The sequence below is a fragment of the Bradyrhizobium sp. CCBAU 11430 genome (assembly GCF_028128855.1).
In the GTDB taxonomy this organism is placed as follows: domain Bacteria; phylum Pseudomonadota; class Alphaproteobacteria; order Rhizobiales; family Xanthobacteraceae; genus Bradyrhizobium; species Bradyrhizobium ottawaense.
Genome location: NZ_LBJV01000062.1, coordinates 1 through 55492, shown reverse-complemented (window position 1 = coordinate 55492; position 55492 = coordinate 1). Strand labels below are relative to the sequence as shown.

Annotated in this window: 58 protein-coding genes and 1 tRNA gene; 20 read left to right on the top strand and 39 right to left on the bottom strand. The window is 65.0% G+C overall.

Annotation, left to right across the window (positions count from 1 at the left end; translation table 11 throughout):
• Positions 1-331: 331 nt before the first annotated feature.
• Both XI04_RS21750 and XI04_RS21745 read right to left on the bottom strand, forming a co-directional pair.
• Positions 332-1105: a gamma-glutamyl-gamma-aminobutyrate hydrolase family protein gene (locus XI04_RS21750; RefSeq protein ID WP_028141424.1), complete on the bottom strand. Its 774-nt coding sequence runs from the start codon at positions 1103-1105 to the stop codon at positions 332-334.
• Between the two features lie 91 nt (positions 1106-1196).
• On the bottom strand, positions 1197-1895 hold the full coding sequence (locus XI04_RS21745) for a hypothetical protein (protein ID WP_038948763.1): 699 nt from the start codon (positions 1893-1895) through the stop codon (positions 1197-1199).
• Between the two features lie 141 nt (positions 1896-2036).
• Between XI04_RS21745 and XI04_RS21740 the strand changes: the two genes are divergently transcribed.
• On the top strand, positions 2037-3173 hold the full coding sequence (locus tag XI04_RS21740; RefSeq protein WP_085968110.1) for an AI-2E family transporter: 1137 nt from the start codon (positions 2037-2039) through the stop codon (positions 3171-3173).
• Positions 3174-3255: 82 nt separating this feature from the next.
• Here the strand turns inward: XI04_RS21740 and XI04_RS21735 are convergent, their stop codons facing one another.
• From XI04_RS21735 to XI04_RS21710, 6 genes are all read right to left on the bottom strand, one after another.
• Positions 3256-3552, bottom strand: coding sequence for an antibiotic biosynthesis monooxygenase family protein (locus XI04_RS21735; protein ID WP_028141421.1), 297 nt, complete (start codon positions 3550-3552; stop codon positions 3256-3258).
• 101 nt (positions 3553-3653) lie between these two features.
• Positions 3654-3893 carry a hypothetical protein gene (locus XI04_RS21730; RefSeq protein ID WP_028141420.1) on the bottom strand — a complete coding sequence of 80 codons (240 nt, stop codon included), beginning with the start codon at positions 3891-3893 and terminating at the stop codon, positions 3654-3656.
• Positions 3894-3953: 60 nt separating this feature from the next.
• Positions 3954-5174 carry a GGDEF domain-containing protein gene (locus XI04_RS21725; protein WP_028141419.1) on the bottom strand — a complete coding sequence of 407 codons (1221 nt, stop codon included), beginning with the start codon at positions 5172-5174 and terminating at the stop codon, positions 3954-3956.
• A gap of 229 nt (positions 5175-5403) precedes the next feature.
• Positions 5404-5883: a 30S ribosomal protein S9 gene (rpsI, locus tag XI04_RS21720; RefSeq protein WP_008547917.1), complete on the bottom strand. Its 480-nt coding sequence runs from the start codon at positions 5881-5883 to the stop codon at positions 5404-5406.
• Between the two features lies 1 nt (position 5884).
• The gene (rplM, locus tag XI04_RS21715) at positions 5885-6349 is read right to left on the bottom strand and encodes a 50S ribosomal protein L13 (protein WP_008137961.1); all 465 of its coding nucleotides are present in this window, start codon (positions 6347-6349) and stop codon (positions 5885-5887) included.
• Positions 6350-6507: 158 nt separating this feature from the next.
• On the bottom strand, positions 6508-6936 hold the full coding sequence (locus XI04_RS21710; RefSeq protein WP_038973475.1) for a PaaI family thioesterase: 429 nt from the start codon (positions 6934-6936) through the stop codon (positions 6508-6510).
• A gap of 85 nt (positions 6937-7021) precedes the next feature.
• On the opposite strand from XI04_RS21710, the gene XI04_RS21705 reads away from it, so the two are divergent.
• The 4 genes from XI04_RS21705 (at position 7022) to XI04_RS21690 (ending at position 10430) form a co-directional block, all read left to right on the top strand.
• A complete protein-coding gene (locus XI04_RS21705) occupies positions 7022-7846 on the top strand; it encodes an enoyl-CoA hydratase (RefSeq protein ID WP_038973476.1) in 825 nt (274 codons plus the stop codon).
• Between the two features lie 105 nt (positions 7847-7951).
• Positions 7952-8536: a CoA-binding protein gene (locus tag XI04_RS21700; protein ID WP_271609000.1), complete on the top strand. Its 585-nt coding sequence runs from the start codon at positions 7952-7954 to the stop codon at positions 8534-8536.
• Positions 8537-8685: 149 nt separating this feature from the next.
• Positions 8686-9966: an O-acetylhomoserine aminocarboxypropyltransferase gene (locus tag XI04_RS21695; RefSeq protein WP_271609001.1), complete on the top strand. Its 1281-nt coding sequence runs from the start codon at positions 8686-8688 to the stop codon at positions 9964-9966.
• 119 nt (positions 9967-10085) lie between these two features.
• Positions 10086-10430 (top strand): hypothetical protein, encoded by a 345-nt coding sequence (locus XI04_RS21690; protein ID WP_028141414.1) that lies wholly within the window; start codon positions 10086-10088, stop codon positions 10428-10430.
• On the opposite strand, the gene XI04_RS21685 is transcribed toward XI04_RS21690, so the two are convergent.
• A complete protein-coding gene (locus XI04_RS21685; RefSeq protein ID WP_271609002.1) occupies positions 10431-11513 on the bottom strand; it encodes a COX15/CtaA family protein in 1083 nt (360 codons plus the stop codon).
• Positions 11514-11608: 95 nt separating this feature from the next.
• On the opposite strand from XI04_RS21685, the gene XI04_RS21680 reads away from it, so the two are divergent.
• Positions 11609-11830: a DUF2842 domain-containing protein gene (locus XI04_RS21680; RefSeq protein WP_018320088.1), complete on the top strand. Its 222-nt coding sequence runs from the start codon at positions 11609-11611 to the stop codon at positions 11828-11830.
• On the opposite strand, the gene XI04_RS21675 is transcribed toward XI04_RS21680, so the two are convergent.
• Complete coding sequence (locus XI04_RS21675) at positions 11814-12857, bottom strand: polysaccharide deacetylase family protein (RefSeq protein WP_152102866.1); 1044 nt, start codon at positions 12855-12857, stop codon at positions 11814-11816. The two genes, XI04_RS21680 and XI04_RS21675, sit on opposite strands and share 17 nt — an antisense overlap.
• 130 nt (positions 12858-12987) lie before the next feature.
• Here XI04_RS21675 and XI04_RS21670 point away from each other — a divergent pair, with 130 nt between their 5' ends.
• Positions 12988-14169 (top strand): GNAT family N-acetyltransferase, encoded by a 1182-nt coding sequence (locus XI04_RS21670; RefSeq protein ID WP_271592555.1) that lies wholly within the window; start codon positions 12988-12990, stop codon positions 14167-14169.
• A 180-nt stretch (positions 14170-14349) separates the two neighbouring features.
• Here XI04_RS21670 and XI04_RS21665 read toward each other — a convergent pair whose 3' ends face one another.
• A complete protein-coding gene (locus XI04_RS21665) occupies positions 14350-16683 on the bottom strand; it encodes a GumC family protein (RefSeq protein ID WP_271609003.1) in 2334 nt (777 codons plus the stop codon).
• 204 nt (positions 16684-16887) lie between these two features.
• Between XI04_RS21665 and XI04_RS21660 the strand changes: the two genes are divergently transcribed.
• The 3 genes from XI04_RS21660 (at position 16888) to XI04_RS21650 (ending at position 21017) form a co-directional block, all read left to right on the top strand.
• Entirely contained in the window at positions 16888-18021 is a 1134-nt protein-coding gene (locus tag XI04_RS21660; protein WP_028141409.1) for a glycosyltransferase family 4 protein, read from the top strand.
• A gap of 120 nt (positions 18022-18141) precedes the next feature.
• The gene (locus tag XI04_RS21655; protein ID WP_028141408.1) at positions 18142-19689 is read left to right on the top strand and encodes an undecaprenyl-phosphate glucose phosphotransferase; all 1548 of its coding nucleotides are present in this window, start codon (positions 18142-18144) and stop codon (positions 19687-19689) included.
• A gap of 71 nt (positions 19690-19760) precedes the next feature.
• Positions 19761-21017 (top strand): O-antigen ligase family protein, encoded by a 1257-nt coding sequence (locus XI04_RS21650; RefSeq protein WP_271609004.1) that lies wholly within the window; start codon positions 19761-19763, stop codon positions 21015-21017.
• Here the strand turns inward: XI04_RS21650 and XI04_RS21645 are convergent.
• Complete coding sequence (locus XI04_RS21645; protein ID WP_271609015.1) at positions 20986-21462, bottom strand: MarR family transcriptional regulator; 477 nt, start codon at positions 21460-21462, stop codon at positions 20986-20988. The two genes, XI04_RS21650 and XI04_RS21645, sit on opposite strands and share 32 nt — an antisense overlap.
• Before the next feature lie 147 nt (positions 21463-21609).
• Between XI04_RS21645 and XI04_RS21640 the strand changes: the two genes are divergently transcribed.
• Positions 21610-22806 (top strand): FAD-dependent monooxygenase, encoded by a 1197-nt coding sequence (locus XI04_RS21640; RefSeq protein WP_271623763.1) that lies wholly within the window; start codon positions 21610-21612, stop codon positions 22804-22806.
• A 110-nt stretch (positions 22807-22916) separates the two neighbouring features.
• Here XI04_RS21640 and XI04_RS21635 read toward each other — a convergent pair whose 3' ends face one another.
• From XI04_RS21635 to XI04_RS21625, 3 genes are read right to left on the bottom strand one after another with little or no spacing between them, the layout of a single operon-like run.
• Complete coding sequence (locus XI04_RS21635) at positions 22917-24095, bottom strand: saccharopine dehydrogenase family protein (protein ID WP_028141404.1); 1179 nt, start codon at positions 24093-24095, stop codon at positions 22917-22919.
• Positions 24096-24104: 9 nt separating this feature from the next.
• Positions 24105-24887: a DUF169 domain-containing protein gene (locus tag XI04_RS21630; protein ID WP_271609007.1), complete on the bottom strand. Its 783-nt coding sequence runs from the start codon at positions 24885-24887 to the stop codon at positions 24105-24107.
• Between the two features lie 54 nt (positions 24888-24941).
• The gene (locus tag XI04_RS21625; RefSeq protein WP_271609008.1) at positions 24942-25709 is read right to left on the bottom strand and encodes a YdcF family protein; all 768 of its coding nucleotides are present in this window, start codon (positions 25707-25709) and stop codon (positions 24942-24944) included.
• A gap of 167 nt (positions 25710-25876) precedes the next feature.
• On the opposite strand from XI04_RS21625, the gene XI04_RS21620 reads away from it, so the two are divergent.
• The 3 genes from XI04_RS21620 to XI04_RS21610 all read left to right on the top strand — a co-directional run bounded on the left by XI04_RS21620 (position 25877) and on the right by XI04_RS21610 (position 27832).
• Positions 25877-26818 (top strand): acetamidase/formamidase family protein, encoded by a 942-nt coding sequence (locus XI04_RS21620; RefSeq protein WP_271609009.1) that lies wholly within the window; start codon positions 25877-25879, stop codon positions 26816-26818.
• 200 nt (positions 26819-27018) lie between these two features.
• Entirely contained in the window at positions 27019-27216 is a 198-nt protein-coding gene (locus XI04_RS21615; RefSeq protein ID WP_007603456.1) for a hypothetical protein, read from the top strand.
• A gap of 73 nt (positions 27217-27289) precedes the next feature.
• A complete protein-coding gene (locus tag XI04_RS21610; protein ID WP_212429546.1) occupies positions 27290-27832 on the top strand; it encodes a GcrA family cell cycle regulator in 543 nt (180 codons plus the stop codon).
• A gap of 321 nt (positions 27833-28153) precedes the next feature.
• On the opposite strand, the gene XI04_RS21605 is transcribed toward XI04_RS21610, so the two are convergent.
• Positions 28154-29710, bottom strand: a complete 1557-nt coding sequence (locus XI04_RS21605) for a porin (protein ID WP_038948780.1) — start codon at positions 29708-29710, stop codon at positions 28154-28156.
• A 402-nt stretch (positions 29711-30112) separates the two neighbouring features.
• Here XI04_RS21605 and XI04_RS21600 point away from each other — a divergent pair, with 402 nt between their 5' ends.
• A complete protein-coding gene (locus tag XI04_RS21600; RefSeq protein ID WP_026202299.1) occupies positions 30113-30619 on the top strand; it encodes a MarR family winged helix-turn-helix transcriptional regulator in 507 nt (168 codons plus the stop codon).
• A gap of 110 nt (positions 30620-30729) precedes the next feature.
• Here XI04_RS21600 and XI04_RS21595 read toward each other — a convergent pair whose 3' ends face one another.
• On the bottom strand, positions 30730-31845 hold the full coding sequence (locus XI04_RS21595; RefSeq protein WP_212477221.1) for an alpha/beta hydrolase family protein: 1116 nt from the start codon (positions 31843-31845) through the stop codon (positions 30730-30732).
• Between the two features lie 251 nt (positions 31846-32096).
• Positions 32097-33068, bottom strand: coding sequence for an SDR family NAD(P)-dependent oxidoreductase (locus XI04_RS21590; protein ID WP_038973484.1), 972 nt, complete (start codon positions 33066-33068; stop codon positions 32097-32099).
• 716 nt (positions 33069-33784) lie between these two features.
• On the opposite strand from XI04_RS21590, the gene XI04_RS21585 reads away from it, so the two are divergent.
• Entirely contained in the window at positions 33785-33919 is a 135-nt protein-coding gene (locus XI04_RS21585; protein WP_271623762.1) for a hypothetical protein, read from the top strand.
• A gap of 120 nt (positions 33920-34039) precedes the next feature.
• Here the strand turns inward: XI04_RS21585 and XI04_RS21580 are convergent, their stop codons facing one another.
• Complete coding sequence (locus XI04_RS21580) at positions 34040-35014, bottom strand: alpha/beta fold hydrolase (RefSeq protein WP_050995749.1); 975 nt, start codon at positions 35012-35014, stop codon at positions 34040-34042.
• 120 nt (positions 35015-35134) lie between these two features.
• Here XI04_RS21580 and XI04_RS21575 point away from each other — a divergent pair, with 120 nt between their 5' ends.
• Positions 35135-35758 carry a TetR/AcrR family transcriptional regulator gene (locus XI04_RS21575; RefSeq protein ID WP_271591077.1) on the top strand — a complete coding sequence of 208 codons (624 nt, stop codon included), beginning with the start codon at positions 35135-35137 and terminating at the stop codon, positions 35756-35758.
• A 29-nt stretch (positions 35759-35787) separates the two neighbouring features.
• Here XI04_RS21575 and XI04_RS21570 read toward each other — a convergent pair whose 3' ends face one another.
• The 8 genes from XI04_RS21570 to XI04_RS21535 form a co-directional block, all read right to left on the bottom strand.
• Positions 35788-36654, bottom strand: a complete 867-nt coding sequence (locus XI04_RS21570; RefSeq protein WP_271609016.1) for an outer membrane protein — start codon at positions 36652-36654, stop codon at positions 35788-35790.
• A gap of 157 nt (positions 36655-36811) precedes the next feature.
• A tRNA-Pro gene (locus tag XI04_RS21565) sits at positions 36812-36889 on the bottom strand.
• Between the two features lie 128 nt (positions 36890-37017).
• Positions 37018-37602, bottom strand: a complete 585-nt coding sequence (locus tag XI04_RS21560; protein ID WP_212477175.1) for a MerR family transcriptional regulator — start codon at positions 37600-37602, stop codon at positions 37018-37020.
• Between the two features lie 24 nt (positions 37603-37626).
• Positions 37627-37968: an integration host factor subunit alpha gene (locus tag XI04_RS21555; protein ID WP_028141392.1), complete on the bottom strand. Its 342-nt coding sequence runs from the start codon at positions 37966-37968 to the stop codon at positions 37627-37629.
• 134 nt (positions 37969-38102) lie between these two features.
• Positions 38103-39083 (bottom strand): beta-ketoacyl-ACP synthase III, encoded by a 981-nt coding sequence (locus XI04_RS21550; protein WP_028141391.1) that lies wholly within the window; start codon positions 39081-39083, stop codon positions 38103-38105.
• Complete coding sequence (gene plsX, locus XI04_RS21545; RefSeq protein WP_028141390.1) at positions 39080-40141, bottom strand: phosphate acyltransferase PlsX; 1062 nt, start codon at positions 40139-40141, stop codon at positions 39080-39082. Before plsX ends, XI04_RS21550 begins: the two co-directional genes overlap by 4 nt.
• A 299-nt stretch (positions 40142-40440) precedes the next feature.
• Positions 40441-41004, bottom strand: a complete 564-nt coding sequence (locus XI04_RS21540; protein ID WP_271609011.1) for a YceD family protein — start codon at positions 41002-41004, stop codon at positions 40441-40443.
• A complete protein-coding gene (locus XI04_RS21535; RefSeq protein WP_095425323.1) occupies positions 41001-41564 on the bottom strand; it encodes a ubiquinol-cytochrome C chaperone family protein in 564 nt (187 codons plus the stop codon). The genes XI04_RS21540 and XI04_RS21535 overlap by 4 nt, the downstream gene beginning before the upstream one ends.
• Before the next feature lie 98 nt (positions 41565-41662).
• Between XI04_RS21535 and XI04_RS21530 the strand changes: the two genes are divergently transcribed.
• Both XI04_RS21530 and XI04_RS21525 read left to right on the top strand, forming a co-directional pair.
• Positions 41663-42148, top strand: a complete 486-nt coding sequence (locus XI04_RS21530; protein ID WP_018320052.1) for an outer membrane protein assembly factor BamE — start codon at positions 41663-41665, stop codon at positions 42146-42148.
• 219 nt (positions 42149-42367) lie between these two features.
• Positions 42368-43366, top strand: coding sequence for a Bug family tripartite tricarboxylate transporter substrate binding protein (locus tag XI04_RS21525; RefSeq protein ID WP_028141387.1), 999 nt, complete (start codon positions 42368-42370; stop codon positions 43364-43366).
• Between the two features lie 165 nt (positions 43367-43531).
• Here the strand turns inward: XI04_RS21525 and XI04_RS21520 are convergent, their stop codons facing one another.
• The 12 genes from XI04_RS21520 to XI04_RS21465 form a co-directional block, all read right to left on the bottom strand.
• Positions 43532-45652: a sodium-translocating pyrophosphatase gene (locus XI04_RS21520; RefSeq protein WP_028144407.1), complete on the bottom strand. Its 2121-nt coding sequence runs from the start codon at positions 45650-45652 to the stop codon at positions 43532-43534.
• A 234-nt stretch (positions 45653-45886) separates the two neighbouring features.
• Positions 45887-46885, bottom strand: a complete 999-nt coding sequence (gene thiL, locus XI04_RS21515; protein ID WP_271609012.1) for a thiamine-phosphate kinase — start codon at positions 46883-46885, stop codon at positions 45887-45889.
• 157 nt (positions 46886-47042) lie between these two features.
• On the bottom strand, positions 47043-47540 hold the full coding sequence (nusB, locus tag XI04_RS21510) for a transcription antitermination factor NusB (protein WP_028144409.1): 498 nt from the start codon (positions 47538-47540) through the stop codon (positions 47043-47045).
• A gap of 4 nt (positions 47541-47544) precedes the next feature.
• Positions 47545-48036: a 6,7-dimethyl-8-ribityllumazine synthase gene (ribH, locus tag XI04_RS21505; RefSeq protein ID WP_028144410.1), complete on the bottom strand. Its 492-nt coding sequence runs from the start codon at positions 48034-48036 to the stop codon at positions 47545-47547.
• 107 nt (positions 48037-48143) lie between these two features.
• A complete protein-coding gene (locus tag XI04_RS21500; protein WP_028144411.1) occupies positions 48144-48755 on the bottom strand; it encodes a riboflavin synthase in 612 nt (203 codons plus the stop codon).
• Positions 48755-49903, bottom strand: a complete 1149-nt coding sequence (ribD, locus tag XI04_RS21495; RefSeq protein WP_038950914.1) for a bifunctional diaminohydroxyphosphoribosylaminopyrimidine deaminase/5-amino-6-(5-phosphoribosylamino)uracil reductase RibD — start codon at positions 49901-49903, stop codon at positions 48755-48757. Before ribD ends, XI04_RS21500 begins: the two co-directional genes overlap by 1 nt.
• Positions 49900-50382 carry a transcriptional regulator NrdR gene (nrdR, locus tag XI04_RS21490; RefSeq protein WP_011087793.1) on the bottom strand — a complete coding sequence of 161 codons (483 nt, stop codon included), beginning with the start codon at positions 50380-50382 and terminating at the stop codon, positions 49900-49902. Before nrdR ends, ribD begins: the two co-directional genes overlap by 4 nt.
• A gap of 15 nt (positions 50383-50397) precedes the next feature.
• Positions 50398-51696 (bottom strand): serine hydroxymethyltransferase, encoded by a 1299-nt coding sequence (gene glyA, locus XI04_RS21485; RefSeq protein ID WP_095426330.1) that lies wholly within the window; start codon positions 51694-51696, stop codon positions 50398-50400.
• Between the two features lie 259 nt (positions 51697-51955).
• Complete coding sequence (locus tag XI04_RS21480) at positions 51956-52177, bottom strand: hypothetical protein (RefSeq protein WP_028144414.1); 222 nt, start codon at positions 52175-52177, stop codon at positions 51956-51958.
• A 55-nt stretch (positions 52178-52232) separates the two neighbouring features.
• On the bottom strand, positions 52233-52469 hold the full coding sequence (locus XI04_RS21475) for a hypothetical protein (RefSeq protein WP_028144415.1): 237 nt from the start codon (positions 52467-52469) through the stop codon (positions 52233-52235).
• 200 nt (positions 52470-52669) lie between these two features.
• Positions 52670-53188 carry a transcriptional regulator LdtR gene (gene ldtR / locus XI04_RS21470; RefSeq protein ID WP_018320040.1) on the bottom strand — a complete coding sequence of 173 codons (519 nt, stop codon included), beginning with the start codon at positions 53186-53188 and terminating at the stop codon, positions 52670-52672.
• Positions 53189-53711: 523 nt separating this feature from the next.
• Positions 53712-54212 carry a DUF6163 family protein gene (locus tag XI04_RS21465; RefSeq protein ID WP_018320039.1) on the bottom strand — a complete coding sequence of 167 codons (501 nt, stop codon included), beginning with the start codon at positions 54210-54212 and terminating at the stop codon, positions 53712-53714.
• 124 nt (positions 54213-54336) lie between these two features.
• On the opposite strand from XI04_RS21465, the gene hemB reads away from it, so the two are divergent.
• The gene (gene hemB / locus XI04_RS21460; RefSeq protein WP_152102858.1) at positions 54337-55398 is read left to right on the top strand and encodes a porphobilinogen synthase; all 1062 of its coding nucleotides are present in this window, start codon (positions 54337-54339) and stop codon (positions 55396-55398) included.
• Positions 55399-55492 lie beyond the last annotated feature (94 nt).

The following is a 55492-nucleotide window of genomic DNA, read 5'->3' as shown; positions in this document are numbered from 1 at the left end:
GAGTTGCGCTGAGAGCGTGGAGATGCCGACGATGCACCTTGCTCCGTTATTGCGAGGAGCTCTTGCGACGAAGCAATCCAGAATCCCACCGCGGAAAGATTCTGGATTGCTTCCGCCTTCGCCAAGGCTTCGGCGGACAAGTCGCTACGCTTGCAATGACGGTGGGAGAAAGCGCCTCAGCCGCCTCTCGTGCCCCGGACGCAGCGCAGCGCCCCTTAGCGGTGCGCTGCAGAGCCGGGGCCCATGTCGCAGCGGCGCGCGGGCAGCGCTGGGTCCCGGCTCTGCGCAGCAGCGTAAGGACGCTGCAGCGAGTCCGGGACACGAGAGGACCCTACGCCGCCGCGCGTTGCCGCGCGACCAGGGCCTCGCCAAAGGCTTCGAACAGCTTGCGGTTGACCGGATTGCGCTGGGGATCGTATTCGGCGTGCCATTGCACGCCGAGCGCGAAGGTCGGGGCTTCCGCGATCCGGATCGCCTCGATGGTGCCGTCCTCGGCGACGCCCTCGACGAGCACGCGCTTGCCGGGATCGAGGATGCCCTGGCCATGCAGCGAATTGACCCTGATCTTCTCGCAGCCGAGCAGTTTTGCGAACGCCCCGCCCGGCGTCAGTTCGACGTCGTGACGGTCGGCGAACACCACGGTCGGATCGGGGTGGATCTCGCCGTTCTCGAGCCTGGGCATGCGATGGTTCATGCGGCCGGGAATCTCGCGGATCTCGGGATGCAGCGAGCCGCCGAAGGCGACGTTCATCTCCTGGAGGCCGCGGCAGATGCCGAACAGCGGCACACCGCGGGCGACGCAGGCGACCGAAAGGGCCAGCGCCACCTCGTCGCGATGGATATCGTACGGCTCGTGGCGCTCGCAGGGATCGACATTGAAGCGCGTCGGATGGACGTTGGCGCGGGCGCCGGTGAGCACGATGCCGTCGACCACGTCGAGCAGCGCGCCGATATCGGTGATATCAGGCGCGCCCGCGAACATCATCGGCAGGCCACCGGAAACCTCGGCCACGGCGCGCAAATTGCGCTCGCCGACCATCTGGACCTGAAATCGATTTTCGACGCGATGGGCATTCCCGATCACGCCGACGACCGGCTTTCTCATCTGTCGTTCCGCGCCTCTCCGATAAGAAGATTCTCCAAACATGCCCTTGGGCTGGAACAAATTCAACAGAAGGGATCGCGGGACGGCAATGCTATTTTCGCGCAAATGCCTCCCGGGCCTCGCCCCCGGCGGGCAGCCCGGCGGCCTGCAGTGCGGTTGCGGCAGGATCGCCCGGGGCGGCCAGCCAGGGCAGTTTCGCATCGATGCCGCGCGTCACGGGCTCTCCGAGCACCCCACCGAAATCGATCGGCCAGAACCCGTTGGGCTCGACCTCGGCAGTGATGCCCCGGATCGCATAGCCCTCGCCCAGAACCGCCTCCGCATGGTCGCCGGCGACAAGGCGGGCCGTCTTGGGATCCTTGGGATCGCCAAAGCTCACGAGCACCGGCACGAGGTCTGCCTGCACCGGGACAACGCCGGTCTGCCGGTGGATATCGTTGAACGAGACGCGGTTGCCGCGCGCGGCGCCATAGGCACGGAGCGCGACATAGTTGATGTCGTCGAAGTCCAGCTTGGCGTCCTGCCGGTGCGCCAGCAATGCCACCAGATTCTTGCTCTGGCCGAGGTCGACGAACACCGCCTCCCCGCGCATCGTGGTGCGGCCGCCGCGGTTATAGTTGCGGTCGGGCACGACGGCCAGAACGCCGGATCCGGCCTTGATCCCGTCAGGCGTCGTGACCTCGACCGTGAGACGAAATTTGTGGCCGGGCCGGTTGATCCGGATCTGGTCGCCGACCACGAGCACGGCGAGAAGCCCGAGCAGACCGGCCCATTTGCTGATGAAGCTCAAACCGCCCCCATTGCTCTTTCCTCATCGCTCTGCACCGTCGGCACGCCGACGTCAAATCAGCGCGTTGACGCGGTCTTGATCCGAAGCGCGTTTGCCCGGAGAGTGCAGCGCGCATTGCGCTGAAAAGGACCCGATGTGACCATGTCGTCCAAAGATGAACGCTCCCGGACCCGCGGCGACCTCGCTTGGGCGATCTCGGTCGGGGGCATCGGCGTCGTGCTGTTCACCGCGCTGCTCGCCTTCACCTGGTATTTCGCCGCCACCCTGCTGCTGATCTTCACCGGCATGCTGCTCGGTCTCGGCCTCAACGCGCTGACAGGCGCGCTCGGCCGCCGCGTGCCCCTGCCGCATCCGGTGCGGCTCGCGATCGTCTGCACCGCGCTCGCTCTGATGCTGGCCGGCATCGCCTATCTCGGCGGCGCCACCATTGCCGAACAGGCTTCGCTGCTGAGCAAGACCATCAAGTCGCAGATCGGGAACGTGAAGTCCTTCCTGGACAACCACGGCATCGACACCAGCTTCTTCGATTTCGGCAACGGCGCGACCGACGCCTCGGCCACTGCGCCGTCGGAGACGGCGCCCGCACCAGCAGCGCCCTCGCGCGGTCCCCTGCCCGGCGCCGGCGCGCTGGCCTCCAGTGGCGGGGCGATCGTGAGCCAGACTTTCAAGCTGCTGCTCGGCACCATCCACGGTGTCGGCAACATCTTCATCGTGCTGTTCCTGGGCTTCGCCTTCGCCGCCCAGCCGGCCGTCTATCACGACGGTCTGCTATTCCTGGCGCCTGCCAGGCACCGCACCCGCGTCGCCCTCATCATCGATCGCATCAGTGAGACTCTGGAGCGCTGGCTGATCGCGCAGATCATCGTCATGCTCGCGGTCGGCGTGGTGACCTGGATCGGGCTTGCCATCATCGGCATCCCCAGCTCGTTCATCCTGGGAATTCAGGCCGGCCTGCTCGCCTTCATCCCGACCATCGGGGCCATCATCGCCGGCGTCGTCGTGGTGCTGGCGAGCCTCGCCTCGGGCTGGATCCCGGCGCTATCGGCCTTTCTGCTCTTCATGGGCGTGCACGCCATGGAGAGCTACGTGCTGACACCGATCCTGCAGCGGCAGGCGCTGGACATTCCGCCGGCCACCCTGTTCGCGTTCCAGATCGTGCTCGGCGTCGTGTTCGGCATCTGGGGCCTGGCGCTGGCACTGCCGCTGGTCGCCATCGCCAAGGTCATGATCGACCATTTCAAGACCTATGAGGCGCCGCCTTTGGCAGAAGCGGCCTAGAGCATGATCCGGACCCGAAGGGCCGCGTTAGCGCAAAGTGCGCAGCGGTTTTCCGATAAGATCATGCTCCAGAAATAAACCCTCAGGTCGTCAGCACGGTCTCGGTGTGCTCCACCTCGGGCGGCGAGGCAAAGTACTGGCCAACGAGGCCCCGCCATTCGGTGAAGTTTTCCGAGCCGCGGAAATCGACGGTGTGATTTTCCAGCGTCGCCCATTTCACCATCAGCCGGTAGCGCTGCGGCTTCTCGATCGATTTGTGCAGCTCGAAGCCGTGAAAGCCCTTGGAGCGGCCGAAGGCGGCCCTGGCCTTGGCGACGGCGGCCTCAAAGTCCTTCTCGCTGCCCGGCTTGACGTCGATTTGCGCGATCTCGGTGATCATCGGTTTCCACCCTTTTTGTTCGATGGGCGTGTCTAGCGCAGGCAGCAAGAAAGAAAAAGGCGCCGAAACGGCGCCCTGGTCGGCCCAAAAATGCAGGTCTCTCAGAGCAGCAGCAGGACGGTGCCCGCCACGATCAGGGCGCAGCCGATGAACAGCGCGAGCGGCCAGTAGCTGCGGCGGCCTTGCGTGTAACGCCCCTGCGCGCGGCGCTCGGTGATCAGCGCGCTCTCGTATTCGTCCGCGGTCGAGAACAGACAGGCGAAGCCGCTGCGTGCCGAGGCCGCAGCGGCTTCGAGCGACATCAGGGCAGCTTGCGGGTTCTGTCGACGGATCGATTCCATGACCGCAATGGTAGGGATCGAATGGTAAACAGAGGATTACCGCGGGTGCTGCCTTGCGTCTCAGGCGGTAGCCGGCCGCGGCTGCGGCGCACTGATCCGCGCGGCGCTCTGTCGGCGCCAGTTCTCCAGCGACAGCGGCAGCTCCTCCGCCGCCTCGACGCGGTTACGGCCGCCGCGCTTGGCCTGGTAGAGTGCGGTGTCGGCCGAAGCCAGCAGCACCTCGAGCTCGGTGCCGGCGGGCCCGCCGGCGACGCCGATGCTGACGGTGGTGTCGACCGGGCCTTCATCGACCACGACGCCGGACGTCTCGAACGCCTCGCGCACGCGCTCGGCGACCAGCACGCCCTCCTCCAGCGAGCACGGCAGCAGCGCGGCGAACTCCTCGCCGCCGATGCGGCCCGACATGTCGGTGATGCGCAAATTACTGACGACGACGGTGGAGAACAGTTTCAGCATCTCGTCGCCGGCGGGGTGGCCGAAGCGATCGTTGATCGACTTGAAGTGATCGATGTCGAAGATCATCACGGTCACGGGACGTCCGGCCTTGGCCTCGCGCTCGATCACGCGGCCGCAGGCTTCCGAGAAGCCGCGCCGGTTGAGCATGCCGGTCAGGGGATCGGTCGACGCGGCGGTGCGGTGCGCGGTCACGGTGCGCTCGGACACCAGCATGAAGATCACGAACACGGTGCCGACGGCGTAGAGGATGAGTTCAACCGCGAACACCTTGACCCAGATGCTCTGGGAGAAGCCGGCATCGTGCGGACGCAGGAAGCTGCCGATCAGGACCGGCAGCATCAACACGCAGCCATGCATCACCGGCATCACGAAGGCCGGCCAGCGCCGCTGCAGGCTCTTGCGCCGTTCGGTCCAGAGCTCGCTGGCGGTCAATGCCGCGTAAACCGAGACGATGCCGGCGCCGATGATCATCCGCAACATGGATGCCTCGGGGTCGAGCAGCGTGACGGCGGCGACCCAAGCGAGCGCGCCGAGCACGAGACCCGGCCAGTTCGGCTTGCGGCCGTGGAAGACCCGCGCCGCATTCCACACCATGCCGCAGGCGACGAAGCCGACCGCGTTCAGCGCAAGGTAAAGATGCGGGCCCAGCCTGTCGCCGGCCGCGGTCCACAGCGCGACGGAGGCGGCACCGAGCAGATACGCGGTGCCCCACCATTTCAGTGCAGGGCTGTTCTCCTGCCTGCCGAAAAACACCATCATGGCGCCGAGCAGTGCGGCAACCATGGTGGCGACCAAATAGAGCGTGATGCTATCGAGCGACATCATGTCGGCCCCCTCTAGAACATAGCAGTTACGCGACCGGCCCAGCCGATTTGCGCGCCCTTCCGAATGCGACGCTAGGTCGCGCGAGTTCCATTCAGGTTTTCGCGGGAGGCCAAGTTTTCGGGAAACACGCCATCAATTTGCATACAAACGAACAACAAAAAGGGCGCTGAAATCAGCGCCCTTTTGCATCTCATTGAAGCCGCTTTCGCGGCGAATGTGACCGAAGCGATTAACGCTTCGAGAACTGGAAGGACCGGCGGGCCTTGGCCTTGCCGTACTTCTTGCGCTCGACCACGCGGGAGTCGCGCGTCAGGAAGCCGCCCTTCTTGAGCACAGAGCGCAGCTCCGGCTCGAAATAGGTCAGCGCCTTGGAGATGCCGTGACGGACCGCGCCGGCCTGACCGGACAGGCCGCCGCCGGCAACCGTGCAGATCACGTCGTACTGGCCCGAACGCGCGGCCACGGAGAACGGCTGCTCGATCATCATCCGCAGCACGGGACGGGCGAAATAGACCTCGACCTCGCGCGAATTGACGGTGACCTTGCCGGCGCCCGGCTTGATCCACACGCGGGCGACCGCGTCCTTGCGCTTGCCGGTGGCATAGGCGCGGTTGAACTTGTCGACCTTCTTCTCGTGCTTGGGCGCATCGGGCGCCGCCGCCGTCTTGAGCTGCGAGAGCTGGTCGAGCGACTGGATGGATTCGGCCATGTTATGCGGCCCTCGTGTTCTTGCGGTTCAACTTGGCGATGTCGATCTTCTCGGGCGTCTGTGCCTCGTGCGGATGATCGGCGCCGCCATAGACGCGGAGATTGCCCATCTGGACGCGACCGAGCGGGCCACGCGGGATCATGCGCTCGACGGCCTTCTCGAGCACGCGCTCGGGATGCTTGCCCTCGAGGATCTGGCGCGCGGTGCGCTCCTTGACGTGACCGACATAGCCGGTGTGCTTGTAATAGGTCTTCTGCTCGCGCTTGCGGCCGGTGAGGACCGCATGCTGCGCATTGATGATGATGACGTTGTCGCCGCAATCAACGTGCGGGGTGTAGGTCGGGAGGTGCTTGCCGCGCAGGCGCATGGCGACGATGGTGGCGAGGCGGCCGACGACCAGACCCTTGGCGTCGATCAGCACCCACTTCTTCGTCACCTCAGCCGGCTTTGCCGAAAAGGTTTTCATGTCAGAGTTTCCGTGGACGGGGAGCATCGGCGCGAACACCGCACCGGACTGCGCGGTTTTCTAGAGAAGAGACACGCAACGGTCAATGCCCGGCAGCGGAAATTAGTACCGCAATATCAATTACTTAAAAATATGGTGCTATATTACCTGCAAAAAGCTCAAACATTTGGAATGGAATAGGTCGAGGTGACATGGGCGATCGGATCGGGCGAGCTGCCGGACAACAATTTCACCTCCCCGACCGCCAGCCGCTTGCCGAGCTTGAGCAGCCGCGCCTCCGCCAGCACGTCCTGCCCGGGCCCGCCCTTGCGCAGGAAGTTGATGTTGAGATTGGTGGTGACGGCGAGCCCGACCGGCCCGATCGCGGACAGGAGGACCACGTACATCGCGAAATCGGCCAGCGCCATCAGCGTCGGGCCGGACACGGTTCCGCCCGGTCGCAGCATCCTTTCGCTGTAGCGCTGGCGCAAAAGGCAGGTCTGGCCGTCCGCGCTTTCGATCGTGATGTCGTCGCCGCTGAAGGCCTGGGGAAACTCCTGGCGGAGGAACTGCTCGACCTCTGCCACGCTCATTTTCGCTAACGCCATGCTGTTCCCCACCCTCGCTTCACTTGCCCTGTTACATTAAGTTATCTGCGTCATTCAAATGCAATAATCCAACGGAAACGCTTCGATGTCCGCCCAGGCTGCCCGCGCCCCCTCCCCGCAACCGCCGATCCTGCTGCGCGAGACCGTAGGCCCGATCGCCGTGCTGACGCTGAACCGCCCCGCCGCGCGCAACAGCCTGTCGGCGGCGATGATCGCAAGCCTGCATGCCGAGCTCAATGATATCAGCAGCGACAAGGCCGTCCGCGGGGTCGTGATCGCCGCCAACGGTCCCGCCTTCTCCGCCGGCCACGACATGAAGGAGCTGACCGCGCGCCGCACTGACCCCGATCGTGGCCGCGCCTTCTTTGCCGAGATGATGACCGCCTGCAGCGCGATGATGCAGGCGATCGTGCACCTGCCAAAACCTGTGGTCGCATCCGTCCGGGGTATCGCGACCGCGGCCGGCTGCCAGCTCGTGGCCAGCTGCGATCTCGCCATCGCCTCGGAGGACGCGAAATTCGCAACGCCGGGCGTCGACATCGGCTTGTTCTGCTCGACCCCGATGGTGGCGCTATCGCGCAACGTGCCGCGCAAGCAGGCGATGGAGATGCTGCTGACGGGCGAGCCTGTTACGGCCGCGCGCGCTCGCGAGATCGGCCTCATCAACCGCGTGGTGCCCGCCGGCACCGAACGCGACGCCGCGATCGCGCTGGCGGAGCAGGTCGCGCTGAAATCGGCCTACACCGTCAAGCTCGGCAAGGAGGCGTTCTATCGCCAGGCCGAGATGAGCCTTGCAGATGCCTATCGCTATGCCGCAGAGGTAATGACCGAGAACATGATGGCACGCGATGCCGAGGAAGGCATCGGCGCCTTCATCGAGAAGCGCACGCCGACATGGCGGGATGAATAGAATTCGTCATTGCGAGCGAAGCGAAGCAATCCAGAAATCCCTCCGCGGAAAAAGACTGGATTGCTTCGTCGCTTCGCTCCTCGCAATGACAAGGAAAAAGAACAAATGAACCACGACGCCTATTCCGACAATTACATCCGCGCCATCCTCAACAGCGTGAAGTCGATCGCGATGGTCGGCGCCTCGCCGGTCAATGTGCGGCCGAGCTATTTCGCGTTCAAATATCTGGCGCAGCGTGGCTACGACATGATCCCGGTCAATCCCGGCCATGTCGGCAAGGAGCTGCTCGGAAAGCCCTTCATCGCCTCGCTGTCCGACATCGGCCGTCCCATCGACATGATCGACATCTTCCGCAATTCCAGCCACATCATGCCTGTCGTCGAGGAAGCGCTCACGCTCGACCCGCTGCCGAAGGTGATCTGGATGCAGCTTGGCGCACGTGACGACGTGGCGGCAGCGAAAGCCGAGTCGGTCGGTATCAAGGTGGTGATGAACCGCTGCCCCAAGATCGAATATGGCCGCCTGTCGTCCGAGATCTCCTGGATGGGCGTGAATTCGCGCACGCTCAGCTCCAAGCGCGCGCCGGCACCGACGCAAGGCATGCGGCTATCCCTCAATCGGATGAGCGTCGGCGGCGGCGACACTGCGGCCTCCGATCGTGCCGCCAAAAACAAGACCGGGCAAAGCTGACGCAATTGCGAGGGATTCATTTTGCCAACGCGACAATGCGTAGCAAGATCATTCCCAAATGGTCTTGATGTGACACGGCGCCTTGACGCCGAGCGCGGCGCCCATCAGCATGCCGCGCGATTTCAGACCAAGAGAACAGGACGCCCTCAATGAGCGATCGCCTTCCGGGATTTTCAACCCTCGCCGTGCATGCCGGTGCACAGCCCGACCCCACCACCGGCGCGCGCGCGACTCCGATTTATCAAACGACGTCGTTCGTGTTCAACGATGCCGACCACGCTGCCTCGCTGTTCGGTCTGCAGGCGTTCGGCAACATCTATACCCGCATCGGCAATCCCACCAACGCGGTGCTGGAAGAGCGCGTCGCCGCGCTCGAAGGCGGCACGGCCGCGCTTGCGGTGGCCTCGGGCCATGCCGCACAGGTCGTGGTGTTGCAGCAATTGATGCAGCCCGGCGACGAGTTCATCGCCGCGCGAAAACTCTATGGCGGCTCTATCAACCAGTTCACGCACGCCTTCAAGACCTTTGGCTGGAACGTGGTGTGGGCCGATCCCGACGATATCGCAAGCTTCGAGCGCGCGGTGACGCCGCGCACCAAGGCGATCTTCATCGAGTCCATTGCCAATCCCGCCGGCAGCATCACCGACATCGAGGCGATCTCGACGGTGGCGCGGAAGGCGGGCGTGCCGTTGATCGTCGACAACACGCTGGCCTCGCCCTACCTGATCCGCCCGATCGACCACGGCGCCGACATCGTCGTGCACTCGCTGACGAAGTTCCTGGGCGGTCACGGCAATTCACTCGGCGGCATCATCGTCGATGCCGGCACCTTCGACTGGTCGACCGGCGGCAAATATCCGATGCTGTCGGAGCCGCGACCGGAATATCACGGCATCCGCCTGCAGGAGACCTTTGGCAATTTCGCCTTCGCGATCGCCTGCCGCGTGCTGGGCTTGCGCGACCTCGGCCCCGCTCTGTCGCCGTTCAACGCCTTCATGATCCTGACCGGCATCGAGACCTTGCCGCTGCGCATGCAGAAGCAGTGCGACAATGCGAAAGCGATCGCCGAATTCCTCGCCGGCCATCCGGCGGTGGCGTCGGTTAGCTATGCGGGCTTGGCAAGCGACAAGTATAACCAGCTCGCGCGCAAATACGCACCGAGGGGCGCGGGCGCCGTGTTCACCTTCAGCCTGAAGGGCGGCTATGACGCCGGCGTCAGCCTGGTGTCGAAACTGCAGCTGTTCTCGCATCTCGCCAATGTCGGCGACACCCGCTCGCTGGTGATCCATCCGGCGTCCACCACGCACAGCCAGCTCGACGACGCCGCCAAGGTGAAGTCCGGCGCCGGCCCCGACGTGGTGCGGCTCTCGATCGGCATCGAGGACAAGGAAGACCTGATCGCCGATCTGGAACAGGCGCTGGGGGCGTAGCTTTCCCGGTCATTCCGGGACGCCTGAATGCGCCCCGGAATGACGTCCCGGTTAACAGTCATTAACCATATCTGCCCCATACATCGTCCTTGGATCGCCCTTTTGATTCGGAGCCGACGATGCTGCGCTGGATGGTGCCTGCCCTTGCGGCGATGCTGACGGTTTCAGCCGCCGTTGCCGCTGACTTGCCGGCCACGCCGAAGCGGCGCGCCGCCGCTCCGCCACAGGAGCCGCCGCAGGTCTATGTCGATACCGACCCGGATGCGCTGATCTCGCCGGCCTATGGCATCGGCAGCTATATCCGCAATCTGCCGGGCACGCCGCTGCTGCCGGGCTCGCACACCTTGCCGGGCTACTACGGCCGCCCCTGGAGCTACGACTATCAGGGCGCGTATTACGGCGGGAAGCAGGTCGATTATTTCTGGCGCCTACCCTACGCGTGCGGCATCTACGGCTATTGCTGATCAGCCGGGCTGGCTAATCGGAACCGCACGCGGCTGCGCCTCCGCAGATCGCCGCGAAGCGAGCCGCTCCACCTGCATCACCGCGAGCGTCAACACGACGATTGCGACGGCCTGATGCGACAGCGCGAGGTCGATCGGCACCTGGTTGAGCAGCGTGAGAATGCCGAGCACCGCCTGCAGGCTCACCGCCGCGAACAGCCAGAGCGCGCCGCTTGCGGCCGCACCTGCGCGCGAACGCACCGCGTCGATCGCATGCAGCGCGGCCAGCGCGAACAGCGCATAGGCGGTCATGCGGTGCTCGAACTGCACCGTCAGCACATTGTCGAACATGTTGCGCCACCACGGGGTCTCGAACCACAGCCGCTCGGCCGAGGGAATGAACGCGCCGTCGATCTGCGGCCAGGTGTTGTAGGCGCGCCCGGCGCGCAGGCCCGCAACCAGCGCACCGAAATAGATCTGCACGAACGTCACGACGAGGAGCAGCGCGCCCGTGAAGCGCAACCGCGCAGACGCCGCGATCTGCGGCCGCTCCTTGAGCCGCCGCACCGTCCAGACGATGCCAGCAAAGATCAGGAGCGCGAGCACAAGATGCGTCGCCAACCGATATTGCGACACCTCGACCCGCTCGGTGAGACCCGAGGCGACCATCCACCAGCCGACCGCGCCCTGGAGACCGCCAAGCGCGAATAGAAGCCACAGTCTACGTTTCAATTCACCGGACAGCCCACCGCGCCACAGGAAGAACAGGAACGGCAAGAGATAGGCGACGCCAATGAAACGGCCGAGCAGCCGGTGGCTCCATTCCCACCGGAAAATCTGCTTGAACTCGGACAGGCTCATGCCCGCGTTGAGCTCGCGATATTGCGGGATTCTCTTGTAGGCCTCGAACGCCTCGGTCCACTGCGCTTCCGACAGTGGCGGGACGCTGCCCGTGACCGGCTTCCATTCGACGATCGAAAGGCCGGATTCCGTGAGCCGCGTCGCACCGCCGACCAGCACCATCAGCGCGATCAGCGCGGCGACGGAGATCAGCCACCAGCGCACGGCGCGATGCGGGTTGGTTGGAACGGAATTCGTCGTCATTTCAGGCGCTAAAACCAGGGCTTGAACCGGACTGCGTGCCCCTTATAGTCCCCCGCTCCCGCAGCGCAAGTTACGCGAAGGCCGTATAGTCAGCCATGACGATCCGCACCCGCAAGTTCCTCGGCGCCATCCTGCTCCTGGTGCTGGCCACGGTCTGGGCCCTGCTCGGCATGGCGGCGGCGCAGATGCCGTGGATCGCCGAGTCCGGCTGGCGGCAGGCGATCTATTACGTGGTGGTCGGCATGGGCTGGGTGCTGCCGGCGATGCCGATCGTGAGCTGGATGCAGCGACCTGATCGCGTCAAGTCTGGCTCGTAGCGGTCGGCCTCACCGGCGCAAACGCAACACCCGACACCAGCACGCGCAACATACGCAGCGAGCGCACGCGACCGTCCCAGGAAATCCGCGGCAGCGCGCGCAGATTGGTCCGCCCCTCCGCGTCCACGATGCCCGGGATCGTCGACACCGCGCTGGCAAAGCCCGCCTCCTCCGCCATCACAACGTGGCCGCGCCGGAACGAGGTACGATCGCCGAACGGAAAGGCGAGATGCCTGACATCGCGGCGGAAGGCCGCTTCGGCAACGGCCTTGCCCATCGCCATCTCGCGCGAGGCTGCCGTATCCTTCATGTTGGCGAGAACCGGATAGTTCACCGTGGCGCTGCCGATCGTGACGAGCGGATCGGCGGCGAGCTTCGCCAGATCCTCCCAATCCATCGACGCTTCGCGCGAGAGCGCGGCGAGATCGATCCGGTAGCGCGTGCAGAGATCGGCGATCGCGGCCGACAGATCCGCCGGCGACAGCGAGCGCAGCCAGCTCTCGAGATGCGAAAACAGCGCCTTCTTCTCGGCATTGCCGGTGACGGTGAAGCGCTGCTCCTTCTCACCCATTATCAGATTGATGCGGCTCTCGCGCGCGATCACCTGTTCGAGCCCGAGCCACCAGGCCTGCCCGACGCCATCGGGAAACGCGGTGGGCACGTAGATCGTGAAGGGCACGGCGTGCTGCGCCAGCACCGGATAGGCAAAGTCGATCAGATCCTTGTTCGCGCCGTCGAAAGTGAGCGCCACGAAACGCCGCTTCTCCGGCAGTGTCACCGCGCGCCGGCAGACCTCGTCCATGCCGAGAAAATCGTAGTTCCAGCGCTTCAACGCGCGAACGGCGCGGTCGAGAAATTGCGGCGTGATCTCGTCCGCGCGCAGCGGCTGAAACCCGCCGCGCCGCCGTGGCCGCACCCGCGCAAAGCGCAGGATGGCGCCGGCACCGCGGCTGCGCAGCGCAGCCTGGCCGGTGAACCAGGCCAGCTCGAGGCGCAGCCGTTCCAGCCATCTGTCGTCGGATGCCAAAATCTTGACCCTTCGCGCCCTGAAGGCGCCCGTTCCCTCTCCATTGTCCTTACCCTTTGTTGACATTTCTTTGCAAAGGTCGGCCACAGGCCGAATTACGTCTATTTTGATTTCTCGACAGGTTTCGCGAATGACCATGGCTGCGGCGATGCAAAGCCGGACGGCAGAAGCGCCAGCGCGGTCGAAAGCGAGCCGTATCGCGCATGTCGATATCGTCACCGATCTCGGCGCCGCGGAGGCGGTCTGGCGCGCCTTCGAGGAGCCCGGCCATCTCTTCACGCCCTATCAGCGGTTCGATCTGCTGAGCCCTTGGCAGCGACTGGTCGGCGAGCGCGAGGGCGCGCGGCCCTTCGTCGTGATCGGCCGCGACGCCGATCACACGCCATTGATGCTGCTGCCGCTCTCGCTGCGCCAAAGCCACGGCGTGCGTACGGCCTGCTTCATGGGCGGCAAGCATACGACCTTCAACATGGGCCTGTGGAACGCCGCGTGTGCTGCGCAGACCACTGCCGCAGATCTCGATACGCTGCTTGCGCCGCTGCGCGAGCACATCGACGTGCTCGCGCTGACGCAGCAGCCGCAGCGCTGGCACGGCCAGCAGAACCCGTTTGCCCTATTGCCGCGGCAGAGCCCGATCAACGGCTGCCCGCAACTGGTGCTGGAGCCGGGCGGGCCGCCGGCATCGCGGATCAGCAATTCCTTCCGCCGCCGCCTCAAGAGCAAGGAAAAGAAGCTCCAGGCGCTCGCCGGCTATCGCTATCACCTTGCCACGTCAGACGCGGACGTCACCCGCCTGCTCGACTGGTTCTTCCGCGTCAAGCCGGTGCGGATGGCAGAACAGAAGCTTCCAAACGTCTTCGCCGAGCCGGGCGTCGAGCAGTTCGTCCGCAGCGCTTGCCTTGCGCCGCGCGGCGAAGGCCGCGTCATCGACATCCACGCGCTCGAATGCGACGACGAGGTGATCGCGATCTTCGCCGGCGTCGCCGACGGTGAGCGCTTCTCGATGATGTTCAACACCTACACGATGTCCGAGCACGCCCGCTACAGCCCCGGCCTGATCCTGATGCGCTACATCATCGATCGCTACGGCGAGCGCGGCTACCGCTCGCTCGACCTCGGCATCGGTTCGGACGACTACAAGCGAATGTTCTGCAAGGACGACGAAGACATCTTCGACAGTTTTGTCCCGCTGACCTCGCGCGGCAAGCTCGCGGCGATGGCGATGTCCTCGCTCAGCCACGGCAAGCGGCTGGTGAAGCAGAACCAGATGCTGTTTGATCTGGCCAGGCGGCTGCGGCAGGCATTCGGGTAAAGCCTCTCCGCGAACGCCGATATCGTAGGGTGGGCAAAGCGACTTGTCCGCCGTAGCTCGCAGAGCGAAGGCGGAAGCGTGCCCACGTCTTCTGTTACTGTATGGAATAGGTGGTGGGCACGACGCGAACGCGCCTTTGCCCACCCTACGATTCCGAGTGCGCGAGAGGGAAAGAAAAGCCTACGCCGCCACCACGCGCGGCGCCTCGATCGCATCCGAAGCCTGCACGGGCTTGCTCAGCATCGTCACCTCGCTGAAGCCGACCGCCCGGAGCTGCTCGCACATCAGCGTGCGCGCATCGCTTGCCATCGAGGCATCGGGCACCACGACGGCGCGGGCATGCGCCGTCAGCAGCTCGGCCGGAAGGTCGGAGGCGCTGCCGGCGTCGACCAGGACGTGATCATAGGCGCGCAGCAGCGCGTCGATCGCGAGCGTCACCCGCGGCGATTGCAGCACGCTGCGGTCGAAGCCGGGACGGCCGGCCATGACAAGGTGGAGCCGTGACAGCTTGTCCCGGGTGATGATTTGCGCGAACGACGCCTCACCCTGCATCAGCTCGGCAAGGCCGGGCGCCGAAGCATCGACGGACACCGCGGCAATCGTCGGCGAGGACGCAGCGAGATCGACCACGACGACGCGCGCCTCGCGCGCCAGATGCCGGGCGAGCGTCAGCGTCGACAGCGTAATGGCTTCGCCGGAAGCGGTGCCGAGCACAGTGACCTTCTTCGCCGCAGCGCCCGCGGCGCGCAGGCCGCCGGCCAGATTTTCGATCTCGGTGAATTCGGTGACGTCGGCATGATCAGTCATCTCCGGCTGAAGCCGCGCGGCCTCTGCCATGACCGGATCGGCGATCGGCTCGACCTCGGGCCGCACAACCGGCTGGACGACCGGTTGGACAACCGGTTCCCGGCGCACCGGTGCCTGCGTTTGCGCCGGGCCGACCGCCACAGCGCGCGGTGCGGTCTGGCGCAACAGCTCGCCGGTGACGACGACGCCGGACGAAAGCAGCAGCGTCGCGATCGTCGCGATCAGCACGATCGGCAGCTTCTTCGGGTAGGCCGGCGTGTTCGAAACGATGGCGCGCGAGATGACGCGGCCGTCGGTCGGCGCCGTGTCGATGGTCTCGCGGGTATTGGCCTCGCGGTACTTGGCGAGATAGCCTTCCAGCAGATCGCGCTGCGCCTTGGCCTCGCGATCGAGTGCGCGGAGCTGGACGTCCTGGCCGTTGGTCGAGGTCGCCTGCTTCTTGAGCTGCTCGAGGCTCACGGTCAGGCCATCGACGCGGCCGCTGGCGATCCGCGCGTCGCTTTCGAGCGAGCGGGAAATCTTGGCCGCTTCGTCGCGGATCTGATTGTCGAGGTCGCCAAGCTGCGCCTTCAGCTCCTTGATGCGCGGGTGATTGCCGAGCAGCGTGGACGACTGCTCGGCGAGCTGCGCACGCAACGTCACCCTTTGCTCCGACAGCCGCCGCATCAATTCGGAGTTCACGACTTCGGATGCCTCGATCGGTTTGCCGCTCTGGAGCATCTCCTTGATCAGCCTAGCCTTGGATTCCGCATCCGCCTTCAGCGAGCGCGCATTGTTGAGCTGGGTGTTCACCTCGCCCATTTGCTGGTTCGACAGCGTGGTGTTGTTGGTGCCGATGAACAGGCTCGACTTGGAGCGGAAGTCCTCCACCCTGGCCTCGGCGTCGGAGACCTTCTTGCGCAAGCTCTCGATCTCGCCGGCGAGCCACTGGCTGGCATTCTTGGCCTGGTCCTGGCGCGCATTCTGCTGGAGCACCAGATAGCCGTCGGCGATCGAATTGGCGACGCGGGCGGCAAGATCCGGATCGGCGGACTGGAATTCGACCACGATGACGCGCGATTTGTCGACGGCATAGGCCTGCAGACGGTCGTAATAGGCATCGAGCACGCGCTCTTCCGGCGTCATCGAGAACGGATCACGGCCGATACCGATCATCGCGGCCAGCGACTTCAGTGGCGAGATGCCCTGCAGCACCGGATCGAACTCGGGGCGTTCGGCGAGCTTGTTCTTCTTGATGATCTCCCGCGCGAGATCGCGCGACAGCACCAGCTGCACCTGGCTGGTGACGGCCTCGGCGTCGAGCGCCTGCCGCTCCTCGGCGCGGTCGCTGCTCGGGCGCAGGAATACGTTCTCGCGGCCGTCGATGAGGATGCGCGATTCGGACTTGTAACGCGGCGTGACGAGATTGACGATCGCAAAGGATGCGACCAGCGCCAGCACCGTCGGCACGATGATCCAGCCGCGCTTGCGCGCCAATGCCGCGCCGAGCGCGTGCAGGTCGATATCGCCGGACTCGACTTGGGCGTGCTTCGTGACGATCGGCGCAGGCCTGACTTCGATCTTCTGCTCGATCTTCCGCTCGATCTTGGGCTCGACTTGGACGTCAGCCTTGACGTCAGCTTTGGGCGCGACTTCGGCCTTGGACTTTCCAACAGCCCGCGCAACCACCGCCTTGTCCTTGCCGGCACGCCAGAACGCTAAACGCATCGAACACTCCCGCAGGGGCAACGCCACAAGCTACCTCAACCCCGGCGATTACACTCCATTAAGGTTGCCGCTGGGTTAATCGCGGCATGCGGCGACTTGCGCAGGCGCACGCGTCACCGTTTGTTAACCACGAGGCCCCTTAATCTGTCTCGATATTTTCCTAGGAATTGTTCGGCATTCGCCGTCGAGCGCTGGTTTTGATTCATGCCCCCCTCTCCTGACCGGCCGCTTCGTATCCTGCACGCCGTGCGTGCTCCGGTCGGCGGCATCTTCCGCCACATCCTCGACGTCGCCAACGGCCAGGTCGACCGCGGCCACCATGTCGGCATCCTCGCCGATAGCCTCACCGGCGGCGAGCGCGCCGACAAGGCCCTCGCCGAGCTCGCGCCGCGGCTGAAGCTCGGCGTGCACCGGATGGCGATCCGCCGCGAGCCCTCTCCGGACGACGTTTTGGTGTGGCTTCGCATGCGGCGCCTGATTGCCACCCTGAAGCCCGACGTCATGCACGGCCACGGCGCCAAGGCCGGCGCCTTCATCCGCATGCGGCGACGCTCCGACGACACCATCCGCATCTACACGCCGCACGGCGGCTCGCTGCATTATCCCCTCAACACCTTGAAGGGCGAGTTTTACGCGCGACTCGAGCGCTCGCTGATGGATTCGACCGACCTGTTCCTGTTCGAAAGCGCGTTTGCCCGCGACACCTATCAACGCATCGTCGGCACGCCCAAGGGCGTGGTGCATTGCGTCTTCAACGGCGTCACGCCCGAGGAGTTCGAGCCGGTCGTGACCACCGACGATGCGACCGACCTCGCCTATGTCGGCGAGTTCAGGCACATCAAGGGCGCCGATCTCCTGGTCGATGCCGTGGCGCGCCTGCACGAGGGCGGCAAGAAGGTCACGCTGACGCTCGGCGGCGACGGCGAGGAGACGGCGGCGCTGAAGGCGCAGGTCGAGAAGCTCGGTTTGTCCGGCGCCATCCGCTTCATCGGTCACGTCAAGGCGCGCTACGGCTTCTCCAAGGGGCGGCTGCTGGTCGTCCCCTCGCGCGGCGATTCCATGCCCTATGTCGTGATCGAGGCCGGCGCGGCCGGCATTCCCATGATCGCATCGCGCATCGGCGGCATTCCCGAGATCTTCGGCTCCGACAGTCCGGCCCTGTTCGCGCCGAGCAATTCCGAGGCCATGGCCGAGGCGATCGCGGCCGCACTCGACGATCCCACCGCAACGGCGCAGCGCGCCGTGTCCTTGCGCGAACGCATCTCGGCGCATTTCTCGCAAGCCGCCATGGTCGACGGCGTAATCGCCGGCTATCGCGATGCATTTGCCAATCATTAACCATCCTTAAGCCCGCTTTAGAAAATCTTCCGATTTGTTCGATAATCGAAGGACCGGGGAATGCCGCCCGGGGCGCCAACGCCATTGGCCCGCGGGTGCTTGAAATGGACGTGGACGCCCGTGGAACCGCTCAACGCACGCTCGATGCTCGATGCCGCGACCAGTGCCGCGGCGAAACCCGCTGACCAACCCTTCGTGGAGCGCCGCCGCCGGCTCTCGCCCGCAGCCCTCGACGTCGTCAACCAGAAGGTCGCCCGCGCCTATTCACCGATCGTGATCGCCGGCTTCGTGCGCGTGGCCGACTTCGCGCTGCTCAGCCTCGTCGGTATCGCGCTCTATGTCGGCTACGTCATGCCGCTCTCCGGCTTCAGCTGGGTCTATCCCGCCGAGGTCATCGCCGTATCGATCGCCGCCGTGATCTGCTTCCAGGCCGCCGACATCTATCAGGTGCAGCTGTTCCGCGGGCAGCTCCGGCAGATGACACGGATGATCTCGTCCTGGTCGTTCGTCTTCCTGCTGTTCATCGGCATCTCCTTCTTCGCCAAATACGGCAGCGAAATCTCGCGGCTGTGGCTCGCCGCCTTCTATTTCCTCGGGCTCGCCGCGCTGCTTGCCGAGCGTCTGGTGCTGCGATCGCTGGTGCGCGGCTGGGCGCGCCAGGGCCGGCTCGACCGCCGCACCATCATCGTCGGCGCCGACAGCAACGGCGAGCAGCTGGTCGAAGCGCTCAAAGCGCAGGAGGATTCCGACATCCACGTGCTCGGCGTGTTCGACGACCGCAACGACAGCCGCGCGCTCGACACCTGCGCCGGCGCGCGCAAGCTCGGCAAGGTCGACGACATCGTCGAATTCGCCCGCCGCACCCGCGTCGATCTCGTGCTGTTCGCGCTGCCGATCTCGGCGGAGACGCGCATCCTGGAAATGCTGAAGAAGCTCTGGGTGCTGCCGGTCGACATCCGCCTTTCCGCGCACACCAACAAGCTGCGGTTCCGGCCCCGCTCCTATTCCTATCTCGGCGAGGTGCCGACGCTCGACGTGTTCGAGGCGCCGATCACCGACTGGGATCTGGTGATGAAATGGCTGTTCGACCGCGTCGTCGGCAGTCTCGCGCTGCTCGTGGCGCTGCCGGTGATGGGACTGGTGGCGCTGGCGGTGAAGCTCGACAGCCCCGGCCCGGCGCTGTTCCGCCAGAAGCGCTTCGGCTTCAACAACGAGCGCATCGACGTCTACAAGTTCCGCTCGATGTACCACCATCAGGCCGATCCCACGGCCTCCAAGGTCGTGACCAAGAACGATCCGCGCGTCACCCGCGTCGGCCGCTTCATCCGCAAGACCAGCCTCGACGAGCTGCCGCAGCTCTTCAACGTGGTGTTCTCCGGCAATCTCTCTTTGGTCGGCCCCCGCCCGCATGCGGTGCAGGGCAAGCTGCAGAGCCGGCTGTTCGACGAAGCCGTCGACGGCTATTTCGCCCGCCACCGCGTCAAGCCCGGCATCACCGGCTGGGCCCAGATCAACGGCTGGCGCGGCGAGATCGACAACGAGGAGAAGATCCAGAAGCGCGTCGAGTTCGACCTCTATTACATCGAGAACTGGTCGGTGCTGTTCGACCTCTACATTCTCCTGAAGACGCCGATCTCGCTGCTGACCAAGAACGAGAACGCGTATTGAGTTTTCCGTCATGCCCCGGCTTGACCGGGCGATGACAGCGGTGTTTGGCGTCCGAATAGCGTGAGCATGTGATGGCGTATGCGGCGACAGCCGGTGGAGTGAACGTAGCCGTACCGGCTGCGCCCGGCGTGCTGGCGCTGCAGCGCGCGCTGGTGTGGCTGGTCGGCGCCTCCGGCGCGGTCGTCTTCATCGAGCCGAGCCCCTACGAGATCATGACGCTGCTCGCAGCCGTCACGTTCTTCGCCACCGGCCTGCGGCTGCGGCTCGCGCTGATGCCGCTGGTGCTGATGCTGGTCCTGCTCAATGTCGGCTACACCATCAGCGCGATCCCGCTGTTCGAGCGGTCCGAGGTCGTAAGCTGGATCGCGACCTCCTGGTACATGGCGGTGACGGTGGTGTTCTTCGCCATGGTCACGTCCGAGGACACCGCGGCCCGGCTCGACATGCTCCGCCGCGGCCTCGTGGTCGGCGCGATGATCGCCTCACTCCTGGCGGTCGCCGGCTATTTCCACCTGGTGCCCGGCGGCAACGACCTCCTCACGCTCTACGGCCGCGCGCGCGGCACGTTCAAGGACCCGAACGTGCTCGGCGCCTTCCTGATCCTGCCGGCGCTGTTCGCGCTGCAGAGCGTGGTCTCGGACAAGCTCGGCAAGGCGTTCCGCAACGTCATCGCCTTCGGCATCATGTCGCTCGCGATCCTGCTCGCCTTCTCACGTGCCGCCTGGGGCGGCCTCGTGCTGACCTCCGCCTTCATGCTGGCGCTGATGGTGCTGACCAGCCGCACCAACGCGCAGCGCTCGCGCATCATCATCATGGCGATCGTGGCCGCCGTGCTGGGGCTCGCGCTGATCGCGGTGCTGCTGTCGTTCGATTCCACCGCCGAGATGTTCAAGCAGCGCGCGAGCTTCGACCAGAGCTACGACGAGGGCCGCTTCGGCCGGTTCGGCCGCCACATCCTGGGCGCAGAGATGGCGCTCGACCTGCCGTTCGGCATCGGCCCCCTGCAATTCCACCGCTTCTTCCCCGAGGACACCCACAACTCCTATCTCAACGCCTTCATGTCCGGCGGCTGGCTGTCCGGCGTGTGTTATCCCGCGCTGGTCTTCACCACCGTCATCATGGGCTTCCGGCACATCTTCGTCCCGGTGCCCTGGCAGCGCGCTTATCTCGCCGTGTTCTCCGCCTTCGTCGGCACCGTCGGCGAAAGCTTCGTGATCGACACCGACCACTGGCGGCACTTCTGGATGATGCTGGGCGCGATGTGGGGCATGATCGCGGCCGCGCAGATCTACAAGATCAGGGCTGGCGAGGACGCGTCTTCAGCTTGAGAGCCGGACGTTTTTCCGGCGGCGTGTCGAGCAGGCTCTTCAGCGCCTCGGTTGCCGCGAGCACACCCTTGTAGCCCTCGTTGGCGAAACGCAGCAGCAGCCGCAATTCCTCGTCGGAATAGCCGCCGAACACCTTTTCCATCGCCTGCTGCATCGGCACGTAGAATTGGCCGATCTTCATCGCCGCGTCCGGCACGACGGCGATGAAGACCTTGCGGCGGTCTTTCTCATCCCGTTCACGGCGCACCAGGCCGGCCTTTTCGAGCCGGTCGATCACGCCGGTGATCGCACCGGTCGTGAGGCCCGTGACCTCGGCGAGCCTTCCTGCAGTGACGCGTCCTTCGAGATACAGGATGTCCATGCATTCGAGATCGGAATTGGCAATTCCGGCAACGTTGGCAACGGTTTGCCCATAGAGCACGCCCTGCGCGGACGACCGGCGCATGGCGTCCTCGAGCTCCTGCAGCAGCGCGTTGCGCGCCTTCGTCCTTGACAAGGCCGACCTCATATCTTAGGCGATATATATCTTAGTCACTAAGATATTTAGCGACCGTAATTCCTCCTAGCACCACGGAAACGTCGGGAGCAAGCCATGTCCTATCGACCCCGCAAGGCCCTGATCATCGGCGCCGGCATTGCCGGCCCCGTGGCCGCGATCCTGCTGCGCCGCGCCGGCATCGAGTCCGCGATCTTCGAGGCCTGGCCCTATTCGAAGGGCATCGGCGGCGGCCTTCAGATCGCGCCGAACGGCATGCATGTGATGGACGAGATCGGGCTGGCGAATGAGTTGATCGGCCGCGGCTCGGTCGCAGAATCCTTCGACTTCTATTCGCAAGGCGGCGTGAGGCTCGGTTCGATCAACCGCGACATGGAACGGCGCTTCGGCCAGCCTGCGGTGAACGTCTGCCGCGCCACGCTGAACGAAATCCTGATCGACAAGGCCTGGTGCGCCTGCGTTTCGCTCTATTTCGAGAAGCGCCTGATCAAGGTCGAGGATCGCGGCGACCAGCCGATCATTGCCTATTTCGCCGACGGCACCACCGCCGAGGGCGACTTCCTGATCGGTGCCGACGGCGTGCACTCGATCACACGTCGGCAGGTGGTGCCGGACGGACCCCAGCCGTTCAACACCGGACTGATCGGCTTCGGCGGCTTCTTGCCGCACGCCGTGCTCGACGGCAGATCGATCGGCCGGCACGTCGAGACCACGTTCGGCCAGAGCGGCTTCTTCGGCTACGGCTATTGCAGCCCCGATCCCACGGACGGCGTGATGTGGTGGAGCACGCAGCCCGCGCACGGCATGGACGCCGCGATGTTTCGCGCGCTCGACCCGTCGACGCTGAAGCAGCATCTGCGCGGCTTCCACCGCGGCTGGCACGATCCGATCCCCGATATCATCGAGGCCGCCGAGAACATCGTGGTCACCGACACGCTCGACGTAGCGACCCTGCCGACCTGGTCGCGCAAGCGCTCGCTGCTGATTGGGGACGCCGCGCATGCGACCAGCCCCCATGCCGGCCAGGGTGCTTCGCTCGCGCTCGAGGATGCGATGCGGCTCGCCCGCCTGATGCAGGACGGCCAGGAGCTCGGCGCCACCTTCCAGGCCTTCGAGGCCGAGCGTCGCCCGCGCACCGAGAAGATCGTCGCCATGGCCCGCCGCAACGGCAACAGCAAGCGCGAATTCAGCGCCACCGGCGCGTGGGTGCGCAATCAGATGCTGAAATGGCTGCTGCCGCTGGGATCGAAAAGCATGGAGTTCATGTACGCGTATGATGCGCGGGCGGTGTAACAGAGACGGTGCCGTAGGGTGGGCAAAGCGCAGCGTGCCCACCATTTCTATCCAATCGGGACAATGGTGGGCACGGCGCGTTGCGCCTTTGCCCACCCTACGGCACCGAGCTAGCCCTCCACCCCGAACGTCAGCCCGGCATGATCCTGCAGCCGCTTGATCAGCTTGTGCTGCATCGCTGCGCCCGGGGTCCAGAAGCCGGCCGGAACGTCCGCGGCGTCGCGCAGCAGGCAGATCGCGCATTCGGAGATCATCTTCGAGGTCGAGCCGTAGCCGGGATCGCGGTCGCCGGTGACGCCGGCGCGGACCATGCGGCCGTCGGGCGCGATCGCGACATAGAGCAGGTTAAATAGACCGTTCTCGCGCTCTTCCTTCGACGGCCCCTCGCCTGGCTTCGGCGCATTCGGGCCGGTCTTCTCGGCATTGACCGCCATCACGCGCTTCGCGTTGGCCTCGCCCTTCTCGCCGGGACCGGTCAGGACCATCTCGTCGTAGACGAACTCGCGGCCGTAGGGAAAGCCCATCAGCATGTTGGAGCGATGGACGTTGCGGGTGTTGATCAGCGCCATCATGAACGGCGCGGCCCAGGATTGCAGATCCTCCTCGTAAGCCGCTCTGTTGCCTTTCGGCTGCTTCGGACCGGTAAATCCGGGCGTCAGCGCAAAATGGTCGTTGAGGATGGCGACGAGGCTGAGATCCTTGGCGACGGCATCGAAGGTCGCCTTCGCGCTCGCCGCTGTCCCGCCTGACAGCGTGCCGCGCATGTCGCGCACGCGGCCCTTGACGCGCGCAGCAGGCGCGCCGAACACGCGCCTGGCCTCTTCCTGCACGAAGAATGTGCCGAGCTCGAACGGCACGGAATCATAGCCGCAGGAAAACACGATGCGCGCGCCGCTCGCCTTGGCCGCCGCATCGTACTTGTCGATCATCTGGCGCATCCAGACCGGCTCGCCGCAGAGATCGAAATAATCCGTGCCCTGTGCAACGCAGGCTGCGAGCAGCTCTTCACCGTAGAATTGGTACGGTCCGACCGTCGTGATCACCGATCTGGTCTGCGCCACCATCGCCTTCAGCGAGGCCGCGTCCGACGCATCCGCCACGATCAGCGGCGTATCCGCGGGCGCGCCGATGGCGTCGCGCACCGATTTGAGCTTGTCGAGGCTGCGGCCCGCCATCGCCCATGTCAGCGCCTTGTCGTCCTTGTAATGTGCCGCCAGATACTCGGCGACGAGCTGGCCGGTGAAACCGGTCGCGCCGTAGACGACGATGTCGAATTTCGCAGAGCTCATGACTGGCCTTTACTTCTTCGCGTAGCTCACGCCCATGCCGGCACGGACGTCGCTTTGAATGCCATAGGGCGGGATCGGATAGCGCAGGCCGTTCCTGGCCAGCGCCTTCATGCCTTCAATTGCCTTGGCGAGATGCGACGGCTTCAAGGCCATCAGCATCTCCTCGTCCGGCACGCCGCCATAGCGCCGTTCGGCATAGCATGGCAAGGACAGGCTGGGCTCCCCGGTCTTGAGCGCCCGCCCCCAGGAATCCGCGCAAGCCGTCTCTCCGACCACGCCCCATTCGAACTTCTTGTAGCCGGTATATTGCAGCCCGTTGATCAGGATGATCATCTGTCCCGGCGTCGCATAGACCAGGCAGATGTCGGGCGGATCGAGCCGGCCGCTGGCGAGCGGACTGACGGCGAGCGCCTGATAGTGTCCGAATGGAACCACGTCCAGCGCCGCCTGGCGCTTGCGCGCGTCGTCCGCGGTGCCGTGCCAGACCCCGACATAATTTTCACCGGCGAGCCATTTCTCGTCCTGCGGCGCAAGCCCGATCACCGCGCGGCATTGCGCGCCGACAAGGTCATCGGCCGTGATGCCGACGGTCCAGCCCAGCCGCGCGGCCATGCTGACGATCTGGTCGGTGGTGTGGATCGCATTCGGCCGCCGGATTTTCGGGATCGCCTCCATCTCTGCCGCTTGCGCGAACAGCTTCATGCCGATCACTGTCGTCTTCAGCCGCAGCAGGCTGTTGAGATCGGCGACGAGGCCGCCAAGATCGATGCTGTCTGCACTCTGCTGTTGCATGGCTTCCTCCGGCCCGGCGATTGCGCCGTGTGTTCTTGTTTTACAGCTCTCGTTCTAGTCCTTGCCCGGTCCCGGAAGCAACTCGCCGGTCCTGCCCATCAGACGGTAGGCCACGAGGCCAATCCACTCGCGCACCGCGACTTCGGTTCGGCCCAGCCCGTCCGCGCCCATATTGGTGAAGGCGAAGAGATCGTCACGCCCGCCCATCCGCCAGTCCACGGGATAGGCCTCGACGTCGAATCCAGCCTTGCGGAAGATCCCCATCGAGCGCGGCATGTGGAAGGCCGATGTCACCAGAAGCCAGCGCTCGCCCGACTTCGGCGTCACCAGCTGTTTCGTGAAGATCGCATTCTCCCAGGTATTGCGGGAGCTGCGTTCCAGGACGAGGCGCTCTTTCGAGATGCCCAAATTTTCCAGGATCGGCGCGGAGTAATCCGCTTCCCTGGCATCAGTGGAGACGAGGTTCGCCGTCCCCCCAGTAAACACGATGCGCGCATTCGGATAGCGGCGCGCGAGCTCGGCCGGCGCAAACAGACGATCGGCGGCGTGCGCGACCACCGGCGTGCGATGCGCCGCCGACAGATCGGTGTCGACGGAGCCGCCGAGCACGATGATGCCGTCGGGCGCGCCGCGCGCAGGGTCCCACGCCGGAAAGCGCGACTCCAGCGGATAGATCAGGAGATTGCCGAGCGGCGAGAACGCCGCCAGCGCCAGCAGCACCAGCGTGGTCACGGCAAGCTTGCGGCCGAGCGCGGCAAAGCGCGTCGCCATCAGCACCAGCGACAGGATGCCGAGCTCGACCATGAAGTTGATCGGCAGCAACGCGGTGCCAAGCGTCTTGGAAAGGACGAAAAACAGGGGAGCCTCGCTGGAATGAACTGGCCGGTCCGCGCGGGGCTTGACCTGCCCGGCGATCTTCAGAAATCTTCTTGAAAGAGGATCGATCGCCGGGTCAAGCCCGGCCTGATGAAAGCGACCGGACGCGGCACATGACCCATCACCACCTGCATTCCAGCCCCAAAACCTGCCATTGGGGCTTCTTCGAAGCCGCGCTCAAGCCCGTGCTGACGATCAAAAGCGGCGACGAGGTGACGGTCGACACCATCAGCGGCGGCCCCGACATGCTGCCCGACCGCGACAAGTTTCACATTCCCCCCGAGATGTTCGAGGTTCACGCCAACAACGAGCGCATGCTGCCCGGCCACATTCTCACCGGCCCGATCGCGGTCGAAGGCGCCGAGCCCGGCGACGTGCTCGCGGTCGAGATCCTCGACGTCCAGCTCCGGCAGGATTGGGGCTGGAACATGATCAAGCCGCTGTCCGGCACCCTGCCCGACGATTTCCACGAGACCCGCATCCTCAACATCCCGCTCGACCGGACGCGGATGACCGGCCGCATGCCGTGGGGCCTCGACCTGCCGCTCAAGCCGTTTTTCGGCGTGATGGGCGTGTCGCCGCCCCCTGGCTGGGGCCGCATCTCCTCGCTGATCCCGCGCGCCATGGGCGGCAATCTCGACAACAAGGAGCTCGGCGCCGGCGCGACGCTCTATTTGCCGGTGTTCGTGCCGGGCGCGATGTTCTCCTGCGGCGACGGCCACGGCGTGCAGGGCGACGGCGAGGTGTGCGTCACCGCGATCGAGACCGCGCTGCAGGGCCGCTTCCGCCTGACGCTGCGCAAGGACCTGAAGTTCGACTATCCCCGCGCCGAGACGGCGACCCACTACATGACCATGGCGATGGATCCCGACCTCGACCAGTGCGTCATACGCGCGCTGCGGGACATGATCGCGCTGCTCGGCGAGCGGCGAAACCTGTCGCGCGAGGACGCCTACACGCTGTGCAGCCTGGCCGCCGATCTCAGGGTGACCCAGACCGTCAACGGCGCCAAGGGCATCCATTGCATGATCGAAAAGGCGATCGTGGACGGCTGAGCCGGCCCGCACCTCGTGACCTGTCGACGCCACGCCGCCGCCGGGACTCCCGCGCGGCGCGCCTCGTCGCGTCTAATTTCCCGTGCGATTCCAACGTGCTGAGCGTCAAGCTCAGCCTGCATTTGACTTCCACCCCCGAACCTAAATAGAGTCTTAATCGTTACTTTTATGTACCCGAGTAAGAGGCTAGCGTTCGCGCCATGGCCACCGAAAAAGCCGAGACTGACCGTATTCCCGTAACCTTGGCGCTCTCGACCATCACCTATTTGGAGAAGCTGGTGAGACAGGGCACCCACGGCACCAGCGTTCCCGGCGTCGCACGTACCCTGATCGAGGAAGGCATCCGTCTCGCCATCAAGGACGGGCTTTTGTCGATTCGCGACAATGGCAGGACGTGAGCGCGCGCCGAATGCGAGGCGGACGGATCTCGGCAAGGCGGATGGCCACATCTGCAACCTGGGACCGTGACACATGCCTGTTCTCTCACCAACGTCTTCATCGACCTGTCCTGCGCCGACGTCTTCCTCAAGCACTTATTCCGCGAGGACTTATTCCTCGAAAACCTGGACCGACGAGCGCATCGAACTTCTGAAGCGGCATTTCGAGGCCGGCCTCTCCTGCCGCGAGATCGCCGCCGACATCGGCGTCAGCCGCAACGCGGTGATCGGCAAGCTGTCCCGCCTCAATCTCACGCGCGGCCGCACCATCGACGAGCGCAAGGTTCAGGACAGGCCGGCGCGGGCGCCGAGAGCCGTGCCGCGGCTGCAATACGAGATGCTCGCCACGATCTATGGCGAAACCGACGCAACCGTGGCCACAGGTCCGATCGACGACGCCAATCGCTGCTCGCTGATGGAGCTGGCCGAGAACCGCTGCCGCTGGCCGATCTCGACGCCGGGCGCCGAGGATTTCTGCTTCTGCGGCAACGCCGCGCCCGACGCTCAGCCCTATTGCGCCGGCCATAGCCGCCTCGCCTACCGGCCGAACTCACGCGCCCGCGTGATGCGCGGCTAGCATCTGTTTGACGCGTTCTCTTGACGCGAACCGGTATCCACTTCGCTCGAAAACGCTGTGCCTCCCAAAAACGAAAAACCTCCGGCGGGGCATCGCCGGAGGTTTCTGGAGGCTTAGCATGAAGCTAAGAGCCGCAACTTTCGTATTTGGCTGCGAGATATATAGCTTAGTAACTCATGTAAGTAAATAAATCGGGGCCGACGGAATCGCATAGCTCGTCTTCGCCTTCCGCACGGGCCATTCGGATTTCCGAAGGCTCCCACAAAAAAAGCCCCGGCGGTGTCCCGCCGGGGCCGTGTCGGATCGGAGAAGACCTCGAGCTTACCAGTTGCGCTGGGCGCGCAGCAGCATGCTGTAGGTGTCCTGGTCCTTGAGCTCGTAGGTCGCCGCCGGCTTGGCGACGCCCGTCAGTGCTCCGGTCGTGATCACGCCCGAATACTTCTGGTCGAGATGGCTGTAGGTGAAGTCAGCCGAGAAGGTCAGGTTCTTCACCGGCGTCCAGCGGGTGATGACGCCGACCTGGCCGATGTTGAAGTCCGGGTTGCAGGAGCCGGTCAGGGTGGCGAACGCCGCGCTGCCGCAGATCATGCTCTTCGCCGTGCCGCTGTAATTGACCGCAGCCCACGCGCCGTACAGCGCCGTGTTCCAGTACGGGCTCCAGTTGTGGGTGAAGGCACCCCGGAAGCCGTAGGTCTTGGTCAGCTCGAGCTGGCCGCCCGGTCCGAACACCGCATCGGACACGCCGGCGAAGCCGATGCTCTGATAGGCGGCGTTCGAGCTGCCGAACATCGAGTAGCTGGTCGCGGCCAGCTCCTGGAAGTTGTAGCGGCTCGCGCCTTCGGTGTAGACGCCCGAGATGTTGATCACGTCGCCGGCGCCGGTCGGGATGTTCTTGATGCCCAACGCGAGCTGAACGGCCCAGCCCCATTTGTCTTCGGGATGACCGGTGGCTTCGGTCGCACCGTAATAGCCGACATGGTTGTCATGCGCGGCGACCGACGCCTGGAACAGGCCCCAGGCCTGGTCGACGCGAACCATGGCGACGAGGTCGGGCGAGCGGGTGCCGCCGATGTCGTTCGAGCCGTAGGCACCACCGAGAACGCCAGTGGTCGACATGCCCGCAGTGTTCCAGATGTTGGTCTGGAAGACCTGCGTCTGGTCCTGCGCCGAGAACGCGGCCGTCACACCCTGGCCGAAGTCGGCGGTGTAGGTGAACTGGGTCACGCCGTTGGTGGTGCCGCTGCCGCCGACGAGCTGGTCGAAATTGTTGCCGGGATAGTTGATCCAGGGCGCGTCGAACTGCGACACGGCCTTACCCATGGTGAAGCCGGCGAACTGGACGAAGGCGTAGTAGACACCGAGCGCGCCGCCGGAGAGATTGCCGTCGGTGCCGTTGATGTTGCCGCCGCTCGAGCCGGTGAGGCCGGTGCCGGCCGCGTTGAGGCCGATCGTGCCGCTGTACTGGGTCGCACCCGTGCCCGAACCGGTCCCGCCATAGCTGCCGGTCGTCCAGGTGAAGACCGCGTCGAAATAGGTGCGGACCACGCCGTACTCGGTCGCGGTGCGCGTGTCGATGTTGAGGTCTTCACGAGCGCGCATCGAGTAGTAGTTGGTGAGGCGGTTGTTGGCCGCGAACACGCCGTTGTACTGGGCGCTGTAATTGCCGCCGGCGTTGAGCGCCACTTCGGCACGCACATAGCCGCCGAGCTTGATGCAGGTGTCGCTGCCCGGGATGTAGTAGAAGCCCGCGCCGTACAGCGTGCAGATCTTGACGTACTCGACTGCCTTGGCCTTGACCGGAAGATCGGCCGCCTGGGCTCCACCGACGGCGATCAGACCCGCCGCAGTGCCGAGCAAAAGGCTCTTCACCAGTTTCATCTTAAAAACCTCCAAGTTGCTCATTTTACGGAGACCGGACCGTGAGGCCCCCCAAGATCCCCGTCTCTATCAATCCGCTCGGCCGCTTTCGGACACACCCGCTTTCGACGCGAGCAACGTCAGCGAACCACCTGCAACGGGACGATCGAGTACCCCCCACCGTCGCGCACCAATATGCCTGCGTCGTTCGCTAATCAAAATACTTTATTAAGTCAGCTTTCCGGTTTTCGCTAAGCCTGTGCCCCGCGCGCAACACCGGGACCAAGCCGATCGCTGAGCTGATCATCTTTGTAGTTTTAGTGACGAAATTACCCTGCCCTGCACTTGCGTCAGAGCAGGCTTGCGTGGACTATGGCCCTCCACGAACACCGGCCTGAACAATCGGTTCACGGGAGTGACGCTGTGTCCGCGACGAGGAAAGAAGGAGCGCGCCTGCGCTCGATCGGCAACCTGGATATCATCAGGCGCTTCACCTGGGAGATATCGTCGATCAACATGTATCTGGAGGAGCTGCGTCAGTTCTGGGCGAAGACGCTTGGCATCAGCGGCCCGCAATGGCTGATCCTGATGGCCATCTCCGACCTCGACAAGGACGACGGCATTCCGGTCAACGTGGTCTCCAAGCTCCTCCACGTCGATCCGTCCTTCGTCACCACCCAGTCCAAGCTGCTCGAAAAGAAGGGCCTGCTCCGCCGTCGCCCCTCGCCGACCGACGCCAGGGTGGTCCGGCTGTCCCTGACCGACAAGACCCAGAAGCACATCGCAAGCCTCAACGAGCAGTACAAGACGATCCGCGAATTCGTCTTCCAGGAGTTCGACGAGAACGAATTGACGGAATTCACCGGCAAGCTCGCGACGCTGAAGAACCGCCTCCAGAAAGCCTGCGTCCGGATCTCACTCGACTTCTAAAGCGCGATGCGATCAGGATGAATCGTCATCGCGCTTCAGGTTGTTGTTTAAGCATGATCTTTTCGGAAAACCGCTGCGCACTTTCCGGATCATGCTTTAGGGCCCCGCGCTCAGATCCGCCGCGCGGCGGTGCCGAGCCGCGATTCGAGCCAGTCGAAGATATATTCGTTGGCAAGGCTCGGATTGTCCGCATGGGCCTGCGCCGCGCCGGTCTCGGCCGCGCTGAACACCTTCAGCATGACATCCGAACTGGCGAGCCGGGAGTTCTCGACGATCTGACGCGCCCGGTCGGCCTTGAGCCAGCCGTCCTCGCCGAGCGTGATCAGCACCGGGCAGTCGGCGCTGGAGGCCATCAGCGGCGCATGCGGCACCGGCACGATGCTGACATCGCTCATCGCGAATCGGCTGGCAAAGAAGGCCCGCTCGTGCAGGTCCCACAGGCCGCCGTCGCAGACGGCGGCGGCGAGCCGCGGCTCCTGCAACACCGCGCGCGCCACGAAGGACGAGCCCCAGCCGTCCGCGATGATCCCGACCCGGGCGAAATCGATGTCGCCGCGCGTCTCCAGATAGTCCATGACGCCGGGAATTGCGCTCTCGAGATCCCGGCGCCGCAACAGCGCGTCGAGATAGTCGTCGCGCTGGTCGCCGAGCAAATCGAGCGCCAGCATCGAGAATCCACGCTCGCGCGCATGCGGCACGAGCTTGAACAGGAATTCCTCCTTGCGATGGCCGGGCTCGCCGATGCAGATCACGGTCGGAGCCCGTCCGCTTCCCGTCGGCGCGGGAATGAAGTAGCCCTGCAACGCATGTCCGTCGAGCCAGGGGATGGTCACGACTTCGCCGGCGGGCCCGCGCGCCGCGAGATAGCGGCGGGCGCATTCCTGCATCGCGAGCACCGCAACCCAGCGGCGCTCGTCGGCCGGGTCGAGCGGCATCGCCGCCGCACCGTAGTAGTTCATGGCGCGCAGCCAGTTGCGCTGCGCGCTCGCCATGTGGCCTTCCGCGAACGCGGCCTCGGCGCGCTGCCGATTGGCCTGCGCCAGCTTCTTCCACTCGCGATGCCAGGACCGGTCGTCACCGCGCTTCAGCTGCCGCGCGATCATCAGGCATTCGGCGATCGTGGCGCCGCCCTCCTGGGCCGCGGTCAAGAGCCGCGTAAATTCAGCGGAGATGTCCTCCCGCTCCGGGCAAAGGATCCAGTCGTCGGAGAGGCATGCGGGAATCATCGGAGCTACGCTCTATCATCGCGTTATCCCCGATTGAGTAAACTATTTCAGTTTACCGACCAAGCAGCCGTGCACCGAATGAGAGCCGTTCGAGATCACCATCGCTTGAACGAAACGGCCCCCTCGCATGCGTGACATTCCAATTCGTCATGAGGCGACGAACATTGGCAGGAGGTGGCACGTACAATTATCTGCGCGCCTCTTGCCATGATGATTATCATACCTATATCGGCGCGCCTTTCGAGGCGGTCTCAACCGAGCCGCCAGCCGACCTCCTGCGTAAAGCTTTCGTAGAAGGCGCGGTCATAGGCATGCTCCGGCGTGGCGCGCACGCGTTCGTCGAGTCGCTCAGCGTCCTCGCCGACGAGGATGCGCCAGCGCTCCGCCTTGACCCCGTCGAGAATGATCTTCGCGGCTTGCGCAGCCGTGGTCGGCGCATCCTCCAGGAAGCTGCGGGCGCGTTCGGCGAACGCCGCCTGGATGTCCTCGTCCGACATCTTGTCGGCATCCGGCACGCCGGCCGCGACCATCCGCTTGCGGGTCAGCGCGACCTCGTCGGCATTGAGTCGCTCCGATCCGTCGGCGCTCTGCACCTTGCGCGAGTTGGAGACGATCGAGGTGCCGATGTGACCGGGCATCACCACCGAGCATTTGACGTGCGGCGCATGCAGGCGGAGGTCGTTGATCAACGCTTCGGTAAATCCCTTCACCGCGAACTTGGCCGAGCTGTAGGCGGTGTGCGCCTGGCCCATGCCGATCGAGGCCCAGAAGCCGTTGACGCTCGCGGTGTTGACGATGTGGGCCTCGTCCGCCGCGACCAGCATCGGCAGGAAAGTGCGCACGCCGAGATAGACGCCGCCCCAGCAGATGTTGAAAGTGCGCTCCCACTGCTCGCGCGTGTTGGTGAACAGGCTGCCGCCGCCGCCGATGCCGGCATTGTTGAACAGCAGGTGGATCCTGTCGGTCTTCTGCTGCTCGGCGAGCTCGTCGCGAAAGCGCTTCAGATGATCCTCGATCGAGACGTCCGCGACATGCGTCGTGACGTGCAGGCCCTGCGGCAGCTTCTCGACCTCGCAGAGTCGCTTGGTCTCCGCCATCGCGGCCTCCGAGACGTCGCACATCGCGATATTGCAGCCTTCGGCGACGAGTTGCCGCGCGAGCTCGCGCCCCATTCCCGTGCCGCCGCCGGTGATGACTGCGATCTTTCCTGCGAAATCCTTCATGGGACTTTCGGCCCCTCCCTTGTCGGTATGTTTCTTCGTCATCGCGCACTCACTGGAGCGCGCACGAAATGTAGCAGCGCCGCATCCGCAAATGAAAGCGGATCGGCGATGCAATCTTCAGCATCAGTTATTTCGGCGCGCGGACTATTGGCCGTTCCGGTGCTGTTGCCACGCGGTCCGTGCATGTGAGGCAGCCTCGCCCGCGGCACATCCTTCGAGACGCCCGCCGTTGGCGGGCTCTCAGGATGAGGACTGGGTGCGTGGCAGCAGCTTCAACGAGCACCGATGTTCATCAGCCTCATCCGGAGGAGACCGCGCAGCGGTCGTCTCGGAGGACGAGGCGCTTGCTCGGCCATCGCCAGGAAGCACACGCGATAGCCCGGCCGTTGCGAGAGAGCGCCCGCGTCGCTGCCGCCACAGTCGGGCAAAAATGCCCGGTTCCCGTATTTGTCCGGCTTCGGTTTATGGGCATTTTTCTTACAATCCGAATCACCAAATGGACTCCGGACGCTGGGTCGAGTCGGCCAGGCCAGCGTGTTGTTTGCGTGTCACAGGCTCTGGCACTCCGCTTGCATCCTCTTCGTGGTCTGAAACTACCGATGAGGTGACAGGAATGTTCGTGACCGTCGTTGCCGTGCTCTGCCGGCTGAGTGCAGCCAGCTCAGGCAGTTGCATCGAGGAAATCGTGACCGACAGCAATGACGCCCGAGATGTCGATGATGCAATGTGCGATCGGCGCACAGGCGCCGCTCGCGAAATGGATGGGCGAGCATCCGATCTATCACGCCAATTGGCGCCTGGATCGGTACAAATGCGTGCCCGGCCATTACGAGATCAAGGGCCACGCCTAAGGCCCCGCAAAACTACTGATCCGAGGAAACGCCCGGGGGCCGCCGTGCCCTCCGCGCGAGCACCGTCAGCGCCAGCCCCATCGAGGCGGCGCGCCCTGTGACCACGGTCACACCGTCCCCCTAAGCCACCATGCGCATGATGAGCGCACGCGCCTTGCGCCCTTCCGGCGTCGGCATCAGCGCGTAGTTGTGTGGCTGGTCACGCAGCAGATGCAGCTCGACCGGCACGCCCACCGCCCTCGCCCGCTCGGCGAGATCGACGCTGTCGGGATAGAGCAGATCGCGAGTCCCAGCGAAGATCGTCATCGGCGCCAGGAAGCGGAAGGCGCCGTTGAGCGGACTGACGAAGGGATGGCCGACATCGAGCTCGCCGGCATAGAGCCGCCCGGCCTCGACGATCCCCGGAATGTCCTGGATCGGATCGCGCGCGGCGATCTCGATTTGCTCGGGACGGCTGACCGACGCATCTGCCGCGGGCGAGATCAGCACCAGCCGCGCCGGCTGTCGATGACCGCGATCGCGCAGCCATTGGCACGCGGCGAGCGCGAGGCCAGCGCCGGCCGAATTGCCGACCACCGTGACCTTTGCGGGTCCGGCGTCTTCCAGCAGCATGCGCAACAGCTCGCCCGTCGCCGGCACGACGTCCTTGGCAGTCGCGCGCGGCGCCAGCGGATAGATCGGCACAACGCACGACACGCGCGCCTTGCGCGTCATCTCGCCGACGAAGCGCCAATGCGCCGGCGCGATCTCGTTGATGAAGCCGCCGCCGTGCAGGAACATGACGTAGTTGCAGTCCTCAAAGCCCGACGACGGCGCGGTGTAATAGACCGGCCAGCCGCCCATCTTGGTCAGCGTCGCCTCGACGCCGCGCCCCAGGCCCGTCGGCTCGTAAGAGGCCGGCTGCAAGGCGAGCTTCTGCACATGCGCCCGCACGGCTTCGATTGATGCCAGCTGCTGCTTGTAGGGCAGCAGGGCGAGCAGCATGTTGAAGACGCGACTTTGCAGGCTTGGGGCGGGATCGCGCCGGGCCGGTGGACCGAACACGCAACCGCCCGGGCAGAACTGCAAGGCCGACACTAGTCTGGCAACGCTCATGGCCACATCCCCATCTGGCACTTTCGAAACGGCGACAAGGGGCTTGCCGACCCACCGCCACCTGCCGATATAATGCGAGTATTCGCTCGCTTTTCCTACTCGCATTCGGATCACAAGATCGTGGCTCGCCAACCGCCGACAAAACCCCGGAAAAATGCCTCGCAGGCGCGATCACGCGCCACCATCGACGCTCTGGTCGAGGCGACCGCTCGCATTCTGGTCCGCGAAGGTTTTGAGAAGGCCAGCACCAACCGCATCGCCGAAATCGCCGGCGTCAGCGTCGGTTCGCTCTACCAGTATTTTCCAAGCAAGGAAGCGCTCGTCGCCGCCGTGATCGACCGTCACAACGACGAGATCATGGGCATCGTCCGCGCCGCGCTCGTTGAAGTCGCCGATCTGCCGATCGACAAGGCGGTGCGAAAACTCGTCACCGTCGCGATCGACGCCCACCGCATCAATCCGAAGCTACACCGCGTCCTCGCCGAGCAGATCCCACGCACCGGCCAGCTCAAAGACGTCGAAGCTTACAACCGAGAGATCCAAACGTTAGTGCGCGCCTATCTCGAAAGCCGCCGCAAGGAGATGCGCAAGGTCGATCTCGATGTCGCAACCTTCATCTGCGTCAGCGCGATCGAAGCGATCGCGCACAACACGGTGCTGCACGGCGCCGAGATGCTGTCGGAGAAGATGGTGCGGACGCTGGTGGACGAGACGACGCGGATGGTGGTGGGGTATTTGAGTTAGGTGGCCCTTACGGAGATCTGCTCCAAAGCTCAAAAGTGATAGTTCACGCCCACTCGCGCCACGTGGAAATCCGCCCGGCCGAAATTTGCAGTGTATCTGGACAGGTTCGGACCAATACCCGTTGCGAGTGCGTTGGCCGTCACTGACGATTTGCCGAGGTCAACGTAAAGATATTCGGCCTTGAAGCTCCAACGAGGCGCAAAGCGCCATTCGCCGCCTCCACCCAACGTCCAGCCGGTCTGAATGCGGGAATTGCTCCCCGTGAAGCACGTCAATCCCGTTGTACAAGCAAATGAAGTGCCGCTGACGGAGATACTGAAGCCTCCAGGCGGTCCGTTTACGATGTAGTCGTCAAATGTCGCCACCCGACCAAAAGCGAAGCCGCCGGTCCCATACAGAAGAACGCTAGGCGAGACCAGCGCCCCAAAGCGCCCACGAATACTCCCCCACCAATCAATCTTTTGCTCGGCCGAGATGGTCTGTGTGAAAGCTGGGGGCAGAATCGGCGCGGTTTCGCGACCGCTTCCGCGCAAGCTGGATGCGCTCAAGTCGCCTTCAACGCCGACGAGCCATTTGCCACCCAGCTGCCAATTGTAGCCCGCCTGCAAACCTCCCGTTACACCATTCATCGAAAAATCGTGAGCGCTGAGAGCAACCTGCCCCGCAAACGGAGCTACAAGCGGAACTCCGGGATTGAAAAGGAAAGCGGAAGCGGCGTCACTCGTAAAACCCACGGACCGGTTTGCCCATGCGCCGCCAACGTTGCCGCCTATATAAAATCCCATCCAGCTCGGGCTGGAGTCAGCCGTGCGCACTTTCGTGAAAAGTGCGGGGCTTTGGTCAGCAGCTTCCGCCCCCGACGCGACACTCGCCAAGACTGCTACAGCGGCCAGCACTCTTCTCACGGGACGCCCCCTCCGCGATTCCAACGCGCCCGAAATTCTTAAATCATGTTGACGCTGCACGCTGTGACGCCAAGGCAACACTCGCGGAACGTTGCAACCGCAAACGTGCGGCCCGCGGTAACCCGCCCGAAAATTTGATTCTTTGAAATGGTCGGAGCGAGAGGATTTGAACCTCCGACCCCTAGTCTCCCAGACTAGTGCGCTAACCGGGCTGCGCCACGCTCCGAACGTCGTTCCATTAGCTAGGATCGGCGCGATGCGCAAGGCGAGGCCACAGCATTTTGGTGCCTCTCCCTCCGTGGGCTCGGAGCCCAAGCGCCCGGAACTGCCGGCAAAGCCGACTGAACCCGCTCCTCACCCGTCCTTCAGCGCCTGATCCAGCATTTCGCGGCAGGCGACGAGGTCGGCGAGGACGCGTCCGAGGCGCTCCCGGTCCAGCGCACTGGGGCCAGCCGGGGCTGCGGCCATCGTGCCGCCCTTGCGGAAGGTGGTGAGGATGTCCTCGTCGTCGACCTCGGTGAAGCGGAAGTCGATGCCTTCCTCCTCATCCCCCTGGTAGTCGTCATCGTCGCTGTCGGCGACGCCCTTGATGGGCGCCTCCTCGTCCTCGGGCTCCATCAGGCTGGCGCCGATGGCGTCCTCGATGGCGCCGAACGAGACCGCGGCGGCGCTGTCGGCGAGGCCCTGCACCGATTTGACGCCGTGCTCCTTCAGGATCCGCTGCACCCCGCGGATGGTGTAGCCCTCGCCGTAGAGCAGCCGGCGGATGCCCTTGAGCAGGTCGACATCGTCGGGGCGGTAATAGCGGCGGCCGCCGCTGCGCTTCATCGGCTTGATCTGGGAGAATCGGGTCTCCCAGAACCGCAGCACGTGCTGCGGAATGTCGAGTTCCTGCGCTACTTCGCTGATGGTTCGGAACGCATCCGGCGCCTTGTCCAAATGCCAAATCCTTTGCCGAAGGCGTTACGCCTCTTGTTGAGCCTTGCTGGCGTCACCGTTGGCGCGGTGCTGGCCGTTGATCCGCTGCTTCAGGATCGCCGACGGCTTGAACACCATGACACGGCGCGGCGAGATCGGCACCTCGGTGCCGGTCTTCGGGTTACGGCCGATGCGCTGACCCTTTTTGCGGACCATGAAGGACCCGAACGAGGACAGTTTCACCGTCTCGCCCTTTTCCAGGCAGTCGGTGATCTCCTTCAGCACGAGTTCCACGAAGGCGGACGATTCCGTGCGCGACAGGCCCACCTTCTGGTAGACGGCTTCGCACAGGTCGACACGCGTTACGGTTTTACTTTGATCGGTCATCGCCCTGCCCCACATCACGGCGAACAATTGTTGTCTGAAATTATGAGGTTACGATACGGCGGTCAACAGCGCTCATCAATGCAGACGCATCGATAATCGCGGCAAAATCCGGCAAAATTTTATCGACTGTGGCTCTACCAGCGCACGAGCGCGGAGCCCCAGGTGAAGCCGCCGCCCATGGCCTCCAGCAGGACCATATCGCCCTTCTTGATACGGCCGTCCCTGCGGGCCACCGACAGCGCCAGCGGAATCGAGGCGGCCGAGGTGTTGCCGTGACGGTCCACGGTCAGCACCACCTTCTCCGGCGCGATGTGGAGCTTGTGGGCGGAGGCGTCGATGATTCGCTTGTTGGCCTGGTGCGGCACGAACCAGTCGATGGTCTCGGCATTGAGCCCGGTGGCCTGGAAGGCGTCGACGATGACGTCGGTGATCATGCCGACCGCATGCTTGAAGACCTCGCGGCCCTCCATGCGCAGATGGCCGACGGTCTGGGTCGAGGACGGTCCGCCGTCGACGAACAGCTTTGCCTTGTGGCGGCCGTCGGAGCGCAGATGCGTGGTGACGATGCCGCGATCGGTCGCGGCCTTGCCCGGCTGCTCCTGCGCCTCCAGCACCACCGCGCCGGCGCCGTCGCCGAACAGCACGCAGGTGCCGCGGTCGTTCCAGTCGAGGATGCGCGAGAAGGTCTCGGCGCCGATCACCAGCGCGCGCTTGAAGGCGCCGGTGCGCAGGAAATTGTCGGCCGTGGCGAGCGCGAACACGAAGCCCGAGCATACCGCCTGGAGGTCGAAGGCCGCGCCGTGGGTGATACCGAGTCCGTGCTGCACGGCGACCGCCGTCGCGGGGAAGGTGTTGTCCGGCGTCGAGGTCGCGAGCACGATCAGGTCGATCGACTGCGCGTCCATGCCGGCATCGGTCAGCGCGGCCTGCGCCGCCTTGATCGCCAAATGCGAGGTGAACTCGCCCTCGGCCGCGATGTGGCGCTCGCGAATGCCGGTGCGCTGCACGATCCACTCGTCGGAGGTGTCGATACGCGCCGCCAATTGGGCGTTGGTCACCACCTGCTCCGGCAGATAGGAGCCGCAGCCGAGCACGACCGAACGAATTTGAGTCACGAAACAGCCTCCTGCGCGGCCTGCACGGAATTGAGTGCACCACCCTCGCGGTTGAGCATCTGATTGATCTTGTTCAGGAGATCGTAGTGAGCCATCTCATAGCCAACATCGATCGCATAGGCAAAGCCTTCGGCGCTGGTTCCGCCGTGGCTCTTGACCACTAATCCGTTCAAACCCAGGAACACGCCGCCATTGGACTTGTTCGGGTCCATCTTGTCGCGCAGGGCCTGGAAGGCGCTGCGTGCAAAGAGATAGCCGAGCTTCGACAGCCAGCTCCGCTGCATCTCGTTGCGGAGTAAGTCCGCCATCTGCCGCGCGGTTCCCTCGGCGGCCTTGAGCGCGATGTTGCCGCTGAAACCTTCGGTCACGATGACGTCGGCCAGCCCCTTGCCGATGCCGTCGCCCTCGACGAAGCCGATATAGTCGAGCTCCGGCAGGTTCCTGGCACGCAGGATCTCGCTGGCCTCGCGGATCTCCTCGTGCCCCTTGATCTCTTCGGCCCCGATATTGAGCAGCCCGACCGTGGGGCGCTTCCTGTCGAACAGCACGCTCGCCATCGCCGCGCCCATCACCGCGAGCGACACCAGATGGTGCGCGTCGCCGCCGATGGTGGCGCCGAGGTCGAGCACGATGGAATCGCCGCGCCTGGTCGGCCAAACGCCCGTGATCGCCGGGCGATCGATCCCCTTCAGCGTGCGCAGGTGGAAGCGCGACATCGCCATCAGCGCGCCGGTATTGCCGGCGGAGACCGCGACATCCGCCTCGCCCTTCTTCACGGCATCGATGGCGAGCCACATCGAGGAGGTCTTGCGGCCGCGCCGCAGCGCCTGGCTCGGCTTGTCCGAGCCGCTGACGGCCACGTCGGTGTGGATGATCGTCGAAGCGGCCTTGAGGGCCGGATGCTTCTCGAGCTCGGGCTCGATCTTGGCGCGGTCCCCGACCAGCAGGAACTCGGTCTCGCGATGCCTCTGAAGCGAGATGGCGGCGCCGGGAATGACCACGGCGGCGCCGGCGTCGCCCCCCATGGCGTCCAGCGCGATGCGAACCTTGCTTGGCATAAAAGTCCTGGAAACCTGGTCTGGTGCGGTCTTGGATCAGCGGGACCGCAAAATGAGTTCGCCACGGACATGGCGGCCGGCCAAGCGCCACGCCGCACCCGGGCCGGGGCGCGACAATAGCGTTTTGTTACCCCGAAACAACCTCTTGCCCCCAGCCTTTTGCATCCGGGGCGATCCGGCCGCGAACCGCGAAATTTGCAAGAAACACACTGAAATCAGTCAGATAAAGAGCGCTTTGAAACCATCCCGGCAAATGCCTCGCGCACCCCCGCAAGACGATCCCGCGGGGAAATGCCCGGCTATCGGCCCTTCTTGTTGTCCTGGAGCGCCTTCAGGGCTGCGAATGGATGGTCCTCCGGATCGGGAGCGGTGACCTCCGCCTCGAACACGACACCCTCCTTGCGCGGATAGGGATCGATCGCCAGGAACAGGGCGTCGGTGGCGAGCCGGCCGAGGTCGATGATCCCACCCACGATCGCCTCGGGCGGGTCGGCGACCTCCGGCGGCTCCTTGTCGTCCTGCCCCTCAGCGATCAGGTCGGCGAGACGCCGCGCCTCGGCCTCGGGGGCGAACATCAGGTCCACCTCCTCCTCGATCTCGCTTTCGATCGGATCGAGCGTGACCACGCAGGTCTGGCCGATTCGGGCCCGGACGCTGCCGGTCACCTGGACCCGGCCGCCGCTCCTGGGCACCACCTCGAACTCGGCCTCGGCCGACAGGACTTCGCGGAGGCCCGCAAGCCCGGCCATCGCCTGCCGCTCGGCGGCCGAGGCCTCGAGCTTGCGGTGCAGGCCGGTGTCGGGGATTTGCGCAACGATGATTGGGACCCGCCAGGGATCTGGCTCGGTATTTGGTCGGCTCATGGCTTGTCGCCCTCGGGAAGCGCTGGAGGAAACCTGAAGGAGGCGCGCAGCAGCGCGGCCTCGTCGGCCCGGCCGAGATCGGCCTCGGTGACCCGCGCATAGGCCGCAAGCCGCCTCGCCTGGTCCAGGTCGGTCCCGTTCAAGATATTCTTGCGGATCGCCTCTGCCAGGGCCTCGCCGCCGGCCTCGATGGCCTGGTCATAGGCCTGGACGCGGCCGTAAAACGCCTCGCCGAACGCCCGCATCCGCTTCGGCACGGTCTGGTCGCCCACCCCCATCTCGCGCAGATTGTCGTCCATGTCCTCGCAGAAGCGGTCGAACAGCGCCTGCGACAGCTCCGAGGCTCCTGCGATGGCGCCCTGAACCGTGCGCAGGCGCCGCAGCAGCAGCCACAGATGCAGCAGCAACAGGTCGAAACGCCCGTTAACCGTATCGGGCACGCCCAAGTCGCGGTAAAATATGGGTTCTCGCGCCTGCGTCACGATCATGCCATAGATGGCTTCAATGGTGCCCGACGGGGTTAGCCGGGGTTTCCTGAAGTGATTGAACGGCCAAAGCATTGTGGTTTCCGCAAGCGGGCGCGCGCGAGTTGCATTCAGACGCCCAGCCCGGTACTTCAGCGCCTCGCGCGACGCAAGGGGACGGAATCAGTTCCGCTATGACGACAACGAACCAGATCAGCCTGCGCGCGGACAAGCGGCGCGGCCTTCATGCACGCTGGCGCGGCTTGCGCATGCTCGCCGCCGTCGCCCTGGTCGGCGCCGCGCTCACGGGCTGCACCGGCGAGCAATTCCAGAAGGGTTACATCCTGCCGCCCGGCGCGCTGGAGCAGATTCCGATCGGCGCGAGCCAGGACCAGGTGCTGATCGTGATGGGCACGCCCTCCACGGTCGCGACCCTCGACGGCGAGGTGTTCTACTACATCTCGCAGCGCTCGGAGCGCATGGTCGCCTTCATGAACCAGAAGGTGGTCGATCAGCGCGTCATCGCGATCTATTTCGACAAGAACCGGCGCGTGCGGCGTCTCGCGAATTACGGTCTGCAGGACGGCAAGATCTTCGACTTCATCAGCCGCACCACGCCGACGTCGGGCCAGGAGATGAGCTACCTCACGCCGCTGTTCAAGCTGCTCAGCTTCAACTGAGTCCCCGAAGCGTTTTCGGGCGAAGCCGGGGACCGGCTCGCATCAGGAAAACGCTTCAAGACAAGCATCCAGAACGCCTTCCAATTCCGCCGGAAGGTATATGGCCCTCGCCTGCGGCGTCGTGCCGCCGTCCACGCGGCACTGACCGCCGCGCGCGACTTGCCGTCGCACCTGCGGTTTCCTACCCTCCCTGCAAAGAAAGAAGCAGGGAGTGGATTCGTGCCTAAGACTTTGTCCCGACGTCGCGTGCTCACCGGAATGGCCGGCCTTTCGGCCGCAGCGATCCTGCCGCGATCGAGCCTTGCGGACTGGAAGCCGACCGAAAACGTCCGCCTCGTCGTGCCGGCTGCGGCCGGCGGCTCGACCGACGTGTTGGGCCGGCTCCTGGCCGCGCATCTGCAAACCGCCTGGGGCCAGTCGGCTGTCGTGGAAAACCGCTCGGGCGGCGGCGGCACGATCGGCACCGCCGAGGTGGTTCGTGCCAAGCCCGACGGCCACACCATCCTGGTCGGCAATCCCGGTCCGAACGCGATCGCCTACAGCATCTTCAAGAATCTGACCTACAAGCCGGACCAGCTCCAGCCGGTCTCCAACATGATCCGGATCCCGAACATCGTGTCGGCGCATCCGAAGACCGGCATCAAGTCGGTCGCCGAGCTGATCGCCTATCTCAAGGCCAATCCGGACAAGCTCAGCTACGCCTCCTCCGGCGTCGGCCAGAGCCCTCACCTCACCGGCGCCTGGTTCCTCCAGCTCACCGGCCTCAAGATGACGCACATCCCGTTCCGCGGTGCGGGCCCCGCGCTTCAAGCTGCACTGGCGGGCGACATCCAGATCCTGTTCGACAATCTCTATCCGAGCCTGCCGCAGGTGCAGAACGGCACGCTCAACGGCCTCTGCGTCACCACCACCGAGCGCAGCGACCTTGCGAAAGACCTGCCGACCATGCGCGAGAGCGCACCGGAGCTGGCGAATTTCGACGTCTCGTCGTGGTTCTCGGTCTTCCTGCCGAAGGGCGTCTCGCCCGAGGTGCTGAGCGCGCTCAATCTCCAGGTCAAGGCGATGCTGGAGCGCGACGACATCAAGAAGCAGATCGCCGCCATGGGCGCCCGCGCCGATTACGGCACGCCCGAGCAGTTCGCCGCCTTCGTGGATGCCGAGACGAAGAAGTTCGCCGGCATCATCCAGAAGGAAGGGCTGCAGATGGACGTGCAGTGACGCACGGCCGCGATCTGTAGGGCGGATTAGCGAAAGCGTAATCCGCCTTCGATGCAGTTTGGGCGGTGGCGGATTACGCTTCGCTAATCCGCCCTACGCACTGTCACGACAAACAAAAACCCCGCGGCTCGCGCCGCGGGGTTTGTCTTGTCTCGTCTGCGCCGCTCAGTGCGCCAGGATCGCCAGCAGCAGCAGGGCCACGATGTTGGTGATCTTGATCATCGGGTTCACCGCGGGACCCGCCGTGTCCTTGTAGGGATCGCCGACGGTGTCGCCGGTCACCGCCGACTTGTGGGCGTCAGAGCCCTTGCCGCCGAAATGACCGTCCTCGATGTACTTCTTGGCGTTGTCCCAGGCGCCGCCGCCCGAGGTCATGGAGATCGCGACGAACAGGCCCGTCACGATGACGCCGAGCAGCATGGCACCCACGGCGGAGAACGCCGCCGACTTGCCGGCCGCGCCGCCGCCCGCGATCGCGTAGATCAGGAAGTAGACGACGATCGGTGACAACACCGGGAGCAGCGAGGGGATGATCATCTCCTTGATCGCCGCCCGGGTCAGCAGGTCGACCGCCTTGCCGTAATCCGGCTTGTCGGTGCCCTGCATGATGCCCGGCTTCTCGCGGAACTGGCGCCGGACCTCCTCGACGATCGCACCCGCGGCACGGCCCACCGCGGTCATGCCCATCGCGCCGAACAGATACGGCAACAGGCCGCCGAACAGCAGGCCTACCACCACATACGGGTTGTTGAGCGAGAAGTCCGGATTGACGCCGGCGAAGTAGGGATGGTGCGCGGAGTCTGCAACGAAGAACTTGAGGTCCTGGTTGTAGGCCGCAAACAGCACGAGGGCACCGAGACCGGCCGAGCCGATCGCGTAGCCCTTGGTGACCGCCTTGGTGGTATTGCCGACCGCGTCGAGCGCATCGGTCGACTTGCGCACCTCCTTCGGCAGGCCCGCCATCTCGGCGATGCCGCCCGCGTTGTCCGTCACCGGGCCGAATGCGTCGAGCGCGACGACCATGCCGGCCAGCGCCAGCATGGTGGCGGTCGCGATCGCGATGCCGAACAGGCCGGCGAGGCTATAGGTGACCAGGATGCCGGCGATGATCACGATCGCGGGGAGCGCGGTCGCTTCCATCGAGACGGCGAGGCCCTGGATCACGTTGGTGCCGTGGCCGGTCACCGAGGCCTGGGCGATCGACTTCACCGGACGATAGTCGGTTCCGGTGTAGTATTCGGTGATCCAGATGATCAGCGCGGTGACGATGAGGCCGACCACGCCGCATTGGAACAGCGCCATGCCGGTATAGTCGACGCCATCGAGCTTGCCGAAGCCGATCAGGCTGTAGATGACGCCGGCGATGCCGATCAGCGACAGGACGCCGGTTGCGATCAGGCCCTTGTAGAGCGCGCCCATGATCGACTGGCTCGGCCCGAGCTTGACGAAGAAGGTGCCGATGATCGAGGTGATGATGCAGATGCCGCCGATCGCGAGCGGCAGCGTCATCATGTTGGCGAGGATCGGCGTCTTGGCGAAGAAGATCGCGGCGAGCACCATGGTGGCGACCGCGGTCACCGCATAGGTCTCGAACAAATCGGCGGCCATGCCGGCGCAGTCGCCGACATTGTCGCCGACGTTGTCGGCGATGGTGGCCGGATTGCGCGGATCGTCCTCGGGAATGCCGGCCTCGACCTTGCCGACGAGGTCGCCGCCGACGTCCGCACCCTTGGTGAAGATGCCGCCGCCGAGACGGGCGAAGATCGAGATCAGCGAGGCGCCGAAGCCGAGTGCCACCATGGCGTCGATGACGGTGCGGCTGTCAGGCGCAAGCTTCAGCGAATGCACCAGGAAGCCGAAATAGAGCGTCACCCCGAGCAATGCGAGACCTGCCACCAGCATGCCGGTGATCGCGCCTGCCTTGAAGGCTAGCTCGAGGCCGCCGGCGAGCGAGGTGGTCGCCGCCTGGGCGGTCCGCACATTGGCGCGGACCGAGACATTCATGCCGATGAAGCCGGCCGCCCCCGACAGGACGGCGCCGATCAGAAAGCCGATGGCGACGTAGATTCCGAGGAAATAGACAAGCAAGAGGAAGATGACCACGCCGACGATGCCGATCGTCGTGTACTGGCGCCGCAGATACGCCTGTGCACCCTCAGCGACCGCCCCCGCGATCTCCTGCATGCGCGGCGACCCCGCATCCGCGCTTAACACCGAAGACGTCGCCCAAATCGCGTAGACGACGGAAAGCACTCCGCAGAGCACTATCAACCATAATGCTGTCATGTGATTTTTGCCTCAGATCCTTGATGTACCCCCGGCGCCTTTTGTTGTCCGTCGAGCGGTGCGGCGCCTTGATTTCGAACAAAGCCGCCCCTTGCCCAAAAGGGGCGGCCTTAGTCGGTCGCAAGCTTGCCAAAATCAAATTGAGGGTGCAACGCCGGATAAGGCCGAAAACGCCGATCTCGGCAGGTATTTAGACCAAGTGCAGCGAACTAAGATGCCGGTTTGGAGCAATTCCTAGAAGTGGCTGTAGGACAGCCGCCTCAAGACCAATTCCTGGCCCTGCCCGTCCAGGAAGCGCGGCCCTTGCTTCCCCGCGACGATTGTGCCGATCGCGGTGACGGCAAGACCGGCCGCCCGCCCCGCGGCAATCAGCGCATCTGCCTGCGCGGGCGGAACGGTACACAGCACCTCGTAATCGTCGCCCCCCGCAAGCAGCGTCTCGACGCAACCGACGTTGCGGGCAATCAGGCTTGCTGCCGCGGCCGAGAGCGGCACGCTTGCCACGTCGACCATGGCCGAGACCCCGGACGCTGCGCAGAGTTTGGTCAGATCGCCGGCGAGCCCGTCGGAGACGTCCATCGCCGCGGTCGCATGATCGCGCACGGCCCATGCCAGCGGGTTGCGCGGCTGCGGCACGCGATAGCGGGAGACCAGGGCTTCCCTTGCCGCCGGATCGGTCGCAAGCGCTGCGGCAGCGGCACCACCCGTGAGCACGTCGAGGCCGAGCGCAGCGTCGCCGATCGTGCCGGTCACCAGGATGCGATCGCCTGGCCTCGCGCCGGTCCGGCCGACCATCCGCCCCTGCGGCACGCGGCCGAAGGCGGTGATCGAGATCATCTGCGGACCCGGCGTCGACACCGTGTCACCGCCGAGCAGCGGACAGGCGAATTCCTTTGCGTCCTCGCCCAGCGCGTCCGCGAAGGGCTGGAGCCAGGCATCCTCCCTGCTGCGCAGCGCCAGCGTCAGCACGAATCCTGCAGGCGTCGCGCCCTTGGCGGCGAGATCGGACAGGTTCACCCGCAGCGCCTTGCGCGCGATGGTGTCAGGGGGATCGGTGGCAAGATAGTGCACGCCTTCGATGACGGCGTCGGTGGTGACGACGATGTCATCGCCGAACGACGACAGCACCGCCGCGTCATCGACCAGACCGAACGCGCCGGGATCGGTCGCCAGCGGCTTGAAATAGCGCGCGATGAGGGAGTCTTCGGCGGAGGGGTTTTGCGTGTTCGTCATCGGCGCCGGCCTCAAACTTCGCTGTCATCGCCCAGCCAGTGCGCACTTGCGCACCAGGACCGGGCGATCCAGTACGCCGCGAAGCCGATTATCAATCACCGCTGCCGCGGCGTACTGGATCACCCTCTTTCGCGGGTGATGACAGCGGAGTGAATGTCTACCCCCGTCCGAACTCGTCGCCGCGAAATTGGCGGCCGATCTGGTCGAGCACGGCGTTGACCATGCCGGTCTCCTCGCGGTCGACGAAGGCGTTGGCGACGTCGACATATTCGGAGATGACGACGCGGCCCGGCACGTCCTTGCGGTGCTCCAGCTCATAGGCCCCTGCCCGCAGCACCGCGCGCAGGATCGCTTCGATCCGCTTCAAGGGCCAGCCCTTCGACAGCGCCTCGTCGATCAGGGGATCGAGCTTCTTCTGGTCGCGCACGACGCCCGAGACGACGTCGCGGAAGAAGGCCGCCTCGGCCGGCAGGTAGGTGTCGCCCTCGACCTCGTTGCCGAGCCAATGGCTCTCGAACTCGGCGAAGATGTCGTTGATGCCGGCGCCGGCGATATCCATCTGGTACAGCGCCTGCACCGCCGCGAGCCGCGCCGCGCCGCGCCGGTTCGCCTTCTTCTCGTTTGGCCCTGCCGGCTTCTTGGTGGGATCAGCCATGGCTTCAGGCCCGCGCCATGCGGCGTTTGATGCGCAACATCGCAAGCGCCGCACGTGCGGCATCGCCGCCCTTGTTGAGCTCGCTGGCGCGCGCCCGCGCCCAGGCCTGCGCCTCATTGTTGACGGTGAGGATGCCGTTGCCGAGCGGCAGCTTTCGCGCCACGGCAAGATCCATCAGCGCGCGCGAGGATTCCTGCGACACGATCTCGAAATGGATGGTGTCGCCGCGGATCACGCAGCCGAGCGCGATCACCGCGTCATAGGGCTTTCCGTTCGCCGCCGCCGCGTCGATCGCGATGGCGACTGCCGCAGGGATCTCCAGCGCGCCGGGAACCGTGATCACGTCATGCGTCAGGCCCGCCGCCTTCAATTCGGTCACCGCGCCGTCCAGAAGCGCGTCCTGGAGATCGTCATAGAACCGCGCCTCGACAATCAGCGCGCGCGCGCCGGAAATGTCGGTCTGGTCCTTCAGGGGTGCGCGCCGCGCGTCTGCCATCGTCTCAATCCGTTTACTGGGGTCGGCGCGTTATGTAGTCGCCGCGGGCACGTAAGCCAAGTTCAAAGACTGTCATTCCGGGGCGCGAAGCGAACCCGGAATGACGACTACGCCGTCATTTCCGTCAGCCGCGCCGCGTAGCGGGCCATCAGGTCGACCTCGATATTGACCTCGTCCCCCGCCTTCCAGCCACCGATCGTCGTGACCGAGAGCGTGTGCGGGATGATCAGCACCGAAAAAGTCACGTCCCTGACCGTATTGACCGTGAGCGAAACGCCGTCGAGCGTGATCGAGCCCTTGGTGGCGATGAACCGCGCCAGCTCCCGCGTGGTCGAGAGCTCGAACCGCGCCATGTCGGGCAGATCCTCGCGGCTGACGAGGGTCGCGATACCGTCGACATGGCCGGCGACGATGTGCCCGCCGAGCTCGTCGCCGATCTTGAGCGCGCGCTCGAGGTTGAGCTTCGTTCCGAGCTTCCAGTGCTTTGCCGTGGTCAGCGCCAGCGTCTCGGCCGCCGCATCGACGTCATACCAGGTTTTGCCGCCTGCGACGCCGGAGGCAACCACGGTCAGGCAGACGCCGTTGCTGGCAATCGAGGCACCGTCGGCGATGGTGGTCTGATCGTAGCGGCAGGCGATGCGCAGCCGGTGCAATTGCCCTTGCGCCACAGGCGTGAAGCTGACGATCTCGCCGATATCGGTGACAATGCCGGTGAACATTACGCGCGCTCGTAGATGGTGAGAGTATCCTTGTCGAATGTTTCGCTAGCATGAACCTTGTAGGCCTGCGACTGCGTGATTTTCGACAGGGGCAATGCATCGAGCGCATCGACGCCGCCGCTGCCCACCGCTTCCGTGCCGCGGAACAGCCAGATCTCGTCGACGAGGTCGGCCGCGACGAACGAAGCCGCAACGCGGCTGCCGCCCTCGACCATCAGGCGGGTGATGCCCTTCCCGGCCAGCGCATGCAGCGCGGCCGGCAAATCGAGCCCGGAGGCACTTGCCGGCGGGATGCGGATCACTTGCGCGCCGGTCGCGCCGAGACGTGTTGCTGCCGCGGCTTCCGCAAGGTCGGAGCCCATCACCCAGAGCGGCGTCTCGCGCGCGGAGCCTATGAGCTTGCTTCCCCCGGGAATGCGCAGGCTCTGATCGAGCACCACGCGCACCGGCGAGCGCGCCGCCATGCCCGGCAGGCGGCAGGTGAGAAGCGGGTCGTCCGCCAGCACCGTGCCGATGCCGACCAGGATCGCATCGCTCTGCGCCCGCAGGAGATGCACGCGATTGCGCGCCGCCTCCCCCGTGATCGCGACCGGCTTGCCGCCGGCGGCGCCGATCTTGCCGTCGGGCGAGACCGCCAGCTTCAGGATCACATGCGGGCGCTTGTCCCGGATGCGACGGAAATGCCCCGCATGGTCGAAGGCGGCTTCCGCCGCGCACAGGCCTACATCTACTGTGATGCCGGCGGCGCGCAGGCGCGCATGGCCCTGCCCCGCGACCTCAGGATTGGGATCCTCGATCGCCGCCACCACCCGCTTGATGCCGGCCGCGATCACCGCATCGGCGCAAGGCGGCGACTTGCCGAAATGCGAGCAAGGTTCGAGCGTGACGTAGAGCGTGGCGCCGCGTGCGGTCTCACCGGCCCGCCGCAGGGCTTCGGGCTCGGCGTGCGGACGCCCGCCCGCCTGGGTCCAGCCGCGGCCGACGATGACACCGTCCTTGACGACGACGGCACCGACCGCCGGGTTGGGCCAGGTGCGTCCCTGCCCGCGGCGTCCGAGCGCCAGCGCCAGCTCCATGAAGCGGCGATCGGCGTCCCTGGCCTCGCGGGCCTTCTGCGCGAACTGATCCTCCAGGATACGGAAGATCATTTGCGGATCGCGGCGAGCCGCGCTTCCTCCTCACCGGAGAGCTCGCCGAGCACGTCGGCGAAATCCTTGGCCTCGCGGAAATTGCGATAGACCGAGGCGAAGCGCACATAGGCGACGTCGTCGAGCGTGCGCAGATGCTCCATCACGGTCTCGCCGATCACCTCGGAGGAGATCTCGGCCTCGCCCCCGGTCTCGAGCTCGCGCACGATGGTGGAGACCATCTTCTCCACCCGCTCCGGCTCGACCTGCCGCTTGCGCAAAGAAATCTGCACCGAGCGCATCAGCTTGTCGCGGTCGAACGGCACGCGGCGGCCGTTGCGCTTGATCACCGTGAGCTCGCGCAATTGCACGCGCTCGAAGGTGGTGAAGCGGAAATTGCAGGCGACGCACACGCGCCGCCTGCGGATCACGGAAGAGTCCTCGGTCGGACGCGAGTCCTTTACCTGCGTATCGAGACTATTGCAGTTCGGACAGCGCATCCTCGTGGCCCAGCCTTACTGATAGATCGGGAACCGATCGGTGAGCGCCTTGACGCGTTCCTTGATCGCGGCTTCCACCAGCGGCGCCTTGCCGTCGTCCGACTGCGCGATCGCATTGAGGACCTCGGCGATCATGCCGCCGACCTGCTGGAATTCTGCGACGCCGAAGCCGCGGGTGGTCGCCGCCGGCGTGCCCAGACGAATACCGGAGGTCACGAACGGCGACTCGGGGTCGAACGGAATGCCGTTCTTGTTGCAGGTGATGGCAGCGCGAACCAGCGCCTTCTCCGAGGCGTTGCCCTTCAGGCCCTTCGGCCTGAGATCGACCAGCATCAGATGGTTGTCGGTGCCGCCGGAGACGATGTCGAAGCCGTGGCTCTTCATCGCCTCGGCCAGCGCCTTGGCGTTCTCGACGACGTTCTTGGCGTAGACCTTGAAGTCCGGACGCAGCGCCTCGCCGAAGGCAACCGCCTTGGCCGCGATCACGTGCATCAGGGGGCCGCCCTGCAGCCCCGGGAAGATCGCCGAGTTGAACTTCTTGGTCAGCGTCTCGTCATTCCACAGCATCAGGCCGCCGCGCGGACCGCGCAGCGATTTGTGCGTCGTCGTCGTGGTGATGTGGGCATGCGGCACGGGTGAGGCATGCACGCCGCCGGCGACGAGGCCCGCGAAGTGTGCCATGTCGACCAGCAGGTACGCGCCGACGCTGTCCGCGATCTCGCGGAAGCGCTTGAAGTCCCAGGCGCGCGAATAGGCCGAGCCGCCGGCGACGATCAGCTTCGGCTTGACCTCTTCAGCCTGCTTGGCAACCGCATCCATGTCGATGATCTGGTCCTCGCGGCGCACGGTGTAGTGCGCGGCCTTGAACCACTTGCCGCTCATGTTGACGGGCGAGCCGTGGGTGAGATGGCCGCCGGCCGCAAGGTCGAGACCCATGAAGGTGTCGCCGGGCTGCAGCAGCGCCAGGAACACCGCCTGGTTCATCTGGCTGCCGGAGTTCGGCTGCACGTTGGCGAATTTGGCACCGAACAGCTTCTTGGCGCGATCGATCGCGAGGTTCTCGGCGACGTCGACCCACTCACAACCGCCATAGTAGCGCGCGCCCGGATAGCCTTCCGCGTATTTGTTGGTCATCACCGAACCCTGCGCTTCCAGCACGGCCCGGCTAACGATGTTCTCGGAGGCGATCAGCTCGACCTCATGGCGCTGCCGGCCGAGCTCGCCCTTGATGGCGGCGGCGATTTCCGGGTCGGCCTGCTCGAGCGAGGCAGTGAAAAACGAATCGGGCGCGGAGGCGGTTTTTGCTGAAGTCATCTTGCGAATATCTCCACCGCCGCAGCCTTTTGGCGGGCTACGGGCGGGTCTGGTGTGGCGATCGGAAGCACGCGCGATCTACCACATCGCCCGCAACAGGCCAAGCATTTGCGGGTCGGGCCTGATATTTATGCAAGATATGGTGGAGGGTGGCGGTTTTCGGCACTTGGGCCGGCTCTGGGGAGCCGCCCGTCCACCCCTCCCGGAATGGGGCCGCTTTGGGCCCTAACTCCTCATCCGTGGAGCCGCCGGCTGTCTATCACAGCCCGGTATACCCCGCCTTCACAGGGTCCACGCTGCCGTCGAGCTGGCGCAGATAAGTCAGGCCGCACACCGTCAACCTGTGCGGGTCCTTCTCGCCCGCTTCCATCAGGGTGGTGAGGTAGTTCGTGACCTTGGCCCGTGCCTCCTCGCTGGCCGCAGCGGTGCGGTTGGCGAGCAGGTCATAGGTCTGCATGATGCGGTCGATGGCGGCTTCCATGGCACCCTCTGGTTCGTGCGATATTCTGGGTTCGTCGGTATTTTGCGACTGTTGATCAGGCAACCGCGCGGGCCTCGGCCTGCGCCTGGAACCGGGCGATCGCCGTGTTGGCGAGCCGGATCTTGTTGAACTCCCCGTTCTGGAGCAGCTTGATGATGATCCCGAGCAGATGTTCGTCGGTCACGAGCGTATCGGCAATCGCGCCGGACCGGCGAAGGTAGTTCGCGGCAATGGCGTAGGCCTCGCTCACGAGTTCCACGTTCATCGCCTGCAACCCGCGCTCGACCAGCATCGCCCTGTCTCCGATCCGAAGGAGATAAGCGCCAAGCCCGGAACTGGTTCCTCGGGGTCGCAAAATTTTCTTCGCAGGTGCAAAATGCAAAACGCACCGGTCCGGGGGCAACTCCGGGCCGGCGCGCTGGGGAAGTTGAGGCACGTTCGGGCGGCTTGCCGGTCTTGTTGCGGGCCGGCTTGGCCTTATCCCTTGGAAACTCAGAGCCGATACAGGATCTGGTCGGTCCAGAACCGCTCGAGGCGGTGCAGCGACTTGTTGAGGGTCGAGAATTCCTCGCCGGAGATGCCGCCGACCTGCTCCACCGTCTTGACGTGCTTCTGGTAGAGCGCATCGACGATGCGGCGGACTTCCTGGCCCTGCGGGGTCAGGCGAATGCGCACCGAGCGGCGATCGACGCGCGAGCGCTGATGATCGAGGAAGCCGAGCTCGACGAGCTTCTTCAAATTGTAGGAGACGTTGGAGCCGAGATAGTAGCCACGCGTGCGCAGCTCGCCCGCGGTCAGCTCCTTGTCGCCGATGTTGTAGAGCAGGAGAGCCTGCACCGAGTTGATGTCCGCGCGGCCGCGGCGATCGAATTCGTCCTTGATCACGTCGAGGAGCCGGCGATGCAGCCGCTCCACCAGAGTCAAAGCTTCCAGATAGAGCGACTGCACCGAACCCTGCTGGCCGGAGACGCGCTCTGCGGTATCTGCCGCAGTTGCGACGGCTTTCATCATGACACTTCCCCTGTTGTCGTTTTTATCGACACTTATTCGACGAAACTTGTGTCCCGTCTGATAGGTGCAACTTAAGGGGCTCGTTTGAAGATCGGCTTAAATAAGAGAATAAAGAGATCATGAATTTAAGACAGTGAATTGCGGATTAAGCCTGTGCCACAAGCACTTTTCGCAACGCTCTGTTGACCTTCGCAAGGTCCTGTTCACCCTCCGTCCGCCGCAACTGTCGCATTCCAGAACAGCCCCGCTTCGTTTCGAAACGGGCGCGTAACGGCTGTGGCGGAACCGGCTGGTCAACGAGAACTTACCGCAAATTTTAGGCAACCAACGGTCAACCAAACCGGCACAACTCCGCAAGCTCCACTCGCGTGTCCCGGACAAGCGGAGCGCAGAGCCGGGACCCAGAAAGCCAAAAGCGGGATCGCGGAGAGATGGGCCCCGGCTCTGCAACGCAGCACGCCGCAAGTGCGGCGCGCTGCGTCGCGTCCGGGGCACGAGAGTATCTATGTATCGAAGGTGTCGCCTACGGCGGTCGCTCGCGCGCGGCCATCCAGGCGAGCGCGAGATAGGCGGCGAGCATGAAGGCTTCGACGCCGACGACGATCAGGCTGCCGCCGTAGATTCCCGGGAACATCAGCTCGATCACCGCCATCGACACTACGGTGGTCAGCCACACCACCGCGCCCCACGGCGTCGCCAGCCACAGGCCGACCGCGGCGACGAGCTCGATCACCGCGAAGTAGACGGTCGCGGCCTGCCAGGCCATCGACTGGTTCTCGAACGCCTCGTCCTCGCCGCCGACGAAGCCCGTCACCTGCGCCCAGTGATAGAGACCTTTCAGGATCGAGAGCAGCGCCATCACCCGCAGGAACAGCACGAGGCGGCGAGTCCAGACATTGTCGTCGGACTCCGAGCGCTCCGACGAGATCGCAGCCACCGACATCGCGCTGTCTCTGGCGCTGTCTCTGACGGCGTCCCTGGGGCTGCCGTCACGGGCCGCATCGCGGGTGGAAATCTCGGACATGGCCCCCTTCTGGCTGCTTCGGCCCGCAAAATCAATCGGCTGCCATCACGTTGCGGCAGGTCAAGCCGCGGTGACGGGAACCATGCGAGCTGGTATAAGAATAATTCCAGCCGGAGGAAGAGTGATGGCGATCAAATACGGACGTCCGATCGAACTGCGCGAGGTTTCGCGCCGCGAGGGAGCGGCGGTGCCCCATGCCCTCGATCTGACCGTCCGCCCGCGCCGCAACCGCAAGGCCGAATGGGCCCGGCGGATGGTGCGCGAGAACGTCCTCACCACCGACGATCTGATCTGGCCGCTGTTCCTGATCGACGGCGACAACAAGCGCGAGCAGGTCGCCTCGATGCCCGGCGTCGAGCGCCTCAGCGTCGACCAGGCGGTGCGGGAGGCCGAGCGCGCCATGAAGCTCACCATCCCCTGCCTCGCGCTGTTTCCCTACACCGAGCCGTCCTTGCGCGACGAGGAAGGCTCGGAGGCCACCAATCCGAACAATCTGGTCTGCCAGGCGGTGCGCGCGATCAAGAAGGAGTTTCCTGAGATCGGCATCCTCTGCGACGTCGCGCTCGACCCCTTCACCAGCCACGGTCATGACGGCCTGATCTCGGACGGCAGGATCTTGAACGACGAGACGGTCGCCGTGCTGGTGCGTCAGGCGCTGGTGCAGGCCGAAGCCGGCTGCGACATCATCGCGCCCTCCGACATGATGGACGGCCGCGTCGCCGCGATCCGCGAGGGCCTGGACCGCACCGGCCTGCTCGACGTGCAGATCATGGCCTACGCCGCCAAATACGCTTCCGCCTTCTACGGCCCGTTCCGCGACGCCATCGGTTCGGCCAAGACGCTGACCGGCGACAAGCGCACCTATCAGATGGACAGCGCCAACACCGACGAGGCGCTGCGCGAGGTCGAGCTCGACATCACCGAAGGCGCCGACATGGTGATGGTGAAGCCCGGCATGCCCTATCTCGACGTCGTCCGCCGCGTGAAGGACACCTTTGCGATGCCGACCTTCGCCTACCAAGTCTCGGGCGAATACGCGATGATCGCGGCCGCCGCCAACAACGGCTGGCTCGACGGCGAGCGCGCCATGATGGAGAGCCTGCTCGCCTTCAAGCGCGCCGGCGCCGACGGCGTGCTGAGCTATTTTGCGCCGAAGGCGGCGGAGAAGCTGCGCGCGCAGGGGTAAGCTGGCGGGGCACCTTCACTGTCGTCCCTGCGTACGCACTAGGGCATGCACATATCTCTGAGGCTCCATCCTGCTGCGACGGCGTTGAAGTATT

Coding starts and splice junctions, on each gene's coding strand:
- XI04_RS21750 (WP_028141424.1), bottom strand. CDS start 1,105: ATGAGAAAGCCGGTCGTCGGCGTGATCGGGAATGCCCATCGCGTCGAA.
- XI04_RS21740 (WP_085968110.1), top strand. CDS start 2,037: ATGTCGTCCAAAGATGAACGCTCCCGGACCCGCGGCGACCTCGCTTGG.
- XI04_RS21735 (WP_028141421.1), bottom strand. CDS start 3,552: ATGATCACCGAGATCGCGCAAATCGACGTCAAGCCGGGCAGCGAGAAG.
- XI04_RS21730 (WP_028141420.1), bottom strand. CDS start 3,893: ATGGAATCGATCCGTCGACAGAACCCGCAAGCTGCCCTGATGTCGCTC.
- XI04_RS21725 (WP_028141419.1), bottom strand. CDS start 5,174: ATGATGTCGCTCGATAGCATCACGCTCTATTTGGTCGCCACCATGGTT.
- rpsI (WP_008547917.1), bottom strand. CDS start 5,883: ATGGCCGAATCCATCCAGTCGCTCGACCAGCTCTCGCAGCTCAAGACG.
- rplM (WP_008137961.1), bottom strand. CDS start 6,349: ATGAAAACCTTTTCGGCAAAGCCGGCTGAGGTGACGAAGAAGTGGGTG.
- XI04_RS21710 (WP_038973475.1), bottom strand. CDS start 6,936: ATGGCGTTAGCGAAAATGAGCGTGGCAGAGGTCGAGCAGTTCCTCCGC.
- XI04_RS21705 (WP_038973476.1), top strand. CDS start 7,022: ATGTCCGCCCAGGCTGCCCGCGCCCCCTCCCCGCAACCGCCGATCCTG.
- XI04_RS21700 (WP_271609000.1), top strand. CDS start 7,952: ATGAACCACGACGCCTATTCCGACAATTACATCCGCGCCATCCTCAAC.
- XI04_RS21695 (WP_271609001.1), top strand. CDS start 8,686: ATGAGCGATCGCCTTCCGGGATTTTCAACCCTCGCCGTGCATGCCGGT.
- XI04_RS21690 (WP_028141414.1), top strand. CDS start 10,086: ATGCTGCGCTGGATGGTGCCTGCCCTTGCGGCGATGCTGACGGTTTCA.
- XI04_RS21685 (WP_271609002.1), bottom strand. CDS start 11,513: ATGACGACGAATTCCGTTCCAACCAACCCGCATCGCGCCGTGCGCTGG.
- XI04_RS21680 (WP_018320088.1), top strand. CDS start 11,609: ATGACGATCCGCACCCGCAAGTTCCTCGGCGCCATCCTGCTCCTGGTG.
- XI04_RS21670 (WP_271592555.1), top strand. CDS start 12,988: ATGACCATGGCTGCGGCGATGCAAAGCCGGACGGCAGAAGCGCCAGCG.
- XI04_RS21665 (WP_271609003.1), bottom strand. CDS start 16,683: ATGCGTTTAGCGTTCTGGCGTGCCGGCAAGGACAAGGCGGTGGTTGCG.
- XI04_RS21660 (WP_028141409.1), top strand. CDS start 16,888: ATGCCCCCCTCTCCTGACCGGCCGCTTCGTATCCTGCACGCCGTGCGT.
- XI04_RS21650 (WP_271609004.1), top strand. CDS start 19,761: ATGGCGTATGCGGCGACAGCCGGTGGAGTGAACGTAGCCGTACCGGCT.
- XI04_RS21645 (WP_271609015.1), bottom strand. CDS start 21,462: ATGCGCCGGTCGTCCGCGCAGGGCGTGCTCTATGGGCAAACCGTTGCC.
- XI04_RS21640 (WP_271623763.1), top strand. CDS start 21,610: ATGTCCTATCGACCCCGCAAGGCCCTGATCATCGGCGCCGGCATTGCC.
- XI04_RS21635 (WP_028141404.1), bottom strand. CDS start 24,095: ATGAGCTCTGCGAAATTCGACATCGTCGTCTACGGCGCGACCGGTTTC.
- XI04_RS21630 (WP_271609007.1), bottom strand. CDS start 24,887: ATGCAACAGCAGAGTGCAGACAGCATCGATCTTGGCGGCCTCGTCGCC.
- XI04_RS21620 (WP_271609009.1), top strand. CDS start 25,877: ATGACCCATCACCACCTGCATTCCAGCCCCAAAACCTGCCATTGGGGC.
- XI04_RS21615 (WP_007603456.1), top strand. CDS start 27,019: ATGGCCACCGAAAAAGCCGAGACTGACCGTATTCCCGTAACCTTGGCG.
- XI04_RS21610 (WP_212429546.1), top strand. CDS start 27,290: ATGCCTGTTCTCTCACCAACGTCTTCATCGACCTGTCCTGCGCCGACG.
- XI04_RS21605 (WP_038948780.1), bottom strand. CDS start 29,710: ATGAAACTGGTGAAGAGCCTTTTGCTCGGCACTGCGGCGGGTCTGATC.
- XI04_RS21595 (WP_212477221.1), bottom strand. CDS start 31,845: ATGATTCCCGCATGCCTCTCCGACGACTGGATCCTTTGCCCGGAGCGG.
- XI04_RS21590 (WP_038973484.1), bottom strand. CDS start 33,068: ATGAAGGATTTCGCAGGAAAGATCGCAGTCATCACCGGCGGCGGCACG.
- XI04_RS21585 (WP_271623762.1), top strand. CDS start 33,785: ATGATGCAATGTGCGATCGGCGCACAGGCGCCGCTCGCGAAATGGATG.
- XI04_RS21580 (WP_050995749.1), bottom strand. CDS start 35,014: ATGAGCGTTGCCAGACTAGTGTCGGCCTTGCAGTTCTGCCCGGGCGGT.
- XI04_RS21555 (WP_028141392.1), bottom strand. CDS start 37,968: ATGACCGATCAAAGTAAAACCGTAACGCGTGTCGACCTGTGCGAAGCC.
- plsX (WP_028141390.1), bottom strand. CDS start 40,141: ATGCCAAGCAAGGTTCGCATCGCGCTGGACGCCATGGGGGGCGACGCC.
- XI04_RS21540 (WP_271609011.1), bottom strand. CDS start 41,004: ATGAGCCGACCAAATACCGAGCCAGATCCCTGGCGGGTCCCAATCATC.
- XI04_RS21535 (WP_095425323.1), bottom strand. CDS start 41,564: ATGCTTTGGCCGTTCAATCACTTCAGGAAACCCCGGCTAACCCCGTCG.
- XI04_RS21530 (WP_018320052.1), top strand. CDS start 41,663: ATGACGACAACGAACCAGATCAGCCTGCGCGCGGACAAGCGGCGCGGC.
- XI04_RS21520 (WP_028144407.1), bottom strand. CDS start 45,652: ATGACAGCATTATGGTTGATAGTGCTCTGCGGAGTGCTTTCCGTCGTC.
- thiL (WP_271609012.1), bottom strand. CDS start 46,885: ATGACGAACACGCAAAACCCCTCCGCCGAAGACTCCCTCATCGCGCGC.
- nusB (WP_028144409.1), bottom strand. CDS start 47,540: ATGGCTGATCCCACCAAGAAGCCGGCAGGGCCAAACGAGAAGAAGGCG.
- ribH (WP_028144410.1), bottom strand. CDS start 48,036: ATGGCAGACGCGCGGCGCGCACCCCTGAAGGACCAGACCGACATTTCC.
- XI04_RS21500 (WP_028144411.1), bottom strand. CDS start 48,755: ATGTTCACCGGCATTGTCACCGATATCGGCGAGATCGTCAGCTTCACG.
- ribD (WP_038950914.1), bottom strand. CDS start 49,903: ATGATCTTCCGTATCCTGGAGGATCAGTTCGCGCAGAAGGCCCGCGAG.
- nrdR (WP_011087793.1), bottom strand. CDS start 50,382: ATGCGCTGTCCGAACTGCAATAGTCTCGATACGCAGGTAAAGGACTCG.
- glyA (WP_095426330.1), bottom strand. CDS start 51,696: ATGACTTCAGCAAAAACCGCCTCCGCGCCCGATTCGTTTTTCACTGCC.
- XI04_RS21480 (WP_028144414.1), bottom strand. CDS start 52,177: ATGGAAGCCGCCATCGACCGCATCATGCAGACCTATGACCTGCTCGCC.
- XI04_RS21475 (WP_028144415.1), bottom strand. CDS start 52,469: ATGCTGGTCGAGCGCGGGTTGCAGGCGATGAACGTGGAACTCGTGAGC.
- ldtR (WP_018320040.1), bottom strand. CDS start 53,188: ATGATGAAAGCCGTCGCAACTGCGGCAGATACCGCAGAGCGCGTCTCC.
- XI04_RS21465 (WP_018320039.1), bottom strand. CDS start 54,212: ATGTCCGAGATTTCCACCCGCGATGCGGCCCGTGACGGCAGCCCCAGG.
- hemB (WP_152102858.1), top strand. CDS start 54,337: ATGGCGATCAAATACGGACGTCCGATCGAACTGCGCGAGGTTTCGCGC.